Below are 55,196 nucleotides of genomic sequence, written 5' to 3' on the forward strand. Positions count from 1 at the left end.
CGAAATGGCTGTGCGCGCGATCGTTTTCTCTGCCGTTGGTACAGCCGGTCAGCGCTGCACCACGTTGCGTCGTTTGATCGTTCACAAATCGATCAAAGACGAATTGGTCGCAAAAATTAAGTCTGCCTACGAGAACTTGCCTGTTGGTGACCCTCGCGTTGAGGGCACTCTGATTGGCCCACTTGTCGATCAAGCCGCGCAAGATGCAATGGCCGCAGCTCTGAAATCTGCAGAGTCAGAAGGGGGCAAAGTCTTTGGTGGTCAAGCTTCTAAGGACGGTGTTGAGGGCGGTGTCTATGTGAAGCCAGCTCTGGTTCAAATGCCGGGGCAAACCAAAACGGTCGAAACCGAAACCTTCGTTCCGATCCTCTATGTGATGGATTACGATACCCTGGAAGAAGCGATTGAGATGCAGAACGCAGTTCCGCAGGGGCTGTCTTCTTGTATCTTTACACTGAACGTCCGTGAAGCGGAGACTTTCCTGTCCACAGCCGGTTCTGACTGTGGCATCGCCAATGTAAACATCGGACCATCCGGTGCTGAAATTGGTGGAGCATTTGGTGGTGAAAAGGAAACCGGCGGGGGGCGTGAAAGCGGTTCAGATGCCTGGAAAGGTTATATGCGTCGCCAGACTTCCACGGTGAATTACTCTTCGGAACTGCCACTGGCACAGGGCGTAAAGTTCGATATCTAAGCCCTTAGGTCCGCCGTAATGGCGGACCATCCCAACGCTGGCTTCGTACGCCGTCACAAGTGGTTTTGCAGAGCCAGAATTGAAACACGTGGGGCGTTACACTCAGGGTCAGAGCTTTTGCCAATCGGACATTCAGGGCAGGACTACTAAAGGGGGTCTTATGACAGACCCGACAGGTTCTTCAAAATCCCAAGCACATCCGTCACACCTTCACCAGTCTTCAGATTTGTAAACACAAAGGGACGGGATCCCCGCGCTGTATTGGCGTCCGCTTGCATCACCTCCAATGAAGCGCCGACATGTGGTGCCAAATCAATCTTATTGATGACTAAGATGTCCGAGCGTGTCAGGGCCGGGCCACCTTTGCGCGGTATTTCTTCGCCGGCAGCGACATCGATCACATAGACCGTCAAATCCGCCAATTCCGGGCTGAAGGTCGCAGACAGATTGTCGCCTCCGCTTTCTATCAAAACAATCTCCAGATCCGCGTGTCGTTCCTGCATTTCAGCCACTGCTGCCAGGTTGATAGAGGCATCTTCACGAATGGCCGTATGCGGGCAACCGCCTGTTTCAACACCAATAATCCGGTCTTGGGGCAGGATTTGCATGCGCATCAGGGCTTCGGCGTCTTCCTGAGTGTAAATGTCGTTGGTGATCACTCCGATCGAAAATTGATCTTTTAGGGCCTCCGAAAGGCGCGCTGTCAAAGTCGTTTTTCCTGCCCCAACGGGTCCACCAATCCCCACGCGCAGGGGCCCGTTCATTTTGGTCATGATTGAAAGATCCTTGGTTGAAGCGTTTCGTGACGCATTGCGGCAATGTCAGAGAGAAATGCACTTGAGGATATGTCTTCAAGGCTCTTGTCTGCAGCCGCGGCAGCGATTTCTAAGCAAGATTGGTTGAGACGCGCCACAATGGTTTGCGCATCAGTTTGACCGAGCGGCATCAACCGCTGTGCCGCAGCCACCAGATTTGCAAGAAAGGCCTGCAGGTAGAGCGCAGTGACAGCATCGATCGGTAGTTTCGCCAGTTTGGCTGCTCGTCCAAGTGCAATTGGGAGCTGCAAAGACGGCAAACGCATTTGCCAGACTTCAGATGTCACACGCGCAAAGGCCTGTCCCTGACGTTCCCCTTCGCGCAGTCGTTCTAATGAAGGCGCATAAGCGCGGCATTGCATGTTCAGCGCCTCAATCTCGGTATCGATTTCAGTCTCGTAGGCCAACCTGATCCAAATCGCGTCAGCAAGTCCGCTGCCGTGGTGCGCGATGTCGAAAAGCCATTCTTGCAGATCTTCAGGGCTGTCCACCCAGCCGCTTCTCACGGCTTGTTCCAATCCATGTGAATAGGCAAACGAGCCTAGTGGGAAAGCAGGAGACAGCCACTGCGTCAGGGTGAGAAGCTTGGCGTCAATGGGCATGGGAATGATCGTGCGCACTGTGGCCATGTTCATGGGAATGGGTACGCCCATGCCCATAGGCCCCACCTTCAGGCGTGAAAGGTTCTGTTGCCTCAATGATCTCTGCATCCAGGTGTTCAAGCATATGTTTGATCACTGGATCGTTTTGAATGACCAGTCGATCCGCTTCGATCTGACAGGGGGTGTGCCGGTTCCCGATATGCCAGGCTAATCGCTGCAAATTTGCTCCTGTGACAATCAGAACCTCTTCTGCCGCGGCCCGCACCTTGATCAGACGCCCATCCGAAAGCTCTAGCGCATCACCTTGATCCAATGACTCGGTTTTTTCGAGATCAATCACAAAGGGAACGCCGCCGTCGGTTTCCAAACGCTTTCGCCGAAGGAAGCGCGCATCATAGGAGAGGGTGACTGTGTCCGCATGATCTGCATGGGAATGACGATGGAGGGTTTGGGCCAATGGCAGCATGGTGGTCGCCTTAATAAAGGAAGTAACGCTGCGCCATGGGCAGCTCGGTAGCGGGTTGGCACGTCAGCAATTCTCCGTCCGCGCGAACCTCATAGGTTTCTGGGTTCACTTCAACTTCGGGAGTGGCGTTGTTGAGCTTCAAATCGGACTTTCCGATATTGCGGGTGTTTTCAACTGCAAGCGTTGATTTCGCCAGACCGAGCTGATCTCCAATTCCTTCCGCCTGCGCGGCCGCAGATACAAAGGTCACTGCTGAGTTCTCTACAGACCGCCCGTAGGCGCCAAACATTGGACGCGAATAAACTGGTTGCGGCGTCGGGATGGAGGCATTCGGATCGCCCATCTGTGCCATGGCAATAGTGCCACCCAACAATACCATTTCTGGCTTCACGCCAAAGAACGCTGGGTTCCATAAGACGAGGTCTGCACGCTTGCCTTCTTCGATGGACCCAATCTCATGGCTGATCCCATGCGCGATGGCAGGGTTGATGGTGTATTTCGCCACATAGCGGCGCACACGGAAGTTATCGTTGTCACCAGTTTCTTCCGCCAGACGGCCGCGCTGTTTCTTCATTTTATCAGCGGTTTGCCATGTACGGATCAGCACTTCGCCAACGCGCCCCATTGCTTGAGAGTCCGACGCGATGATCGAAAATGCACCCATGTCGTGGAGGATGTCCTCGGCGGCAATCGTCTCGCGACGGATGCGGCTCTCGGCAAAGGCCACGTCTTCTGGGATCGACTTATCGAGGTGGTGACAGACCATCAGCATGTCGAGATGCTCTTCGATGGTATTTACCGTGAAAGGGCGTGTCGGGTTGGTGGACGACGGCAGAACATGCTCTTCGCCACAGATTTTGATGATGTCCGGCGCGTGGCCTCCACCGGCGCCTTCGGTGTGGAAGGCATGGATGGTGCGGCCTTTCATGGCTGCAACTGTGTTTTCCACAAAGCCTGACTCATTCAGCGTATCGGTGTGGATCATGACCTGCACGTCCATCGCATCCGCAACCGACAGGCAGCAGTCAATGGCTGCTGGCGTCGTTCCCCAGTCCTCATGCAGCTTCATCGCACAGGCACCGGCTTTGACCTGTTCTTCCAAAGCCGCTGGCAATGACGCGTTGCCTTTACCCGCGAATGCGAGGTTCATCGGGAAAGCATCTGCCGCCTGCATCATGCGGCCAATGTGCCAGGCACCGGGTGTGCAGGTGGTGGCCAATGTCCCATGGGCAGGCCCGGTGCCTCCGCCAAGCATGGTGGTCAGGCCCGAGTGCAAGGCGTCTTCGATCTGTTGCGGGCAGATGAAATGGATATGGCTGTCAAAGCCGCCTGCGGTCAGAATGCGACCTTCGCCTGCAATTGCTTCGGTGCCCGGACCGACGATGATATTCACGCCCGGCTGTGTGTCTGGATTGCCCGCCTTACCGATCTTGTGAATGCGCCCATCTTTCAGACCAACATCGGCTTTATAAACGCCAGTATGATCGACGATCAGCGCATTGGTGATCACGGTATCAACCGCCCCTTCGGCGCGGGTGGTCTGGGCTTGCCCCATACCGTCACGGATGACCTTACCGCCGCCAAATTTGACTTCTTCGCCATAAGGTCCAGTCAGGTCTTTTTCGACCTCGATAATGAGATCGGTGTCGGCCAGACGGACTTTATCGCCCACGGTTGGGCCAAACATCGCGGCATAGTCGGATCGTTTGATGGTTGCTGGCATCAGAGAGCCCCCATGACTTTTTGATTGAACCCATAGACCTTGCGCGCGCCCGAAATTGGGATCAGTTGCACTTCACGGCGCTGACCGGGTTCGAACCGCACCGCGGTGCCCGCAGCGATATCCAAACGCAGTCCATAGGCTGCGTCCCGTTCAAACTCCAAACCGGGATTGGTTTCGGCAAAGTGATAATGACTGCCAACCTGCACGGGGCGGTCACCAGTATTGGCGACCATCAAAGTGATCGCCTCAGCGCCTTCGTTTAAAACCAACTCCCCCGGAGCGGCAAAGACTTCACCGGGGATCATGCGCGTTGCTCCGCGCGTTTGCTGATCAGGTGTTTTGCAGCAGCAACAATCAGGCATGTCCCAATGAGAAGAACACCAGCGATCCAGTTTTCAGACCCATGCGGGTGCATATGGATCCCCTCATGCGCCAAGGCCGGAGTTGCAGTCAGTGCGAGTGGCAATACGAATTTCATGAGATATCTCCTTAGCGAATTGGGTTGTGTACGGTGACAAGCTTGGTGCCATCAGGAAAAGTGGCTTCCACCTGCACCTCGTGGATCATTTCAGCGACGCCCGTCATGCATTGGTCGCGGCTCACAACTTCGGCTCCAGCTTCCATCATGTCGGCAACAGACCGACCATCCCGCGCGCCTTCGACAACGGCGTCGGTGATCAGAGCAATGGCCTCAGGGTGATTGAGCTTCACGCCGCGGGCCAGTCTTTTACGGGCCACTTCGGCAGCCATGGCCACCAGCAGCTTGTCTTTTTCCCTCGGGGTCAGGTTCATGCTTCAAAGTCTCCAAGAGGTTGGGAGCTGGTCCTTGGTCAACCGCTCCAGAATAGGGATCAGTGCGCGCCGCAGCTCAAAACTGTCGGCAGCTACAAATCGAAGTGTCAGAAGGTCCTGCGCCAAGAGGCTTGCTCCGCCTGTTTCGGGCAACATGATGCGCACAGCATCCAAATGAGCTTCTGCATCAGGCGCAACATAGACAAGGCTCGCCATGGCACGGGCTCCGCCAGCAATGGCCCGGCGCGAAAGATGCCGCATTGTGTGCCCAGATAGGTCCAGGCCATCCCAATACAGCGCTTCGCCGTCACGATTAATACGAATGTGATCTTTGAAGGAGACATCCGTCAATGTCTCACCCATTGCCGCGCGTCCGAATATAATGGGTTCGACCATCAAAAGCCGCGCATCCTGCGCAAGCTCGACAGTAAGCCTCCGATCAAGCGCAGAGCCTTCAAAGAGGATCATCTCTTGTGGAAGCCAATTGATCTGAGCGTCGGCTTCAACACTCAGGTCAGTTGTCATCCGCGCTCGTCCCTCTTGCGCGCGATAAGCACGCTCAGCCGCCTGCGTCGTCAAAGTTAGTGAACTACCCGCGCCAGCGCAGGCTGTAACGTCGATCTGATCACCGCCTGTTAGCCCGCCAGACGTATTAATAAGGATCGCCTGCACATCTTCCGCCCGTGGGAAGAGCGCTTTCATCGCCCCGGAAGTACGAAAGCGGTCGATACCACTCCTGCCTTCCACCGCTTTAGAAGAGAGTGTTAGCGCACCCTTTGTGCGTGGCACCGGCCCGATAGCGGATTGGGTCTGATATGTGGCAGCAGTGATTATGGTATGATTCCCGCGTTGGTTTTGCTGCATCCTTGGTCAAATGCGTCAGGAAGTGACCAGTTAGCGGCAGAATTCGGCACTGCAGCATAGGAGTATGCTTAATAATTAAACTGTCACGTGTAATATTGATTAAAAATTAATCATCGCCCCTAAAAGGAACAACGTTTCCTTTTGAAAAGTTGATCCTGGTCCAACCAGCAACCTTCATAAGGCCACCTGATCGCGGGCTTTAGGCTCGTTTGGGGATACCGGGTGTGTGACGGCCAATCGATTGGACCTCGGAAAGACCGCCACACGAATTGCAACAAACGTTGCGGAGTCCTTGCTACTTGTTTGTGCCCTTTGGCGCAACGATGCGAGCGCTCCGCGAGGAGCTAAAATGATCAAATTCGCAAAGACTCTTACCAGTGCCGCTGCTTTGACCGTCGCTGCCTCTGCTGCCATGGCCGCAGATTGCACCGTAAAAGTGGGCGTTCTGCACTCGCTGTCTGGTACTATGGCGATTTCCGAAACCACACTGAAAGACACCATGCTGATGCTGGTTGACCAGCAAAATGCAAAGGGTGGTGTTCTGGGTTGTGACCTGGAGCCTGTGGTTGTTGACCCTGCGTCTGACTGGCCGCTGTTTGCTGAAAAGGCACGTGAGCTGCTGACTACACATGAAGTTGACGTAATCTTCGGCAACTGGACTTCTGTTTCCCGTAAGTCTGTTCTGCCAGTCATCGAAGAACTGAACGGGCTGCTGTTCTACCCAGTTCAGTATGAAGGCGAAGAATCTTCCAAGAACGTTTTCTACACAGGTGCGGCACCGAACCAACAGGCGATCCCTGCGGTGGACTACTTCCTGGAAGAACTGGGCGTGGAGAAATTCGCTCTGTTGGGCACTGACTACGTATACCCACGGACCACCAACAACATCCTTGAGCAGTACCTGCAAGACAACGGTATCGCGAAAGACGATATCTTCGTGAACTACACACCATTCGGTCACTCTGACTGGGCCACGATCGTTGCGGACGTTGTGGCGCTGGGTGAAGACGGTAAATCCGTTGGCGTGATCTCCACCATCAACGGTGACGCGAATATCGGCTTCTACAAAGAACTGGCTGCGGCAGGTATCTCTGCTGACGATATTCCTGTGGTTGCCTTCTCTGTTGGTGAAGAAGAACTGTCCGGTCTGGACACAGCGAACCTTGAAGGTCACCTGGCGGCTTGGAACTACTTCCAGTCTGCAGAAACAGACGCAAACGCTGAATTCATCGACGCATGGAAAGCCTTCGCAGGTGAAGAGCGTGTGACAAACGACCCAATGGAAGCACACTACATTGGCTTCAACATGTGGGTGAACGCGGTTGAAGCGGCGGGCACTACCGACGTCGACGCGGTTCGCACAGCGATGTACGGCCAAGAGTTCCCGAACCTGACAGGCGGTACAGCGGTTATGCTGCCAAACCACCACCTGGCGAAGCCAGTTCTGATTGGTGAAATCCAGGCCGACGGTCAGTTCGACATCATCTCTAAGACAACAGAAGTTCCAGGCGATGCATGGACAGACTTCCTGCCAGCATCTGCAGTTCTGAAGTCCGACTGGAAAGAGCTGGGTTGCGGTATGTACAACACCGAAACCAAATCCTGCGTGCAGATCAAATCCAACTACTGATCTGATCACATAACGATCGGCCAAGGCGGCATTTCGCCTTGGCCTCACCTTAGACGGCGACCTTCTCCCATGATCCGCATTTTCACTATGGTTCTGGCATTGCTATGCCTGCCACTGAGCGCGCATGCGCAAGAGCTGCAAAGCCTGCTGCAAGAGCATCAGAAAACCATCGCAAAACCTTCGCGAAAAACTGTCGGCCCTGTGCTCGAAGCGCTCGTGGCTTCTGGCCTGCCAACGGTGCCTCAGTTTTTGGAAAGCTGGCAGGGCAAAGAGGTCTATAGCCGCAAAGAGGACGGCCTGTTTTTCTACACCAAGAAGACGAGCGATGGCCTTGCGTTGATCGATGTGGACACAGGTGCGACCGTTACGACGGTTGATACTAAGGCCGCGAAACAGATCAAACCCAACGGCGGTGTGCGCAAAGAAATCGCCTCTGCCCTGGTGCAATTCCAACTTAGCGATCCCGATCTTACGCGCCGGACTGATGCGGTCACGGCTATCGCGCGAAATATGTCGGGATCAATGCTGGCGCCGTTGCTGGGGTCAATTGAGGGCGAGCCTGATACAGAGCTGAAAGCGCGCAAAGAGCAGCTTGCAAACTATCTAAGTGCACGGTTTTCAGAAGATGCGGATCAGCGCATCGCGGCCATCCAAAACATTTCATCTGTTCTGAGCGTCGAGGGCCGCGCTGTTCTGGCGCAGATACTCGAAACTGAGCTTGAGGTCACCGAGGGCGCGACAGAGCGCAATCTGGATGCGGCGTTGGTGATTGGCGAAGATCTGACACGCTCTGAAGCTTATGCATTACTTGTCGAGCAAAAGGGGCTGCCGGAATTGGTCAGCGAAAACGACCTGCGTCTTGCTTTGGAAGCTAATGTCGATGGTGGCAAAGTGGGTGGTATTCCGGTTGCACAGCTTGATGATCTTAACAAACGCGCAGAGGCCTATGATACATTGGCGGAAAGCGGCGCAGTTCCTGCGCGCGTGACCGCGGCCATGATCGATGAGGCACTGGCGAAATATCAATTCAATCGCGTTTTCGTTGAAGCTGACAGGGTAGTCACCGCAGCGGCCTCCAAAGCGCAATCCTCCGTTCAAACCCGCGTTGGTGTGAACCAGTTTTTCGACCTCAGCCTCGATGCAATTTCACTGGCTTCGATCTACTTTCTTGCTGCCGTCGGACTTGCGATTACCTTCGGCGTGATGGGTGTCATCAACATGGCCCACGGTGAATTCATCATGATGGGCGCATACACGGGGTATGTTGTGCAGCAATTTGTGCCGAATTACACGGCCTCTCTGATTGTCGCTCTACCGTTGGCCTTCATCGTCACCTTCGCTGCGGGTGTGGCCATGGAGCGCCTCGTCATCCGCTGGCTTTACAACCGCCCGCTGGAAACGTTGCTGGCGACATTCGGTATTTCCATCGCTTTACAACAGCTCGCAAAGAACATCTTCGGCACACAGGCGCGCCCTCTGACCTCTCCGGGCTGGCTGGATGGCGCATGGATCATCAATGACGTTGTGCAGATCAGCTATATCCGTATTGCGATCTTTGTGCTGGCGCTGCTATTCCTCGCACTGCTGCTCTTCATCCTGAAGAAGACCCGTCTGGGTCTGGAAGTGCGCGCTGTGACGCAGAACCCACGCATGGCGGCTTCGATGGGGATCAACCCCGACAAGATCAAAATGATGACTTTTGGTCTCGGCTCCGGCATTGCGGGGATTGCCGGTGTTGCGATTGGCCTCTTTGCAAAAGTGACATCCGAAATGGGCTCTGACTACATCGTCCAGTCCTTCATGACGGTGGTTGTCGGAGGCGTGGGCAACGTCTGGGGTACGCTTGCGGGTGCTGCCATGATCGGCACCTTCCAGAAGGGTGTGGAATGGCTCAACCCATCTAACACCTTGGCGGCGCAAACCTATCTGATCCTCTTCATCATCCTGTTCATTCAATTCCGGCCAAAGGGTATCATCGCCCTCAAAGGCCGCGCGGCGGGAGATTGATCCGATGCGTAAGAGCTTTTTCGCTGAAAACCCATCTGTTCTCTGGTTCCTCGCCTGCCTTGGTCTCTTCACCCTCGGAGTGACCGTCCTGGCCGAAGCCACAGGCGCCGGCGTGATCTCAACCTCTTTCGTGAAGACATTGGGTAAGGTGTTGTGCTTGTGCCTTGTGGCCATCGCCATGGATGTGGTCTGGGGTTACTGCGGTATCCTCTCGCTCGGCCATTTCGCCTTCTTCGGCATTGGCGGCTATGCGGTTGGCATGTGGCTGATGTATGCGCGGACCGAAACCATCGTGACGCAGAATTTGGCGGAACGGACCATTCCCGCAACGCCAACAGAGATCAATGACGCCATTGCGACGCAAATCTTCGGCGTGGTTGGCTCTGCAGAGTTCCCACTTATCTGGGCTTACTCCCACAGCTTGATCCTGCAACTGCTGTTGGTGGTGTTAGTTCCCGGCATATTGGCGCTGATCTTCGGCTGGCTCGCCTTTCGCTCTCGCGTGACCGGCGTTTATCTCTCGATCTTGACCCAAGCGATGACCCTCGCACTGGCGCTGTATCTGTTCCAAAACGACAGTGGTCTGCGGGGTAACAATGGTTTGTCTGGCCTACAGAATATCCCGGGCTTTGAGGCTGTGCCACAATCCGTGATCTCCATGGCTTTCTTCTGGGCATCAGCAATTGCGCTGGGCTTAGGTTACGTTCTATTTGCACGCGTGCTCAGCGGCAAAATGGGCAGCGTCATCCGAGCTATCCGCGACGACGAAGCGCGCGTGCGTTTCCTAGGTTATCATGTGGAAAGCTATAAGCTCTTCATCTTCACACTCACCGCTGTGGTGGCTGGTATCGCAGGGGCGCTCTATTACCCGCAAGCCGGTATCATTAATCCTGCAGAGATTGCACCCATCGCGTCGATTTACCTCGCGGTCTGGGTTGCGATCGGCGGACGTGGACGCCTCTATGGTGCCGTCATTGGCACGGCCTTTGTTTCACTGCTCTCAAGCTGGTTCACAGGCGGTAGCGCGCCAAACATCAACCTTGGCTTCTACACCATTCAATGGACCGAATGGTGGTTGGTGCTGCTTGGCTTCTCATTTGTCGCTGTGACGCTCTTCTTCCCAGGTGGCATCGGCATGATTTTTGACAAACTGAAAAGGGACGCGTCATGAGCACTCTTCTTGAACTCTCAGGCGTCTCGGTTTCCTTTGACGGCTTTAAAGCGATCAACAATCTGGCTTTTCAGATTGGCGAGCCAGAGATGCGCGCCATCATCGGCCCCAACGGCGCAGGCAAAACCACTTTCATGGATATTATCACCGGCAAGACGAAACCTGATGAGGGCTACGTTCTTTGGGGTGAAAAGAACGTTAATCTCATTGGCAAATCCGAAAGCATGATTGCGCGAGAAGGCATTGGGCGGAAATTCCAAAAACCGACTGTGTTTGAAGATCAAACCGTGCGCGAGAACCTTGCAATGGCGTTGAAAAACCCTCGCGGTCCATTCGAAGTGCTGTTCTACCGCAAATCCGCAGAAGGTGCTGCGCGCATTGAAAATTTGGCAGAGCAAATAAACCTGACCGATCAGCTTCCACGCAAAGCAGGCGAGCTCAGCCACGGGCAAAAGCAATGGCTCGAGATTGGGATGCTCTTGGCGCAAGATCCTCGCTTGCTTCTGGTGGATGAACCCGCTGCAGGCATGACACCTGCGGAACGCGAGAAAACCACTGAAATTCTTGTCGAAGCCGCCAAGACGCGTGCTGTGGTTGTTGTTGAGCATGACATGGAGTTTGTGCGTCGTCTGAATTGCAAGGTGACCGTGCTGCACGAGGGGTCAGTTTTGGCTGAAGGGTCGATCGATCACGTCACCCAAGACCCTGAAGTTATTGATGTTTATCTGGGGCGTTAAGAGATGTTGGACGTTAATAATCTGACCTTGCACTATGGTCACTCGCAAATTCTGTATGATGTCTCAATGTCTGCGGAAGTTGGCAAAGTAACCTGCCTGATGGGATCAAACGGCGTGGGGAAAACCAGCTTGCTGAAGGCGATTTCTGGAACGCATGCCCGATCTGGTGGCGATGTGACATTGGATGGAGGGGCGATCCCTCGAGGTGCGAAAGCGCATGCTTTGGCCAAAGCTGGCGTGGGATATGTCCCGCAGGGTCGCGATGTGTTTCCACTGATGACAGTGCGAGAAAACCTGGAAACGGGCTATGCCTGTCTGGATCGATCTGAGCGTTCGGTGCCGGATGAAATCTTTGAATTGTTCCCCGTCTTACAAGACATGCGTAACCGCAGGGGAGGGGACTTGTCAGGTGGTCAACAACAACAGCTCGCGATCGCCCGCGCATTGGTTACCAAGCCAAAGCTGCTGCTTCTGGATGAGCCAACCGAGGGTATTCAGCCAAACATCATCAAGCAAATTGGCGACGTCATTCGTTATCTGCGAGATCAAGGCGAAATGGCCATAGTGCTGGTGGAGCAATTCTTTGATTTTGCTTATGATTTAGGTGACAACTTTGTCGTTCTGAAACGCGGTGAAGTGACGCTAAATTGCGACAAGCAAGGGTTGGAGCGGGCAACACTTTTGGAAAGTGTCTCGCTATAGTAATGCCTTAAAAAAGGGTTCCCCTGTTAATGTTGATGCGTCGAAAGTCTGCTACGCAAAAAAGTGCTGGGTGTTTCAAACGCGAGAGATCATTCGGTAGGTCAAGTGTTTAGCATTGGTCCATGAGCCAGTTCCGAACCAGGTTAGTCAGCGCCTTTTGCCGAGGCGTGCGTGGTGTCACGACGAAATACCCATTCTGGGTGGGTAAACTCAGAGCGATGGCTTGTTGAAGCCGGTATTGGGCCAGTTCTGATGCTACCAAAGCGCGGCTGATTAGGGCGATGCCCTGTCCGGCCAATGCGGCATCGATGGCCAATGAGGTTTGGCTGAAACGCATCATGCGCGCGGAACTCTCAGATTGGTGATCCAGAAACGTATCAAGAAAAAGTGGCCATTGACCATGGGCGTCTTCAAGCAAGGTGTGTTTCAAAAGGTCTTTTGGCTCTTCTATCGGCTCGCCACTTCCGATGAGATCCGGATGGCAAACCGGAATGAGTTCATTTGCAAACAGGCGTTCGGTTTGAAGGCCGTGGCCAAAAGGTGGCCATCCTTGCCGAATGGCGATGTCCACGCCATCAGATTGAAAATTGGCCAAATGGTTGGATGCATCAAGCCGTAAGCGTATCTCAGGATGGTCTTCCGCAAATTGACCAAGTCTCGGAACCAGCCATCGAGCCGCAAATGACGGTGTGGCACTGATGGTAATAACTTTTTCCTTTGGCGCTAGATTTTCTGTCGCCTCATTTATCAAATCAAAGGCACGACGAATTGTCGGTAAGTAGCTGCGGCCTTCATCTGTCAGGGCCAGGCCACGGGGCTGGCGGTTAAATAACTTAACACCCAATAGGTCTTCTAAGCCTCTGACCTGTTGAGCCACAGCACCCTGCGTTACGCCAAGTTCATCTGCCGCTAGACGAAAGTTTAGATGGCGGCCTGAGGCCTCAAAGCTTTTCAAGGCGTTGAGAGGGGGAAGGCTGCGCATGGCGAGGTCCTGAATGTAGATATTCTACATTCTTATGGAAGAATTACTGATTAGTCAAAATGCTTGAAGATACGCAGAATGAGTTTGGTTTGAAGATATCGAAGGATATGTAAATTGGCGGATCAAAAAGTAGCAATCATCATGGGCGGTGGAAGCGGCATGGGCGCAGATAGTGCGCGTCGCTTGGCGGAAAATGGATTTCACGTCGCGATTTTATCCTCTTCTGGCAAAGGGGAGGCTCTTGCAAAGGGGCTTGGAGGGATCGGGATGACAGGCACAAATCGGTCTAGCGAAGATATGCAAAAGCTTGTCGACATGGCGATGGACAAATGGGGTCGCATCGACGTGCTCGTAAATTCAGCCGGTCATGGCCCTCGCGCTGCTGTACTAGAGATCAGCGATGCCTACTGGCATGAAGGTATGGAGGTTTATTTCCTCAATGCCGTGCGTGCAGCGCGTATCGTGGCGCCGATCATGCTCAAACAGAAATATGGATCGATCATCAATATCTCGACCTTTGCAGCATTCGAGCCGGATCCGGTTTTTCCAACCTCAGGAGTAATGCGAGCAGGGCTTGCGGCCTATACCAAGCTGTTTGCGGATAAATATGCCGCCGAGAATGTGCGGATGAATAACGTCTTGCCGGGCTTCATAGACAGCCTACCTGAAAACCCCGATTGGAAAGCGCGTATTCCGATGGACCGCTATGGCAAATCCTATGAAGAAATTGCGTCGACAGTCGCATTTTTAGCCTCTGATGGTGCAGGATATATCACAGGTCAAAACATTCGGGTTGATGGTGGTATCACTCGTTCTGTTTGATCCGAAAGAACATCCCAGAGTACCCTGTTTGGCGATGCGCATAGGCACTTTTAGCTGCGCCTGTGCAATCGATCATATTTCATGGCAATGGCTGCTCAGGCCAAACAGGGCTCAATTCTACTCCAGTTGTGAGAACTGAGTGGCAAAACTCTTCGTGATGGAATGCAAACCGCACGACTAACCGAGGTTAAATCTAACCTAGGCGCTTAAAGTCTGTCTAAGGTATTGAGAACTAATGGAGGCGAGTACCGGAATCGAACCGGTGTACACGGATTTGCAATTATTTAGACAATAATAAAAACAGTTAATTACACTTTAGTGTGTAACAAAGTGTGTAAGTTTTTGTGTCGCGTAAACGAATATTTTGTCATATTTATTTCGATCCACAACATAGCTCGGGCCAAGGAAACTTGAATGAAGTTTGAGCGGAATGCCAATATTCGCTGGGTCCCACACCAATGTCGAAAATGCGGACAAAGTAGATTTTGTCTTTTGCAAATTGAACTTCTGCATTGAAGTGATCGCAGCCATATCGGCAACCGGATGACAAGCATTGGCTGCGCAAATCTCATTTATCTGACTTGCGAATTGAGTTGCTGTTCGGCGCTCCCATTTAGATGTTTGAAGGTGGGCCCAAAACATGGAAAGCGAGCTAAGGGATCTCGCACTCGAGTGCCCAAACATATTGTTCAATTTTTCGCCTTGCTGCAAAGTATACCGTTCGGTATATTCCACCAAAACCAAGTGAGGCAAAATGCGTGCACCCAAACGTGAACATTTGTTAAATACAGCGGAGACCCTTTTTGCCAAAGAAGGGTTCAAAGGCGTATCGGTCAGCCAACTCCTTGATGAAGCGGGTGTCGCTAAGATGACGCTCTACAAGGGGTTTGAGAGTAAAGAGGAACTCATTCGAGAAACCCTACGGCGGCGCGCATCGCGATTGCACTCGCTTTTGGCGGAATTCACCGAAAAAGAAGGCCTTAATCCTCAGGAACGCCTCCTTGCGTGCTTCGATGGCGCTAAAAGTATTGCCTCCCGACAAGATTTCAACGGTTGTTACTTCATAAATGCTCTTGCTGAGTTTGGTAATGAAGACGGGGCTGAAGCCGAGATTGCGCGCCATCATAAGGAGAATATCATAAAGTTGCTGCGTGACCTCTGTGAAGAGTGTGACGTGCCGGATGCTTTGGAACTGGCGAAAACCATGCATTTGCTGATCGAGGGCGCTACGACAGCGCATATGGCCCTAAATGATTTGGGAAACTTTGATCGTGCGAAACACATAGCGCAAGCTTTGCTCGCAGACGCGATGCGCAAGAACTGAAGAACGCGGCAACGCGAGCCCAAACTGCATTTGCGATCAAGGATCAATGCAAATCACCACAATTCACGGTGATGAAACACGGTTTATATCAGAAAAATGAGGATATCATGATTTCGGAGTCTCAGCTTCATCCAGACCTTAGTGATACCTTTCGGTTCTTGCCGGTGCTGCCATATTATCATCGCTCTATGATCCCGTTCGGTCGTACAATTTACAATGCTAGCTCGGGTACAAAAGTGGAATTTGGTGTTTCTGTTAAGGAATACTCAGTAGAGCACCTTTGTTTGCGTGTGTTTGAACCACTTACCGGCAGTAATGGTGCAGCTGTGCTTTGGATTCACGGTGGCGGCTTTGTCGCTGGCACGACCCAACAAGTGAACGACGTTGCATCGCGTTTCGCTAGGTGGCTGAGCGCAAGCATTGTGACGGTGGAGTACAGGTGGGCGCCTCGTGACCCATTCCCCGCTGCACTGGACGATGTTTTCCATGCTTGGCAGTGGATACTGGAGCAAGAAGTGTATGACAATGACCGGATTGCAATTCTAGGCCAAAGCGCTGGCGGAGGGCTGGCTGCTTCGCTGGTTCAACGAATTCACGATGAGGGTGGTCCTCAACCCGTCGCTCAGGTTCTTCATTATCCGATGCTTGATGATCGAACAGCTGCCAATCGTCAACTCGATAAAAACAAGTATAAGCTTTGGACAAATCACGTGAACCGAGTGGCTTGGAATGCCTATCTGGGAGGGCATGAAGCTGGAGCCACATCCTTACCGCAATACGCCTCGGCAGCGCGTCGTAAAGATTTGTCAGATTTGCCGCCAACATGGCTTGGCGTGGGCACTTTCGACCTATTTTACAAAGAGTCTAAGTCCTATGCGGAAAGGCTGGAGACCGCGGGTGTCGAAGTTGAAACCCACTATGTGCCAGGCGCACCGCATGTATTTGAGGTCATGGCATCGGATTGGAAAGGGTCCACAGGATTCTTGGAGGCAACGCGCCGTTTTCTCAAGCGTCACCTTCGGCCAGCTAAATCATAAAAATGAGAAGTGATCATCACTGGAATGTGGGCCCAACACAGCATTCCGGTGATGATATGAAGATGACTGCAAGGAGCAGTTTGCAGCTATTCCTTTTGAACAGGCTGCAACTTTGGACCATTTATCCACGATCCAATGCCAGACGTGCAAAACAAACCTCTTTAATATTGCAACGATATTGATCTTAGCTCTGAGTGAACCTTCGAGTACAAATTTCAGGCCCACTATTGTTGAGTTGCATTGCTGGAAACTCGCTAACGATTCGCTAAAATGGACGTTGGGCTCCGTAGAAGGCCTACATTTTCATCCTCATTTACCCTGACTTATCCCTTTGATCATCGGGGCCACGGTACGCTTGTTAAAGCATTTCAATCTCAAATTTGGATTTGCACCAGCTATCAAAGTCGCGGCACCAAACTCATCGCAGGAATGAGTGCGTAATCCGTTAGGGACGGCAAAATTCCATCTGTTTTCAAGGTGAAAACACTTTTCTAGTCAGGCGTGAAGCGATGAGGTGATCTCTTTTCACTCGAACCCTTGCAACATCGAACTGACTTTCATCATGGCAAACGAAGAATTCCGTTGGGTACAGCCTTATATTTATGACTTGCCAAAGGGAGACCGTTTGGTCTACCTAATGTGAGAATATACCAATCGGTCTACTCATTGCGCGAACAACGTGATCTCAAGTCGCTGATCAATTGAGACGATGTTTTCGTGATAGGCCAAGCCCAAAACGGGGCATCTGAACAAGAAGACTCGGTGGAGGTCAAGAATGAACGAGGAAACTGGAAATGACACCAACCGAGCCGAAGCAACCGTTTCTGCCAATCTTGATATCCATCTTGAAAGGTGGGCGTCGAGAGACGACGAAGCTTCGCTTACAGCACAATGACGGTTGAGTAGGTCCTGTTTGCTCAGTCGTTGCAGCATACAGCTAGTTTTCCGCCATCTCAAACACCCTGATCCCTAAGACAGAAGTCACCTCAATGCTTTCTAAACTCGTCAAACTCGTCCTCGCCATGGTAGTGCTCACGGTTATCTTCTTAGCCTCCAAAACGGCCTTTGCCGTGATTATGGCCCTGATCTTGTCGCTTGTGGCGCTCGCGCTTTGGGTCAAAGGTGGAGCGCAGTCCGCTGCAAGTTCGATTCCGACAAAGTTTGATGACACGCCCTTTCGCACGTACGAAGCTGTTGTGCCGGGCAGCCCGCTAAAGCTGCTACATTTCATTTCGGAGGCCAACGAGATCAACGTTTCCAGTTCGCTGGTTATGGGTGATCACGAACTCATTTGCTTTACAGCGCAGCCGACTAAGTATTCAGCAGAACGCCTTGCGGATGTGATCGAAGAAACCGGTCGCAAGTTAACCTATATCTATCTTGATCACGCCCATCTGGACCACTCTCAAGGAGCCACCGAGCTGCTTAAACGGTTCCCGGATGCCAAATGTGTTGCTGCCCCCCGCGTGGCACAACTGCAGCAACTCCGTATCGAAGCCGATGACAATATGGCACGCAAGCGTTACGGCGATAACGCTGCGGTGCCTTCGGTTAAGTTTGAGGCATGGGACACCGACAAGATCATGCTGGAAGGCCGTGAAATCCACCTTTGGCATGACCAATACGGCGACGTCGGCGTAGGCCATGAGGACGAACCGCACACAGTGGCCTATATCCCTGACCTCAAGGCATTGTTGCCAACCGACATATGCTATTTTGGCGGTCACGTTATGATGGGTGGCAGCACGCCAACCAGCCGCGCCAAAGTCAAAGAGCAGCTGCGCGAGTGGATGAAAATGGACCTAGAAGTCGTCATCCCCGGGCATATCCTGCGCAGCTGGAGTGCAGACCTGACACCTCAGGCAACCATGGAATACAGCCTTAAGTACATCGAGGACTATGAAGCCGCGCTGGAAACCTGCAAAACTGCTGACGAGGTCATCGCTAAGATGTTGGCCATCTACCCGAAGCAGGAACACGTTTCAGCTCTGTATCTGGGCACATATGTCCACTTCGAAGAGATGCACCGTCTTCTGTTCAATCCGCGCATCGAAAAGATCTTTGCGCTGATGCCCAAAGGGCTCTCCAAGTGGATCAACAAATCTATGTTCGCGGCTCGCGTGAAGGCCGCCAACCCCTAGCATTCGGCCCCCGTATCATCTTGGCACTTTCCCATTCTGTTGCGGTGAAACGGGACGAAATATTGCTGAACAGCGACAAGCGATCAAACTCAAACACCGCCGATGTATATCGAAAAACTAAGCATAAGACGGAGGAAAACATGCTTTTCAAAATGCTCAAAACAGGCGCTGCTCTCGCAGTGCTAGCAAGCGCCCCAGCATTCGCAGTTGCAGAGACTGCAGCGGGCAATGACGCCAATGACAAAACCAATATGGGTGCACTAGGCATCTCAAGCGATCTTCAGAGTGTAATTGCGAAATTTGCCACCGCACAAAAGGCGGAATTTGACCGCGAAACCACAGAAGCAGAGATTTCGAGCTGGTTTTTCGACGTTTACATTCCGACTTGGGTAGCCGTCGGTAATGGTGAGCTTGATCGTGGTCCGGAATTCGTTCTGGATTTTTGGAGCACGCCAATGTTCGTCACCGGCGACGAGCCTTATATGGCGCTTTGGCTGACCGAAGATAGCCATGTCGTCGAATTCCTTGCGATGCAGCACCGGTTCCTAAAAGCCAAGGGTTTCACACATACGCACGTCCCTGACAGCAAGGTTCGCGCGTACAATGGTTTGGGCGGCGCTGTTGAGGTGATCTGGTCACGTCGCGCAGCCGACAACAGCGAGATCCAGCGCTATGTCGTCCACTTCGAGGTCGCCAAAATGAATGGCACCTGGAAGATCATAGGCGGCCACACCCGCACCACCGACGCTGAAAAAGACGGCGATACAATCGACGGTGCTTGGGCACTGTAAAAGCTGTGAACGTAGCGCAGGTTCCCGATTTGATGGGTCGATTTCTGGAGGAGAAATCATGAGTTTTGAAGAAGTAATGATCCCCGCTGAGGGCGGGGTGGAACTTCACGCCTGGGTCTTTCGTCCAGAGGGTTTCGAAGGGCCACGTCCCGCCATCACAATGGCACATGGTTTTGGCGGTATAAAATATGTTGGCCTCAAAGCTTACGCGGAGTTGTTTGCGGAGCACGGTTATGTTGTCGTAGTACATGACCACCGCGGGTTCGGTTTTAGCGGCGGTGACATCCGCGGTGATATCGACCCTTGGCAACAGATCGCGGACTGGCGTCGTGTGATTTCTTATACAGAAGCGCTCGAAGAGGTTGACCCGACTCGGATAGGGCTCTGGGGATCAAGCTACGCTGGCGGGCACGCCTTTGTTCTTGGTGCAACCGACAGACGGTTGAAGGCGATCGTATCGCAGATCCCGACTATTAGTGGATATGAGCAGGGGTTGCGGCGCATTCCTGAAGAATTCCGGGCGATGGTCGAGGCGAAGTTCGATGCAGATGAACGCGCACAGCTAAATGGTGAGCCGCCGGCGATGCAATTGATGCTGAGTGCTGACCCTAACGTACCTGCGGTATATCACTCTCAGGATGCGATTGATTTGATTGGTCAGTTTGAATACCCGGAAGGGATTTCGACGGACGAATTTGTGACCGTCCGCTCTAGCCGCCGCGCGATGATGTATGAGCCAGGTGCTTGGGTTCCGAGGGTCTCTCCGACGCCAGTACTAATGGTGGTTGCATCTCAGGACACTGTAACTCCAACAGAAATGCAGCTCGAGGCTTATGAAAAGTTGCACGAGCCGAAGCGGTTGGAACTGTATGAAGGCGGGCATTTCGATGCCTACGTCAATCAGTTTGAAAAGACCAGTGGGGCTGCGTTGAAGTGGTTCCTTGAGCACTTAGCGCCATAACTTAGGTAACACACAAAATTGATGCCTTTTAGGCATTGCAACCGCAACCACCGTATCACCGGAGGTTGCGGACTGGAGGAGATTTGGCCCCACTTCACTCGGCTGAATGGTGCCCAACGGTCATAGAATGCCGGACGCACACTTGGCACGGAATGGTGCTTAAGGTGAACTCGATGAAGGTCGTTCTCGGTTCATCTTTTGAGGGGGCAACTGTTTTGGTGCGCCGTACGGCACGCCAATAGAGGTCTGCCTATCCGACTAGTTTCTTCTCCAAAATCAAACCTTCTAAATAAAGGGACAACTGAAGATGAAAAAAACGATTATGGCAGCTACGGCACTGACGTTTGTCGCTGGATCATCCATTGCAGGCGGCATTGACCGCTCTGGACAGGGTATCAATCTGTTGTTTGAAGAGGGCACAGTTGCACAGACCAGCTTCGCTCGCGTCGATCCAAACATGACTGGTACATTTGGGGGGACCGAATCCGGTGATATGGCACGCGCATATAATTCGCCCGGTCTTGGTTTCAAAATGGATCTCAACGATTCCGTTGGTGTTGCGCTGCTCTATGAACAGCCTTTCGGCGCCGATGTTCTATATGCACCTGACTATGCATTGAGTGACCCAAGCAACGCGGATCAGGCCGGCGGACAGGCAGATTTGCACTCATTAACGGCACTGCTGCGCTACAAAATGCAAAACGGATTTAGCGTCTACGGTGGCCTTCGTGCCCAGAGTTTGAATGTAGATATTGCCCTGCCTGCTGTGCCCTACAGTGTTGAATCAAACACCCAAACTGATCTCGGGTACGTTGTGGGTGCGGCATGGGAGAAACCCGAAATCGCGGCTCGTGTTGCGTTAACCTACAATTCCAAAATCAAGCATGATTTGACCGTGATTGACGTGGTGGGGGGAGTAACACAACCGCCGTCTGCAGCATCTGTTGAAACACCGCAATCGGTGAACCTAGACTTTCAAACAGGGGTCGCACCCAACACCTTGGTCTTTGGCACAATTCGTTGGGCGGAATGGTCGAAGTTTTCTTATGCTCCGCCAAATTACCCACGCGGAACACTTCTCCAATTCAAAAACAACTCGACTACCTATTCTTTAGGCGTCGGCCGACGCTTCTCTGAAGCGTTTTCCGGTGCAATTACTGTTGGTTATGAAAAAGCCAATGGTGACACTGTTTCCGATTTGGGGCCGGCGGATGGCGCCAAGAGTATAGGTTTGGCTGGAACTTATACCCGAGGAAACACTAAATTCTCTGCGGGTGTCCGCTACGTGAAACTTGGCGACGCTACCACTAACGCTGGTGCAAGATTTACCGACAACGATGGTTGGGTGGTTGGTTTTCAAGTCACCCACAAGTTCAACTAAACCAAGCTTAGACAAGTTGTCTCACGTCAGCGCCAATGGGACAGTTTAAGTTGATTTGATAAGAGCGGGTTTCTGGCACATCGTAACCATCTAGAAGTTGAGATGAGTCAGAAACCCGGAACCCGCCAGAGGCTGAGCCTCCCCATCAGAACTTCAACCTGCCGTAACTTCGAGACAATCTCCTCGGGCTTCGGTCGCTTGTTTGTCATTCTTGGTCCTCCGTTTCCTAAACATAGCGGTGGACCAGTTCAGATGGGGAGGCTCACTGAAATTCACATAAATTGCACACGGATTTTGTGTACGATTTGTGTACGAATGCAGGATCGCTAGATCTTGTGTGTGGGTTCTTAATTTTTGGGAAATTGCACTATATATTGGAGGCGAGTACCGGAATCGAACCGGTGTACACGGATTTGCAATCCGCTGCGTCACCACTCCGCCAACTCGCCGCCGTCGTGGTAGGGCGGCAATAACTGATCTATTCTGCGCCTGCAAGAGCCAACCTTGTCATTTCCACGTCTGCGCCGTTGCTGTCTTGAAAATATTGTGGCAAGACGGATTTAGCGAAATCTGAACGAATGAGTTTAGTTATGTCCGACTACGCCTCACGCCGCACCGCCATGGTGGATACACAAGTCCGTCCTTCTGATGTGACCAAATTCCCAATCATCGAAGCGATGCTGACTGTCCCCCGTGAAAACTTTGTTCCACCTCATTTGCGTGAAGCGGCCTATTTGGGGAACAATCTGGAGCTCGAAGATGGCCGAGTTGTTTTGGAGCCAAGAACCTTGGCGAAGATGCTTGATGCGCTCGCAATCCAAAACACAGAGATGGTTTTGGATATTGGCTGTTTGCATGGCTACTCCTCTGCAGTGATAGCAAGGATGGCAGAGGCCGTTGTAGCGGTTGAAGACGACACGCATCGCGCGCAGGAAGCGCAGTCTGCGTTGACAGAACTGCACTATGATAATGTCGTTGTTCAGGAAGGTGAGCTGGCTGAAGGTGCCGCCGAACATGGCCCCTACGATGTGATTATATTGCAGGGTGGGGTTGAAAAACTGCCCGAAGTCTTGATCGACCAGTTGAAAATCGGCGGGCGGATCGCATGTTTGTTCATGGATGGAAATCTGGGTGATGTGCGGCTGGGTCAGAAGTCTGAAGCCGGAGTAACCTGGCGATCAATTTTTAATGCTGGCGCGCCGGTCTTGCCCGGATTTGAACGCGAAAGAGCATTTCAACTATAAATATAGGCGGCTCGGAGGGTCGCCGTGTTGCCTGAGGGATGTGCAATATGGGTATCAAGAGCGTTTTTCTTTCTGCAGCAATGGCGGTTTCGGTCCTTGGGGTCACAACTCAGGCATCGCTTGCAGAAACTTTGGCGGATGCCATGGCGGGGGCCTACACACACAGCGGTTTGCTAGAGCAGAACCGGGCCCTGCTGCGTGTGGCTGATGAAAATGTAGCGCAGGCGACAGCGTCTTTACGCCCGATCCTGAGCTGGTCTTCAGAACTACGTAGAACCTTTTCAGACCCGTCTTCTGCCGTAAATGGCACGTCAGCAAACCTTGGTTTGAACCTGTCTTGGACATTGGTTGACAATGGCTCAAAGAAGCTTGCACGCGAGCGTTTGAAGCAGACAGTGTTGGCAACACGTGAATCTCTGGTGGCTGTAGAACAAAACGTTCTTCTCGCCGCTGTCAGGGCATTTATGGATGTGCGACGCGACAGCGAGATCGTGGCGCTGCGTCAGAACAACCTGCGTGTTATTACGCGTGAGCTGCGTGCTGCTGAAGATCGTTTTGATGTTGGTGAGGTCACTCGGACGGATGTGGCCCTCGCGCAGGCACGTTTGGCTGGCGCGCGCGCAGAACTTGCGGTCGCGCAAGGCAATCTCATGGCTTCAAATGCAGCTTATGCTGCAGCAGTTGGCCGCAAACCGAGTCAGCTGACGCCCCCAAGCCGTTTGCCAAGCGTTGCAAAAACTGTTGCCGCCGCAGAAGCAGTGGCTGTTCGCAGTCACCCGGATATGAAAGCGGCACAGTTTCAGGTGGCTGCTGCGGACATTGGAATCAAAGAAGCGGATGTCTCTGTCATTCCATCTGTTGATCTGAGCGCAGGTGTCTCACGTCAGAACTTTCTAAGCGGTGGTACAGGCGACAGATCGTCGGGCAGCGTCAGCATTATTGCGGGTGGGCCGATTTATAGCGGTGGTGCGATTGCATCTGCATCTCGCCAAGCCATTGCAAACCGGGATGCCGCACGTGGTGGCCTGCACGCAACACGCCACACGATTCGCCAGAGTGTTGGATTTGCATGGGCGCAACTCCTGGCTGCGCGAGCACAACGGGTGGCAAGTGGCCAGCAGATCAAAGCGTCTCAGGTTGCCTTTGAAGGTGTGCGTGAGGAAGCGAAGCTCGGTTCTCGGACGACTCTGGACGTGCTGAACGCCGAGCAGGAGTTGCTGGATGCGCGCGCAAATCAGATCACCGCGCAAAGTGCAGAATTCACCGCAGCCTATTCTTTGTTGGCTTCTATGGGTCTTTTGACTGTTGATCACCTAAATCTGGCAGTCGAAAAATATGATCCCGAAGCCTACTACAATCAGGTGCAGTCTGCCCCCGCAGCGCTCAGTAAACGCGGTCAGCAGCTCGACAAAGTTCTGCGACGTATCGGAAAAGAATAACATTTTTTTCTATCTGTTGTCTGCCACGACCTTCGCCGCTAAACTTAGCGGCGAGGTAGAGTGGTGACTAAAATGTCTGATCCAGTAAAAAATGCAGAGATCGAGGATGTGCTTTCTTCGATCCGTCGTTTGGTTTCCGAAAATCACGTTGATGCCTCGCGCAATGTGGCCAAGCCGGAGCCGAAGGTAGAAGAGGCCACTGAGGAGGCTTCGGCGCAACCAGCTGCATCTGACCGGCTTGTTCTGTCACCTTCGCTGCGCGTAGAAGAAAAACGCGAAGAGCTGCGCCAAGAAATGACCTCGCCGGTGGAGAACACACCCTTCGCCAACAGCCTCAAGGAAGACATTCTTCCGCTACGTGAGACCCTGCCGAGCTTTTTACAACAGCGTCTTGATCCACTTGAGGAGCCTGAAGACACCGTCGAAGACATAACATCAGCTGTTCAGGACGTAGAGACGGATGACAAACCGCTGAGCTTTGTGCATGAAGGTCAAGAGATCGAAGAGGTTAATGCCGAGGAAGAGCAAGGCAACACTCTGCAGTTTCCAGCACCTGAAGAGCTTACCTTTGAATCTGCGCGCGAATCCGATCCTACCGCTGAGGCTGTGCCAGAACCGCTTGAAAAAGTGGCTGAGGACACGCGACCTTGGGAGATCGAAGGCGAACGGCTGGCAGAGTGGCATAGTGTGCGTGCAGAGACTTCCGACCATTTCGAGCCTGATGGCCCCGAAGACGGTGACAATGCTGGCACGCCGGTAGCGACGCTGAACTGGGAAGACCACGACATCGAAGATGCAGAGGTCGAAGAGGTCATTCCAGTAAAACCGACTTCAGAAACGATTGATCCCGTAGCAGAGCAGATCGCCGAAGCTGTTGTCGAGGACATCGCGCCCAGTGAAGACACCATTGACGCCCAGCAGTATGACGCCGTGCTCGATGAAGAAATGTTGCGCGAGCTGGTTGGCGAGATTGTACGCCAGGAGCTGCAAGGCCCCCTTGGGGAGCGTATTACGCGCAACGTGCGCAAACTTGTTCGTCGCGAAATCAACCGCGCCCTGACTGCGCGGAATTTCAACGACGGCTAAGTTGAGCGCAGGATGAACACGCCCGCACACCTTTTGATCGGCTGGGCGGCCTTTGGGCGCAAACATCCAGAGAGACTTGCATTTGCAGCGCTGATTGGTGCCTTACTGCCAGACCTGTCTCTATATGTTTTAGCTGGGACGTCGCTTTTTCTGCTTGATATCTCGCCTTCGATTGTGTTTGGGGAACTCTATTTCTCGGACCTTTGGCAAACGATCTTTGCCATCGACAATTCCTTTATCGTCTGGGGCGTTTTGCTCGCGCTCGCCATTGCCTTCAAAAGAGACTGGGGCATTGCGCTTTGCGGCGCAGCGCTTTTGCACCTGGCGTTGGATCTGCCGCTGCATCACGATGATGGTAGGGCGCATTTCTGGCCGGTTTCGAATTGGATATTTGAAAGCCCAGTAAGTTACTGGGATCACCGACATCATGCTGCGATAGTGGGGCCGTTGGAGCTCGCGCTGGCCGGTGGCTGCTGCATTGCCATTGTTGGTAAGCAAATTTGGCGTAAGGCATCCATACCTGTCGCATTGCTTCTTGCAATGGAAGCGGCCGTCGTCATTCCAGGATACTTCTGGAGTTTTGAATAAAAAAACGCGCGCCGCAGATGGCACGCGTTTTTTGCTTAATGGCAGCAGTATAGGCTTACGCCGCTTCGCTCTCCTGAGCAGCATTGCGACGTTCGCTTTCTTCACGAGAAAGCGCGACAGAGGTGCGAACACCTTTGCCAACGAAGTCCATCAGACCAGATACAACCCGTTCGTTCGGGTCGATACCCGCGCAAGACAGCACTTCGCGCCCATCGCGAGAGCGTGCCCAGCGAGCAATCTGTTCAGGGCCATTGCCGTACTTCTTGTCGTCAGCAATCGCATCGTCCAACGCGGCCAAGACGACCGCTGCAAAAAGTTTGCGAGCGCGGTTGCCCTGTTCGTTATTAAAAGCCGTGCCATCAACGAAATCTCTCATCTCGTCGTCCTTGTATTATTGGTCTTGTGTTTCTGGCGTGAGGGGGCTTATGACCTATTTTTATTGATTCGGGTACCCTGTTTTTGCATAGCTTTTATGCAAATGGTGCATGTCTCCGAACGACATAGGCCGTCTTGTCACCTGTCAACATGCGAGATATAGGTCTGAACAATCTCCGATCAACCTCTACGTCATGGTTTTGTCACAATGCCTAAAATCAACGGTAACGAAATTCGCCCCGGCAACGTGCTGGAACACAACGATGGTCTCTGGGCCGCAGTCAAGGTCGACCACGTAAAGCCCGGTAAAGGCGGCGCTTTTGCTCAGGTTGAACTAAAAAACCTGCGCAATGGGTCCAAACTCAATGAACGTTTCCGCAGCGCCGACAAAGTTGAGCGTGTGCGTTTGGAACAAAAAGACATGCAGTTCCTCTATGAAGACGACGGCATGCTGATCTTCATGGATACAGAGACCTACGATCAGGTTCAGGTCGCATCCGATCTGTTGGGCGACCGTCGTCCGTTCTTGCAGGATGGCATGACCATTGTTGTGGAATTCTACGAAGCAGAAGCATTGAACGCGACTGTGCCCCAGAAAGTAACCTGCAAGATTGTAGAGACCGAGCCTGTTGTGAAAGGCCAGACGGCAGCAAACTCGTTCAAACCAGCGATTCTGGATAATGGCGTGAAAGTCATGGTGCCGCCATTTGTTGGTCAGGACGAGATGATCATCGTCGATACCATTGCGATGGAATATTCTGAGCGCGCCTAATTACGTCGCTCTCTACTAAAAAATGAATAGACCGCTCGGTGCTCCGGGCGGTTTTCTTTTTGCCTGAACAAAACTTTACAGGAAGCTATGTCATCTGCAGACTGATGCCGTAGGAAGCGAGGAGGGGACCCATGTTTCGCTTAATGGCTTTGACTGTTTCGCATGTCGCAGCATTGGTAATTGGCTTTGGCCTAGGGATCTATTTTCTGCCTATTTTGACGGCCCCGGACAGTCCAGACTCTGCTGCCCTTGAAGAACAGGCCCAAGGGGCAATGTTTACCGGCGAATTCACAAGAGACTTGAAAGGTAGCGATTTTCTGCACTGGGGAGAGGGCACCATTAGCCTGACGCCCAATATGATTATCCATGAAGGGGCTTTGGCGCCGGGGCCGGACTATAAGCTCTACCTGACAGATGGCTTCGTGGAAAATGAAGAGGAATTCAACGCTCTCAAAGCCAATGCGGCCTTGGTCGGAGATGTGAAAACCTTTGGCGGCCTATTGCTTGATATCCCAGATGGGATCGACATTCACGCCTATGATACCGTCGTTATTTGGTGTGAGAGCTTTGGAGAATTCATCACCGCTGCGAAATACCAATAACGAATTAGTTGGTTGGAGACTGCAGTATAACCTTTGCGTCACCGGCCATCATATCGTCCTTTGCGCGGTCAAACCGCAGATAGGCCAACGCTGTGTTTCCTGATCGGCTGTGCAGGGTTCCCACAGGCTTACCATCACTTGTGATCGCTGTTCCCGGTTCTGCGTCGCCTTCGATAGTGACCGCGGCCAAGCCCTTACGAAGCTCAGTCTTGTGTTTCATTCGAGCGGTGACCTCCTGGCCCACATAGCAGCCTTTTCGGAAATCGACGCCGTTTATGCGTTCAAAACCCATCTCAAGAATATAGCTGTCTGGCCCCAATTCGGCTCCGGTCTGTGGGATTTTAGCCGCCACTTGAACCGCGACCCAATCGATGTTTTCGTCGGTTTGTGGGACTTCGCGATAGGCGCGCCAACCCAGTTGATCAGAGCGAGGGTCAGCAAAGCCATCTTCCGGCACCTCTCCAAGCCCGCGATGAACGTTCAGCTCGATTTCCTCTATCGCTACATCAGCCCGCAGCTTGTACATCGTCAGACGCATCTTCAGCATATCTGTCAGGGACGCATCCACATCCAGAAGGATGCCGCTTTCGTGCCGTGAAAGGAAAAAATCGGCCAAGTACTTGCCTTGAGGCGTCAGCAGCGCAGCATAAACCAAACCTTCGTCGATCTTATCAACGTCATTCGTCACCAGCCCCTGCAAGAAGTGGTGCGCGTCGTTGCCGGTTATCTTCAAAAGGCCGCGGGGCTCTGTCATAGCATAATCCTGTATTTCGCCTGTAACTTAATATAGACAGCGTTAAGCGGTGCAACAGGGGGAAGGAATGCGCGCGCCAATTTCTGTCGTGATACCGACGCTGAATGCCGAGGACAACTTGCCTGCAACTTTGCTCGCTTTGATGGAGGGCCTGTCGACTGGCGTGATCCGGGAAGTGGTCATCAGCGATGGCGGTAGTACAGACGCAACCCAGAAAATCGCAGAAGATGCCGGAGCTGTATTTGTCTCAGGCCCTGCTTCTCGCGGCGGTCAGCTGCGTCGAGGTGCAGAGGCGGCTGAAGGGAAATGGTACCTGTTTCTTCACGCGGATACGATATTGTCTCCAGGTTGGTCCAAAGCGGCTGAACAGCACCTAGAGACAGGGCAGGCTGGATACGGGCGGCTTCGCTTCGCTGCTGGGGGGCTTGCGGGAGATCTGGTTTCCCGATGGGCCAACTTAAGATCAAGTCTGTTGGGCTTGCCGTATGGAGATCAGAGCCTGCTGATCCCTGCATCTCTTTATGATCAGGTCGGTGGGTTTCAGGACATTCCGTTGATGGAAGATGTCGCGATGGCGCGCGCATTGCGCGGCCGTTTGCGCCTACTTGATTATACTGCATTGACCTCGGCAGAGCGCTACCAGCGTGATGGCTGGTTGAAGCGCGGGCGGCGCAACCTATGGCTTTTGATGCGCTATCTGAACGGCGCTCAACCAGAAAAATTGGCCGCTGAATATCGCAGGCAATAACCCTGGACTCGAGGAAGGCGTCCTAGCATCTTTGCCCAGAAGCCCTTTTTGGCTTTGGGTTGAGCGACCGCTGGCAGAGCTGTGTTCTTTGCAGCTTCTTCAGCCGAAGGTCCTTCAGAAGAGAACTGCAGGTTGTAGAGATCAGCGTAAGGTCCATTCAGTGCAAGAAGCTCTGTATGGGTGCCTTGCTCCACGACGCGGCCTTTGTCCATCACCACAATCTTATCCGCGTCACGTACAGTTGAGAGGCGGTGGGCGATGACAAGCGTTGTGTGGTTCTTAGAGAGCTTCTCGAGCGCCTCCTGCACAAGGACCTCAGACTGTGCATCCAACGCAGAAGTTGCCTCGTCTAACAGCAGGATTGGCGTATTGCGCAGCAATGCGCGGGCGATGACAACGCGCTGACGTTGACCGCCAGAAAGACCACTGCCGCGCGGGCCAACGCGCGTGTCCAAGCCTTCTGGCATCTTTTTCACAAAGTCGCTGACATGCGCCGCATCCAACGCTGCCATCAGCTGTTTCTCGGTGACCTGATCGCGACCCAAAAGCACATTTTCGCGCAGTGTTTCATCAAACAGCATTGCGTCCTGCGAAACCACCGAGAAGAGATCTCTTAGATCTTCAAGCGCGAGATCTTTCGTTGAGACATCCCCTACGCTGACTTTGCCACTTTGAGGGTCAACAAGGCGCGTCAAGACATTGAAAATAGTGGATTTACCTGCGCCAGATGCACCCACAATTGCGGTGGTCTGGCCCGCCTTAGCGATAAAACTTGTTCCGTTTAGAACCTTGGTATCGCCATAAGATAGGTGCACATCCTTCAAAACGACATCGCCGATAATCTTAGGCAAAGCCTTCGGGTTTTGAGGAGACTTCAAGGTCGGCTCGATTTCCAGAAGTTCTTTCAATCGTTCAATGCTCGCTGCAGCAACCTGCCATTGGCCACTTACAGCCCCCAGTCGACGAAGCGGTTCGAAGGCAAACCCCAAAGCTGTAAAGAAGGTCATGAATTCACCGACGGTCTTTTGTCCGTCAATGATTTCACGTCCGCCAAAGACCAGAACACCGATGAACCCAAAGCCAGCCATGATATCAACAAGTCCGGGAACTGCTGAGGCACCAGCCGCTGAGCGAACCTCAGTCTTCACGAGATCTTCGGTCAAAGCGCCGTATTGGCGAGATTGATAGTCTTCGAGGCGATTGAGTTTGATAGCTACAATCCCGTGGAAAATCTCATCCAATCGCGTTGCCAGCCGCGCGCCCAAATCGCGGGCCTCACGTGCTCGACGGCGCACAAAGCGCTGAACCACCAGCGAAGGCAAAACCAGAACCGGGGTGCCAATACAAGCAATCAGGGTCCATCGCCAATCCACGCTGATGGCAACGCCCATCAAGACGACCAATGAAATCAAATCTCTTCCGGCACCTGTAATGATGATCCGCCAAACACTGTTGATGGTCAGAACATCAGCCTGCAAGCGTTGAATGAGATAGCCGGGTGGGTGTTCCTGATGGAAGGCATTATCAAGCCGCATCAGGCGCTTCAGCAAGCTCGTGCGCAAATCAGCGGCAGTTTTCTGAGAGATATGCGTCATAAGAACTTGCTGGCCGACGGACGAAAACGCGCGCGTGGCAAAGATCACCAAAACCAATCCGCCGACCAGCCAAAGCGCACCGGAATCACCTTCGACGAAAATGCCATCAAACATTGGCTGCATCATCCAGCTGAGGGCTCCCAACATGGAGCCTTCAATACTCATCAACACAACCGCAGCGACGAGAAACCAGACGTATTTGTATAGGAAGTTTTTCCAGAGCCAGGCGATCAGCTGGCGGCTGTTCACAGTTTCCTGTTGTTCAGCAGAGGACGCGGCTTTTGACACAGCGGGATGTCATCCTTTTATGGTGCCCCAAGGGCGCATAGGACAGTTTATGCTCTGCCGAGCGCAACATCAAATGCGAACTGCTTATGGGAAGGAGGCCCGCTAAGACGCGGGCGCTCTTGATTTAAGCGATTTCTGCGACGCGGTCCAAGGCAGCTTTGAGTTTCGCCTCTTCTTCTTCGCGTGCTGCCAGGTTGGCTTTGGCTTCGGTCACCACGTCTTCGGGGGCGGAGGCTACGAATTTCGGGTTGTTCAGGCGGCCACGCAGGCCTCCGAGTTCTTTAGCCAGCTTGCCAAGGTTCTTTTCAAGGCGCGCTTTTTCTGCGGCCACATCGATGACGCCAGCCAATGGCAAACCAAACGTAGCGCCATCCACAGCCACGGTTGCGCAGCCTTTCGGGAATTCGTCGACTTTCTCAAGGCTTTCCAGACGCGCCAGTTTGAAAATCAAAGCTTGGTTCGCGGTGAAGGCCGCATCATTCACGTCAGTGATTTGCGTTGCCACCATTTGGATTTTCGCACCCGCTGGCACGTTCATCTGCGCACGGGTCGACCGGACTGCTTCGATGGTCTGAATCACCCAGTTCATCTCGCGGTCAGCATCGGCATTGACCAGTTCTTTGCCGTAGGTCGGCCAGTCTTCGTGCACCAACATGCCGTCGCGCTTGGCGGTCTGGCCCCAAAGCTCTTCGGTGATGAATGGCATGATTGGGTGTAACAGGATCATGCATTGATCCAGCACCCAGCCCATGGTCGCACGGGTTTCGGCTTTGATGGCTTCATCTTCGCTGGACAGCAGCGGTTTCGCAAATTCGACGTACCAGTCGCAGACCTTGCCCCAGACAAAGGCGTAAAGCGCATTGGCAGCATCGTTGAAGCGGAAGCTTTCCAGCGCCGCATCCACGGATTCGCGGGTTTGTGCGACTTCGCCGATGATCCATTGGTTCACGGTTGCGGTCGCGTTTGGCACCTCGCGAGATGGCGCGCCACCTGCGTAGACTTCGTTCATCTCGGCAAAGCGCACGGCGTTCCAGATTTTGGTGCCGAAGTTGCGGTAGCCTTCGATGCGTTTCATGTCGAGTTTCAACACGCCGCCCAAAGCCGCCATGGCGGCTGAGCTGAAGCGCAGGGCGTCGGCACCGTATTCGTCGATAATGTCCAGCGGGTCCATGACGTTGCCGGTGGATTTCGACATCTTCTTGCCTTTAGCATCGCGCACAAGGCCGTGCAGATAGACGGTGTCAAACGGGATCTGATCCACGACCGCCAGCTGCATCATCATCATGCGGGCCACCCAGAAGAAGAGGATGTCCTGACCGGTGATCAGCGTGGAAGTCGGGAAATACTTCTGCATTTCCGGCGTGTCTTCGGGCCAGCCAAGAGTACCGATTGGCCAGAGGCCGGAGGAGAACCACGTGTCGAGGACGTCTGGGTCGCGGGTTAGCGGTCCATCTTTTGGTTCGCTTGCTCCTACGGCAACGAATTTAGCGTAAGGATCATCGGAAGCACTACCTCCTGAATCTCTGAACGCTTGCGAAGCTAGTACATATGCTTCCTGCCATGTTGCGGCGCAGAACTTTCCACCGTCGGCGTCAAACCAAACCGGAATCTGGTGTCCCCACCACAGTTGACGAGAGATACACCATGGCTCGATGTTTTCGAGCCAGTGATAGTAGGTCTTCTCGCCGCTTTCCGGCAGAATTTTCACATCACCATTGCGCACGGCATCCAGTGCCGGGCCAACGATCTTATCGGTTTCTACGAACCACTGGTCCGTCAGCATTGGCTCGATGACCACTTTGGAGCGGTCGCCAAATGGCTGCATGATTGGTTTGTTTTCGACGAGCGCGATCTCGGATTCAATGCCCACGCGTTCTTCGACTTCCAGAGCTTCAAACTCTGGATTCGGGATCATCACCGCAAGGCCCTCAGATGTGATCTGCTCAACCACAACCTTACGCGCTTCAAAACGATCAAGGCCACGGATGTCATCTGGCACGAGGTTGATGGCATCGACTTCGTTCTCAGTGAACTCGGCACCCTTGGCATGCGCCTGCGCTTTGCCTGCTTCCTCCGCATAAGGCGCGCCATCGGCACGCATCGCGCCTTTGGTGTCCATCAGGCGGTACATCGGGATGCCGCCACGCTTTGCGACTTGATAGTCGTTAAAGTCGTGCGCGCCGGTGATTTTCACGGCACCAGAGCCGAAGTCCTTATCAGGATATTCATCGGTGATGATCGGGATCAGGCGGCGGTGCTCTTTTGGGCCTACCGGGATTTCACAGAGCTTGCCAACGATCGGCGCGTAACGCTCATCAGACGGGTGCACCGCAACCGCACCGTCACCTAGCATGGTTTCCGGGCGGGTGGTGGCGATAGAGATGTAGTCGCGTTCCTCTTCAAGGATCACGTTCCCATCTTCGTCTTTCTCGATGTAGGTATAGGTCACACCATCCGCGAGCGGGTATTTGAAGTGCCACATGTGGCCGGGGGTTTCGATGTTCTCGACTTCGAGGTCAGAGATCGCGGTTTCAAAATGCGGGTCCCAGTTCACGAGGCGCTTGCCGCGATAGATGAGGCCCTTGTTGTACATCTCAACAAAGACCTTGATGACGGCGTCGTGGAAATTGCCGCCAGCTTCGTCCTCAGGTGCGCCCGGCGCGCCAGACATTGTGAATGCCGTGCGGGAGAAATCAGCAGACGCACCGAGGCGGCGCAGCTGATTGATAATGGTTCCGCCAGACTGGCCTTTCCATTCCCAAACCTTTTCTAGGAAGGCTTCGCGGCCAAGTTCGGCGCGGGATGGCTGTTGGTTTTTGGCCAACTCACGCTCCACGACCATCTGCGTTGCAATACCCGCGTGGTCGGTGCCTGGTTGCCATAGGGTATCAAACCCCTGCATCCGCTTCCAGCGCATCAGGATGTCCTGCAGCGTGTTGTTAAACGCGTGACCGATATGTAGAACGCCAGTGACATTTGGCGGCGGGATCATGATGCAATAGGTGGAAGCCTCGGGCTTTGCGTTGGCCCCAGCTTTGAAACAGCCAGCCTTTTCCCAGGCGTCAAAGAGGCGGCTTTCGGCCTCGGCTGCGTTGAATGTCTTTTCCATCGCCATCTGCGTCATCCTGCGTGCGGTCAAATCGAGTTCCAGCGAGGTTTAGCGAATGGGGGCAGGGAGGGAAAGGTGATGTTTGCCTATTCTGGCAAGGAAGTAAGGGATTTTCGGCTGGAAATCTCTCAGCCCGCCTCACGTGCCGTTCCGTCGCGGCGAGCGGCGCGATCTTTGTGGTATAGTTGCTTCGTACGCGCGCCTTTTTGGAGATTACCTGATGCCACGGCTTATCCGGCAATACATCACCCACGTTTGCGTAGGCTTTGTTCTTTCTGCGGTCTTTGTCAGTCTGCTCATTTGGCTCGATGTGGCCGGGCTGGGGGGATTGATCCTCGGCAGTGCCGAAGGCTGGATCGCTGTCCTCATGCTCTGGATCTTCAACGGGATTGTGTTCGCGGGGGTTCAATTCAGCATTCGTATCATGATGCTTGCTGACAAAGACAAGCCCTCAGGCGGTAAGCGCCAGGGCGTGATGCATTCTGAGGCCTCGCCAGTCCGAGTTCGCTAAATTACCGGGACAAGTGGAACTCCGCACGACGTGAGAAAAATCAGAGAGCCAAGCGCTAGAAGAATTCGTTTCACGAGAAATCCTAAAGTTATCTGTCTTCAACAGACTATCAGCGTGCTGGTAATGCAATGGAAAAGTGGCGGGCCCGCAGACGCGACCGTGGGGTTATCTCATTCCCGAGGACCTGTATTTACAGGTGGGCGCCAGGTAAGTGGACCAGGATCCAAACAGAGCCAGCTCCCTCGGAATTGCTTAAGGCCACCGGAATGCAACCGTATCACGAGAAGGGCAGAACCCGCCAAGCCCCTAATTAGGCGCGCAGCGGGTCCGGTGCAAGAGCGCAGCGTGCTCTCTAATGGGTTTGAGGCGTTGGCGTGCCCCCTGATAGATACGCTTTGAGGCTGCTTTCAAAGTAAAGTTCCCAGCCGCGGGTGCAGACATCCAAACATTCAAGGCCCTCGTTAAGACCTTCATGTATCAGGGAAATATCTGATCCGCTGTCAGTTGGTATGATCTCCCAAAGCAACCTTGTGCCTCGCCACTCTGTTGTATCTGGCACGTCTTCAATGATCATATGCGCATCAGTACAGCGCCAAACCATTTGGTTTTCACGGCAGGCCTCTTCGAATTCATACGTGACATGACTGTTGTTGAAGCGAATGGTGAACCCGTTGTTTTGCAACTGAACACGATCGCTCCACCACAGGTGCATTTCACTGAGGATGGCGTGTTTTGCGGCTGCGACCGTGGCCGGGGTCGAAATGGTTGCCGCATAATCCTGAGGCGCTGAGGTCTCGTAGAGCGTGCTGAGAAAGCCATGCCAACCTTTATCCAACGCCAAGATCAGATCAAAACCTTCTTGGGTTTGAGGCAGTCCTGAATGGCGCAGCGTGAGAGATGTGCCCTTATGGGTTTCCACAAGATGCCATTCAACGCGAGACATTTGGCCGGCGGCGGGCCCAACTGTAAAATCCCAAGCCATGAAATCCGTTGGGGCCATCTCAAGAACTCTCCCCCAGCACAGCACCTCTCCGCTGTCACGTTCCGCTAACTTGAAGTCTTCCCCTTCGACCAAGTCTTGGTCAGGCGTGTTGAACCATTGAGCGATGAGATCTGCTTTTGTCAGGAAGTTCCAGACATGGGTTTTTGGAGCCGCAAGATGGATGGTCTTTTCAATATTAACTTCAGTCATCGGTTTGGTCCTTGTTTTGAGGATCAGAAGATTCGACAGCGGCCTTCAAGGCATCCAAACGTTCGGTCCAGAAGGATTCGAAGTAGCTTAACCAATCAAAGGCGGGTCGGATTGCGGTTGGATTGAGTTGGTTGACGCGCTCGCGCCCCTTGGCGGTCACCTTGATCAGCTGACCTTCTTCGAGAATTGTTAGGTGCTTCTTTACAGCGCCGCGGGTCATGTCGAATTGCTCAGCCACCTGAGCAATCGTAAGGTCATCGCTTGCGAGCAATTTCAGAATATCCCTCCGGGTTGGGTCGGCAAGAGCGCGGAAAGTGGGTTGCAGTTCAAAGCTCATATTTAGACACCTCATCGTAATACCATTTGGTGTTATTTAAATGATACCAATCGGTATCACGTCAAGAGTGAAATTCTGACTTGCGTTTTGTTCATGAAATGTTCACCATGCTCAGCATGGATCAAGAACTGCAGCCTGGACAGCTATTGGCGCGTGGTGTCTCTCGGCATTTACGGAGTCATGGCTTTGTTTCTGTTGAAGAATTTGTGCCAGAACGCGGTAAGCGTGTGGACGTGATGGCGCTGGGCCCTAAGGGTGAGCTCTGGGTAATTGAGTGCAAATCCAGCCGCGCGGATTTTCAGTCTGACCACAAGTGGGAAGGCTATTTAGAGTGGTGCGATCGGTACTTTTGGGCCGTTGATACGGAATTTCCAACGGATTTATTGCCTGATGAAACAGGGCTGATCATCGCTGATTCATACGATGCTGAGATCATTCGTATGGGGCCAGAAGATAAACTGGCCGCAGCACGCCGAAAGAAGATTATCCAGAAGTTTGCGATGGATGCGGCGCGGAGGTTGCATCGCTTTCGCGATCCGAAAATGTCAGCCCTGCCAGATGAAGTGCAGGGCGAGGCTTAATTACTTGGACATAATCCGCGCGGTGGCTGCAGCTGCGCGAATTTCTTCGGCGATCTCTTCAGCTTCTTCTGGTGCAAAATCCATCGGAATTTCCAAATCACCGGCTTCAATGAAAATGCGCACAAATCCCTTGTCGGTTGGGCCGATCTGAAGATTGGCTTCGATATCGCGTTCAGTGTTGATGCCCATTTTCTCTCTCCTTGCGTGAAATGGGCGTAGCGGTATATGCTTGTTTTGGCAAGATATACGTCCGCTTGGTGGCACCTTCGTAAAATGGAAAATTTCGCGATTTAGGTGCTTGCAATTGCCGAACCGGAACTGTAAATCGCGCTGCAGTGCCGCCTTAGCTCAGTTGGTTAGAGCGCCTGATTGTGGATCAGGAGGTCCCCCGTTCGAGCCGGGGAGGTGGTACCACCCTCACTTTTCGAATGCTTTTGAAGACCGCGTCGTTGCGCAGCATGCCCTTATTTAGCATACCGCTACTAACGCAGGTAGTGAGGGCCATCGTCATGTCAGAATTTGTCATTCCATCCATCAATGTTCCAAGCATTCCAGTGGCGTCAGGCGGTTCGTTCCCGGTGCGTCGCGTTTACTGTGTTGGTCAGAATTATGCGGATCACGCCATTGAAATGGGGGGTGACCCGAACAAACAACCGCCATTCTTTTTTCAAAAGAACGCGGACAGCCTGAACGCATCGGGTGAATTTCCCTACCCAAGCAAGTCTGAAGATGTGCATTACGAGGCGGAGCTTTTAGTTGCGCTGAAGTCCGGTGGCAAAGATATCGCGGTAAACGATGCGTTGAAGCACGTTTGGGGCTATGCGCCAGCGTTAGATATGACCCGCAGAGACTTGCAGGCATCAGCAAAAGCAGGTGGTCGCCCCTGGGAAATCGCGAAAGCCTTTGACCAAGCTGTTCCGGTTGGTGAGCTGCAACCCGTTGAAAATGTTGGGCATCCTTCCAACGGTGCGATCAGACTACTGCAAAATGGTGTGCTGCGTCAGGATGGCGATCTTTCACAGATGATCTGGAAAGTCTCCGAAATGATCTCTTACCTGTCTGAGTACTTCGAGCTCTGCGCAGGCGACGTGATTTTGTCAGGGACGCCAGCAGGTGTTGGGCCGGTTGCTGTCGGCGACAGGCTTCAGGTCGAAATCAAAGGCTTTGAACCGCTTGTTGTGGACGTAACTTAGTTCATACTGCGCGGCGTTAGTCGATCTGAATGGTCTGCTTCATCTGACCGGTAAGCGCATCAAAAATCAAAATCGTATTTTCTGCCGTCACCACTGCATACCAGCCATCGCCTTTCGTGAAGGCCCTGGCTTCAGCACCATCTGGCAGGGTGATGCTTTCTGGCATCTCTGGCCCGTTACCATAGAAACGGGTGACAAGCAGACCAACGACCACTACAAGCCCGCCAATCATCACCACTGTCAGCACCGTGATCAGCTGGCGCAGAAATCGCAGATTGGCCGGAAGTTCCGGTTCAGAAGTGTCTTGCTCAGGAGTGTTTGGCATGGCCATGACCCGTGTAACGTTTCAGATTGCGGAGAACCCGCCTGCGCGCCTTGATAAGGCACTGGCGCGGGATGTGCCAGAAGAAGCCGCGCTATCTCGGACGCGGCTGGCGAAACTTCTGGAAGGGGGGCACGTGACCTTGGATGGGACCGTGGTGACCGACCCAAAGTCAAAAGCTGCCGCTGAAGGAGTTGAGGTGTCGATTGACGTCCCCGTGGCAGATGAAAGTCACATTGGACCGGAAGACATTCCTTTGGATGTGGTTTTTGAAGATGATGATCTAATCGTGGTCAATAAACCTGCCGGAATGGTTGTGCATCCTGCTCCGGGGACGCCAAGCGGAACTCTGGTGAATGCGTTGTTGCATCACTGCGGTGACACCCTTTCTGGGGTAGGGGGATCAAAGCGCCCGGGTATTGTGCACCGGATCGACAAAGAAACCTCGGGATTACTTGTTGTCGCCAAAAGCGATCGCGCGCACCATGGACTGGCTGCGCAATTCGAAAAGCACACGGTAGAGCGCTACTGTAATGCCGTTGTCTATGGGGTTCCTGATGCCAACGACCCGCGTTTGCGCGGCGTAAAGGGCGTAAATTTTGAATCCAGCAATATCATGAAGATCACAACACATTTGGCGCGCCACAAGACCGATCGCCAGCGGCAAGCGGTTCTTTTTGAAGGTGGACGCCATGCGGTGACCCGTGCGCGTATTGTGGAACGCTATGGTGATCCTGAGGTGGCTTCGCTGGTGGAATGTTGGCTTGAAACCGGCCGGACACACCAGATCCGGGTGCATTTGACCCATGCCGGACACAGTTTGATTGGCGATCCGACTTATGGTGGGCGTCGTAAACTTTCGGAAAAAGCGCTGTCGATTGCTGGGATCAACGCGGCACAGAAGTTTTCGCGTCAGGCGCTGCACGCAGCCGTTCTTGGGTTTGATCACCCGGTCAGCGGCAAAAACATGCGGTTTGAGGCGGAGATTCCGGCTGATATGCAGTCTTTGATCAACGATCTGCGACAGCCAAAACGCTAAAATGGCAGTAGGATGACCCTCTGACTGTGAATTTACGCGTAAGCACTATGCATATTTGCATGGTTATTCCGCTTTCCGTGCATTCCTGAATATGTCACATTCTGCACAAGCCAGTGAGCACACAGCCACGTGACTGGAATGTCACCGCGCCAAGGTTCACGATAAATCAAGAAATTTGGTCTAACCCGCTTGAAAGCCCGTTAGCGCCAACCTATCTGGATGTTAAGCCTTTAAACATTCCTCTTTTTGAGGGCAAGAAAGGGACAGGACATGGGAAACTACGCGAATTTGCCGGCACCGACGCCGGAAGGCGGTTTGAACCGCTATATGCAAGAAATCAGAAAATTCCCTCTGCTTGAGCCAGAGGAAGAATACATGCTGGCCAAAGCCTGGGTCGAAAAAGAAGACACAGCTGCGGCGCATAAGATGGTGACATCTCACCTGCGTTTGGCGGCAAAAATTGCCATGGGTTACCGTGGTTACGGCCTGCCACAGGCAGAAGTGATTTCAGAAGCAAACGTGGGCCTGATGCAGGCTGTGAAACGCTTTGATCCTGAAAAGGGCTTCCGTCTGGCGACCTATGCGATGTGGTGGATCCGTGCATCTATTCAGGAATATGTGCTGCGCAGCTGGTCCATGGTGAAACTGGGCACAACCTCTGCTCAGAAGAAGCTTTTCTTTAACCTGCGCAAAGCGAAAGCCCGCATTGGTGCGCTGGAAGAAGGCGACATGCACCCTGATAACGTTGCGAAAATTGCGCATGATCTTGGTGTGACCGAAGATGAAGTGATCAGCATGAACCGCCGTTTGTCCGGTGGCGATGCGTCATTGAATGCGCAGGTTGGCTCTGATGGTGAAGGCACCATGCAGTGGCAGGACTGGCTGGAAGATGAAGATGCCGATCAGGCCGCTGACTATGAAGCGAAGGACGAGCTGGAAGCCCGTCGTGAGCTGCTCGCAGAAGCCATGGATGTGCTGAACGATCGCGAAAAGGACATTCTGGTTCAGCGTCGCCTGCAGGATACTGCGGTGACTTTGGAAGAACTGTCCGGTCAATACGACGTCAGCCGTGAGCGCATTCGTCAGATCGAAGTGCGCGCCTTTGAAAAGCTACAAATGCGCATGCGCACTCTGGCTGGAGAAAAAGGGATGTTGGCCAAAGCCTAACCCAAGATAGCGGCTGACTTCCACGAACACCTCCTATATTTAGGAGGTGTTTTTTTTGGTTTAGAATTTTGAAAAAAGTCCTATTTCACCTACCGCCTAATCAAAGTGATAGGCTAATCAAGCGCCCGTTTTACCAACAGCTGCGAGAAGAACTCGAAGCCAATGGGTGCTGGGTAGAGATCGTTGCCCGCGCGTCAAATTTGCGCGTGATCGAGCTGGAAGATGATGCTTTTCATTTCGTGCACAGAGGATCGGTAAGGAAAGCGAATGTCTTGAACACGGGCGCTGCGTATTTCAATCGTTTTTGGTATGCTGATCCGAGAGGGGTTTGGAGTGAAAGCTCTGTCCGCAATGAAACATTCGTTGCTGATGAAGTCCCCACCAAATGGGCATCTGGTTTTGCCCGCCGTATGCGCAAATGGTATGTGCAACCACGACAATCTCGACACGCTCAGCCAAAGTCAAAGCAAAGCTTCTCTGAAGGGCATGTTGCTGTATTTCTTCAGGGGCGCGCAACTTCGCTGCGATGGTCTCGCTATGTTGAAGAATTGGATATGGTGCGCGCCTTGCAGGATGTCGTTGGTGATCGTGAGATTCTAATCAAGGAGCATCCCAAACGGACCGATGAAGACACTCTGCGCGCGATGAAATTTCTCGCACGTAAGGATCATCGAATAAAATTCGTGGACGCAAATGTGCATGACTTGTTGAAGTCTTCAGCGGTCTGTTGTTCGACGAGCTCGGGGGTGTCTATGGAAGCTATTTTGCATAAGTGCCCAGTGATGTTATTTGGCAAGGCTGATTTCCACCACGTAGCGGCGACTGTGCAGAACTCTGATGAAACCGAAGAAGCATTTAGACATGCTCTGCAGAATGAATGGGCCTTCGATCAGTACCTTTATTGGTTTTTCCGAATGCAGATGGTCGATTCTGAGGTGCGGCCAGTATTGCCTCAAGTGATTGAAAAATCGGTTTTTTTATCTGATATGGTTGTTCTCTAGCAGAGTGTCGATTTGGGTTTGAAAAACTTCCTTGCAAGCTCGGCCCAACCTCTCGATGATAGCGCAAACATTTTTGATGGGAGGAGCCAGAGATGACACCAGTTCGTTGGGGTGTTCTGGGAGCGTCAAAGTTCGCGCGCCAGTTCATGGGGCCTGCCATCCACGCAGCAGATGGGGCAGAGCTTGTAGCTCTGGCGACGTCTTCGGCTGAGAAGGCGCAGCCGTTTCAGGCATTTTGCCCAGGGGTGGAGGTCTTTACAGACTACGATGCTTTGCTTGCGGATCAGTCCATTGAGGCGGTTTACATTCCTCTGCCAAATCATCTGCACGTGGAGTGGACTATAAAAGCGCTGGAGGCTGGAAAACACGTCCTGTGTGAGAAACCGATTGCTCTTGAGGCAAGCGCGTATGATCGCTTGATTTCCGCACGCGATAAGTCGGGAAAACTGGCAGCCGAAGCCTTCATGATCGTGCATCACCCTCAGTGGCAGCATGTGCGTGATCTGGTGCAAAAGGGCGAGATCGGCAAGCTTGTGCATATCAGCGGGCGGTTCTCTTTCGACAACCGGACAGACACCGATAATATTCGTAACAAGCCTGAAACCGGTGGTGGGGCGCTGCGAGATATTGGCGTCTATGTAATTGGTTCTGCTCGATTTGTGACCGGTGAAGATCCTCAAATAACTTCATCGAACATTCGCTGGGAAAACGGCGTGGATGTGTTCACACAGATTGGTGCCAAGTTTGGCGAAGCGACGTATTCGGCCTATGTGAGCACGCGTATGCACCCAGCTCAGGAGATGGTGTTCCACGGCGAAGCAGGGCTCATCCGCGTGACGGTGCCGTTTAATGCGCGGGTCTTTGGCGAACCTGTGGTTGAGATTCACAAAACAGGTCATGTCGGTGGTGGAACCGTATTGGCTCAACGGTTCCCTTCAGATGATCACTATAAGCTTCAGGTCGAAGCCTTTGGTCGCTCTGTGAGAGAAGATGTGGACTATTTGTGTCCACTGGAGTTTTCGCGTGGAACGCAGGTTGCCATGGATCAAGTATTCGATATGGCGACAAGCCTATAGCCTGTTTGTCGCGGCGCATATCCATACGTGATGCGCCGCCCTTATACTTCTTTTTACAAAAATACCTTGGGGTCCGGGGCAAAGCCCCCGGCGTTGTCAGCTTACGCTTCCATTGCTTCCAGCTCGTCAATCATTTCAGAGATCATAGACAGGCCTTTGTCCCAGAATTTCGGATCAGACGCATCCAGACCAAATGGGGCGAGCAGCTCTTTGTGATGCTTGGAGCCACCGGCTTTGAGCATGTCAAAGTACTTCTCTTGGAAGTCTTCGCCGCCCTCTGCGTAGACCGCATAAAGCGCGTTCACGAGACCGTCGCCAAACGCATAAGCGTAGACATAAAACGGGCTGTGCACGAAGTGCGGGATATAGGCCCAGAAAGTTTCATAGCCTTCCATAAACTCAAATGCCGGCCCAAGGCTCTCGGCCTGAACAGACATCCAGAGGGCGTTGATATCTTCTGGCGTCAGCTCGCTTTCACGACGTGCCGCGTGCAGTTTGCATTCAAAATCGTAAAACGCGATCTGGCGAACCACCGTATTGATCATGTCTTCGACTTTGCCTGCCAGCAGCACCTTGCGTTGCTCCTGAGTTTCTGCAGCATCGAGCATTTTGCGGAAGGTCAGCATTTCACCAAAGACAGATGCGGTTTCTGCCAATGTGAGCGGCGTGGAAGACAACATCTCGCCCTGTTCGGCAGCCAGAACCTGATGCACGCCGTGACCCAACTCATGCGCCAGGGTCATGACGTCACGTGGTTTGCCCAGATAGTTCAGCATCACGTAGGGGTGGACGTTGGTCACGGTCGGGTGCGCGAAGGCGCCCGGGGCTTTGCCGGGCTTCACTTCAGCGTCAATCCAGCCGTCAGTGAAGAAAGGTTTGGCGATCTCTGCCATACGTGGATCAAAGGCCGCGTAAGCGTCCATCACGGTTTTTTCAGCTTCATCCCAGTGCACGGTACGCGTGTCTTCCATCGGAAGCGGCGCGTTGCGGTCCCAGACTTGCATGACGTCCAGACCCAGCCATTTGCGTTTAAGCTCGTAATAGCGATGGCTTAGCTTTGGATAAGCTTCAACAACGGCATTGCGCAGGGCTTCAACCACCTCAGGTTCAACGTGGTTGGACAGGTGTCGACCATGCTGGGCGGACGGCATTTTGCGCCAGCGATCCAGCACTTCTTTTTCTTTCGCCTGCGTGTTGTGAACGCGTGCGAAGGTCTTGATGTTGGCACCAAGAACACGGGCAATCTCGCGAGAAGCCGCCTCGCGTTTGCTGCGATCCTGTTCGGTAAGGAAGTTCAGAGTCGCTTCGATATTGAGCTTTTCGCCCTCCATCTCGAACTCAAGGCCGGCGATGGTTTCATCAAACAAGCGCTCCCAAGCGTCGCCAACAACACCCAGATCGTGCAGGAATTTCTCAAGCTCGTCAGAGAGTTGGTGCGGCTTCATCGCTCGGATCCGATCAAAGACGGGCTTATAGCGTGCGAGGTCTGCGTTTTCTGCAAACATGGCCTCAAGCTTGTCGTCATCGAGGCGATTGAGTTCCAGCGTGAAGAAAACCAATGGGGTTGAGAAGTCGGTCAGCGCTTCTTGCATGTTGGACATGAATTGCGCGCGTTCTGCGTCTACCGTCAGCTGGTAATAACGCAGGCCTGCATACGACATGATGCGGCCAGAGGTCTGGCTGATTTTCTCATTGCGCAAAACGCAGGTCAGCAGGTCGGCCGCAGAAAGGTCCGCCAGCTTGCCTTCGTAATCTGCCGCGAAGGCCGCGCATTCTTTTTCCAGCCAGGCAAGGTCGGCCTCAAGTTCAGGCGCATCAGGGCTGGAATACAGATCGCTGAGATCCCATTCGGGCAGGTTCCCCAGACCTTCGCTGCCAGAACTGGCGTTTGCGTCACGGACGGGGAAGGGCAGGTTCAGCATAAGGGCCTCTTGGTTTGTAAATATCTATTTGCACTGAGATAGGCAGAGCTCAGGGCAGGGTGCAAGGGGGCACGCGAGGATTTGAAGAAGCAGACTAGAGCTGGGCGTCAAATAGCGCTGTGATTTTGTCCATGATGGCTGCGCGTGTTTGCGCGTCTTCCATCAGGACTTCGTGCTCACCGGCGTCGATCATTTCCAATGTAGCGTTCGACCAACCCTCAATGCGCGTTTTAATGGCCTCAGGATCTACGATGCTCTCGTCGGTTCCAAGGAATGTCACACATGGAGTGCTTGGAGCCGGTTTGGTGGCCATGTCAGAACACTCGCGCAGGGCTTCATTGACCCAACGTATGGACGGCCCGCCGATGCAAAGCTGAATATTGGCGCGCGCCTGCGCTTGAAGACGCGCATACATGCTGCGGTCTTTGGTCAGCGCGTTCTCCTCAAAGGCAACATCCAGAACATAGGTTTCGTTTTTTGTACCGGGAGCCAGCCAATTGCCCATCCCAATGCAGCGCAGGATCACGCTGAGAAGATAGGCAAGTGGTCTGAGCTTCCCTAAACCAATGTGCCACATTGGGCCGGTGAACGCCGCAGCGTTGACAGGCAGGTTGTTATAAAGCGCGCGCAGGCCGATGGCGCCGCCCATGGAATGGCCAAGTAGAAAATAAGGCTTTGGAAGATCAAGCTCCTCTGCGGCTTCCAAAAGCGCCTGGACATCTCGTTGATAGTCGGCGAACTCTGCCACATGGCCCGCATTTTTGTTGTCTTGCAGGCGATCAGCCAGACCTTGGCCGCGCCAGTCGATGGCAATCGTTGCATAGCCGCGATCTGCAAATTCACCTGCGGCGATAGCATACTTCTCGACATATTCGGTACGCCCGGGGAACAGCAGAACTGTTCCCTTGGCATTGTCCCGTTTCCATGCAGCTACCCGCAGGCGCACACCATCATCTGCTGTGATCCAATAGGCCGCAGCAATGGCTTCACCTTCGGGGACTGCAAAATACGGGGCGTCTTCCATCAGGACAGGATGGAGCCCAGTTTCATGGCCATACCCATGTCGCCGTCCACTTTAAGCTTGCCGCTCATGAATGCAGAGGTCGGGTTCACATCACCAGAGAGAATGTCCTGGAATAGGTCTGCGTCAGCCGTCAGGGTCACATCTGCATCATCGTCTGAGGCACGGACGCCATTCGCGTCAATGATCAGCGCGCCTTCGCCTTCAATTTCGAACTTCACAGAGCCGTCCAAGACGCCATCGCCCAGTTTTTCGCTCAGAGCTTTCACAGCTGCTGCCACAATATCGCTCATCTCATCAATATCCTTTGATTTGCGCCTCGCTGGACTAGTAAATCGTGAGACGCAGGTTACATTCAAGAGTGTTATGAGTGTCTTCCCAAATATTCTCAAACCTGCCGTGGCGGCAGCGGGGATCGTCCTGGCAAGCGTCACTGGCGCATTTGCCGACAGTGAACGCCTTGAAGGTCTCATGGGAAATCTTCGCAATTCAACGCCTGAGAACGCCAATCTGATCTCAAAAGAAATTCAGCTGGAGTGGGAAAAGTCCGGGTCTGCAACGGCAGATCTGCTTTTGTCGCGTGGACGTAAGTCTATGGAGGCAGGGCAAATTCAATCGGCAATCGAACACTTTACCGCGTTGACAGACCATGCGCCGCACTTCGCTGAAGGCTGGGTCAGCCGGGCGAGCGCCTTTGCTCATGCTGAGATGTTTGGACCGGCGATTGCTGATCTTGAAACAGCCCTGCGGCTGAACCCGGAGCATTATGAAGCGATCATCGGACTAGGAGCCATACTCGAAGTGATTGATCGGCCTGACGACGCCTATGAAGCCTATCAATTGGTGCGGCCTATACATCCGCACCATCCCGCCGTAACAGAGGCGTTGGAGCGACTCGAACCGGTTGTTAAAGGCCGGAACCTATAAGTCAGAGGCGGGGATATGGCCGTGCAAGGTCGAATTACGGCGGTCTTGGGACCAACCAATACGGGTAAAACGCATCTCGCAATTGAGCGCATGTTGGCGCATCGCACTGGTGTGATCGGCCTGCCTCTGCGCCTCTTGGCGCGTGAGGTCTATGATAAGATCGTTGCCATTCGCGGGCCACGTGTTGTGGCTTTGGTGACCGGCGAAGAACGTATCGTTCCCCCGAAAGCGCAGTATTGGGTCTGCACGGTTGAATCGATGCCAGAAGGCATGGGCTGTGACTTCCTCGCAATCGATGAAATTCAGCTATGCGCAGATCCGGAACGTGGGCATGTGTTTACTGACCGATTGCTGCGGTCGCGTGGATTGCATGAGACCATGTTCCTAGGCTCAGACACGATGCGTGGCCCGATTGCGGCGCTTGTGCCGGGTGTGGAATTCATGCGGCGAGAACGGATGAGCACGCTTAGCTATGCTGGCAGCCGTAAGATCAGCCGGATGCAGCCGCGATCTGCCATCGTCGGGTTTTCGGTTGATAACGTCTATGCAATTGCCGAACTGATCCGACGCCAAAAGGGTGGGGCCGCGGTGGTCATGGGCGCACTTAGCCCCAGGACGCGTAATGCGCAGGTCGAACTCTATCAGAATGGCGATGTGGATTACTTGGTAGCAACCGATGCCATCGGGATGGGGTTGAACCTCGATATCGACCACGTGGCTTTTAGTTCGACCACCAAATTTGACGGTCAACGCATGCGAGAATTGATGCCCAACGAATTGGCCCAAATCGCGGGTCGCGCTGGGCGGGGTATGAGCCACGGAACCTTTGGAGTGACGGGAGAGGCGCGACCGCTGAACGATGAGGTCGCAGAAGCCATCATGAACCATCGGTTCACGCCGATCAAAAAGCTGAATTGGCGCAACGCTTCACTGCGATTTGGGACGCTTGATGCCCTAATCGCATCGCTTGAAGAAACGCCTTCAGATCAGCTTTTGATGAAGGCGCGAGAAGCGGATGATCTGGGGGTCTTAAAGACGCTGGAAAGGGACGCCGAAATCCGGGCGCGCGCATCTGATACGCAGTCGGTTCGCCTGCTTTGGGACGTCTGCCGCATTCCTGATTTTCGGGGCATCAGCCACAATGAACACGCGAGTCTCTTGCAGGGAATCTATGGTTATCTGCATGAAAAGGGCCGGATTCCACGCGATTGGTTCGCCCGCCAAGTCTCAAGAATCGATAAAACAGACGGAAATATCGATACTTTATCCAAAAGATTGGCATTTATCCGCACATGGACCTATGTCGCACAGCGAAATGGTTGGATTGATGAGGAAAACCATTGGCGAGACGAGACTCGCGGGGTAGAAGATCGGCTGTCAGATGCGCTGCATGCAAGATTGACAGAAAAATTTGTGGATCGCCGGACATCAGTCTTGTTGCGGCGGCTCAAACAGAAGGAGGCCCTTTTGGCCGAAGTGAATGACAAGGGTGAAGTGACCATCGAAGGGGAGTTCGTTGGTCGTCTAGAGGGGTTCCGTTTCCAAGCTGACAAAAGCGCTGAAGGGGCAGAGGCAAAAACTCTGCGTCAGGCCAGCTTGGCAGCACTTGCACCGCAGTTCCATCTGCGGGCGGATCGCTTCTACAATGCCCCCGATACTGAAATTGATTTTACCGAACAAGGCGGCCTGATGTGGGGCGAACATGCTGTTGGCAAATTGGTGGCCGGCAGTGACCCATTGAAACCGTCGATCAGCGTTTTTGTGGATGACGAAGCTGGCCCGGATGTGGCTCAGAAAGTCGAACGTCGTCTACAGCATTTCATTGATCGCAAAGTTGCTGCGCTCTTTGAACCGCTCTTGAATCTGTCTCGTGACGAAGAGCTGACCGGCCTGGCCCGCGGCTTTGCCTTCCGCATGGTTGAAGCGCTGGGCGTTCTGCCGCGCGGTGAAGTAGCGCAGGAAGTGAAAGATCTGGACCAGGACGCGCGCGGCGCGCTGCGCAAGCATGGCATCCGCTTTGGCCAGTTCACCATCTTTATGCCACTCTTGCTGAAGCCAGCGCCAACACGCCTGCGGTTGGTTCTGTGGTCGCTGTCCAAAGGTCTGGACATCTTCCCTGAATCTCCACCTCCGGGTCTGGTTACAGTTCCAGCGGGTGAGGGCACACCAGAGGGTTACCACGCGATGGCGGGTTACCGCGCCGCTGGTGAGCGCGCGATCCGGATCGATATGCTGGAGCGTCTGGCCGACATGCTGCGCACAGAAGACAGCCGTGGTGGTTTCGAAGCCAACCCGGATATGCTGTCGATTACCGGCATGACGCTCGAACAATTCGCGGCTTTGATGCAGGGTCTGGGCTACAACGCAGAACGTAGTGAGCGCACCAAGGTCAAGGCGGCTGTCGAGGCGCCTGACGAAGCAAAATCAGAAGAAACAGAGGCTGAAGCACCTGCAGAGCCAACCGCTGAAGCAGAGACACCTGCTGAGCCAGAAGTGGAAGTCTTCTTCACCTTTACTTGGGGCGGCGGACGTCGTCAGAACAGCAACCGCCGCCAGCAAGGCGGTCGCCGTGAGGGTCAGGGCAAACCAGGTGGCAAGCCACGGGGTAAGCCCAAGGGCAAAGGCAAACCACGGAACGAAGGCGCAAAGCAATTCAGCGCGCGTCCTCCGAAGAAGGAAAAAGCCATCGACCCAGATAACCCATTTGCAGCTGCATTGATGGGTCTAAAAACCGAATGATCCAGCGCTTTGGGCGTTTGGACATGAAAGGCGCGCCAGATTGGTGCGCCTTTTGCCTGTCTGGAGAGATGTGATGAGCGAAGGCCATAGCAAGCTACGCATCGACAAATGGCTCTGGTATGCGCGCTTTTTTAAGACACGATCTTTGGCCGCGAAGGTGGTCTCTGGCGGCCATGTCCGTGTGAACGGTCAGAAGATTGCCAAATCCAGCCATTCGATAAGTCCAGGGGATGTTCTAACCTTCCCTCAGGCCAAGGAAATCCGCGTTGTGCGGATCGAAGCGCTCGGCGAGCGGCGCGGGCCTGCACCCGAAGCACAAACCCTGTACTTCGATATGACCGAACGGAAAGAAAAAGTTCCGGCTTCTCCTCGATTTGAAGGAAAAGGGCGTCCCTCTAAAAGGGATCGCCGCAATCTCGACCTTATGAAAAACACGCGGCTTGAAGATTAGAGCCACGTGATTTAGCTAGACGGTCAAATATCTAGGAAATCGAAGTACCCATGACCTACGTCGTCACAGAAAACTGCATCGCCTGCAAATACACCGACTGCGTCGAAGTCTGCCCAGTGGATTGTTTCTACGAAGGTGAGAACACTCTGGTTATCCACCCGGATGAGTGCATCGACTGCGGTGTTTGCGAACCAGAATGCCCAGCGGATGCAATCCGCCCGGACACAGAGCCGGATATGGAGAAATGGGTCGAGTTCAATCGCAAATACGCGGAAATCTGGCCTGTCATTATCTCCAAGAAAGACCCTATGCCGGGCTACGAAGAGAAAGACGGCGAAGAAGGCAAAATGGAGAAATACTTCTCTGAAGCGCCTGGCGAGGGTGGCTAAACCTCTCGAATATCGAGAAAAACCGAGCGATTCGCATGCGCAGCAATGAATTCTGCTGCGCAGAATCGGCCCAAGCCTCTGAAATTAATGAAGAAACACCCCGTTTCCGGTGGTTGTGCTTCTATAAGGGGCAATTTTGTGATATATTTCTGTAACAAAGATATATGACCAACCGATGCCATCCCGCCGGCTGCCGCCACGGATGGTTTTTTGCGCCAGAGTTCATCGACACGGCGGAACATGTTTTCCGCTCAGTGGCTTTTTGCTTTGACGCGCTCTGTTAGGAAGGACTGCATGAGCAAAGCGAAGAAGAACGAATTCCGCCCGAACGATTACGTTGTTTACCCTGCGCATGGCGTAGGACAGATCGTATCCATCGAAGAGCAGGAAATCGCCGGCATTGAGCTGGAACTGTTTGTTATCTCTTTTGAAAAAGACAAGATGACCCTGCGGGTGCCAACCCACAAAGCAACCGAAATCGGTATGCGAGGTCTGAGTTCTCCTGATGTGATCAGCCAAGCAATGAAAACGCTGAAGGGCAAAGCCAAAGTGAAGCGTGCCATGTGGTCTCGTCGTGCGCAGGAATACGAACAAAAGATTAACTCTGGTGATCTGATCGCCATTGCTGAAGTTGTACGTGATCTGCACCGCACTGATGATCAGCGTGAGCAAAGCTACTCTGAGCGTCAGCTCTATGAAGCGGCCTTGGAGCGTCTGACTCGCGAAGTGGCTGCTGTTGCGGGTGGCGATGAAGTGGCTGCTGCGAAGCAAGTGGACGAAGTGCTGACCGCGCGCGCGGCTTAAGCATCAATCAATCACATGAATTGAGAAACGCGGTCTGTTGGGCCGCGTTTTTTTGTCTTACGAACATTGTGCGGCCCTGCACAGAATGCGCGGATTTCTGAAGAATTGTGTGGGAGGGCCGCTGGGCTATATGCTCTTCATGGACAGGAGATAGCCATGAATGTTGCTAGGAAGCTTGAAAACCTCAAATCGCGATTGAATCGATCCGAGCGAATGCCCGCCGTTTTTTTGGGGCATGGGAACCCGATGTATGCTTTGGGAAACAATGAATATTCAGACAGTTGGACTGCCCTAGGTAGGGCGTTGCCACGCCCGCAAGCCATTCTATTGATATCTGCCCATTGGATGACGCGCGGTACAACTCTGGTGGATGTTTCGGCGATGCCGCCCACCATTCATGACTTTCACGGGTTTCCTCAGGAGCTCTATGACCAATCCTATCCTGCGCCGGGACATCCTGAATTGGCACGAGAAGTTGTTTCTATGCTCGCCAGTCACAACGCTGCTGAAGATGATACTTGGGGGCTGGATCATGGCTCTTGGGCGGTGCTGAAATGGCTCTACCCAGAGGCTGACTTACCTGTGTTTCAGCTTTCAATCGACATGACGCGCCCATTAGACTGGCATCTGGAAACGGGTGCGATCCTTTCAGATCTGCGGGATCGCGGTGTCTTGATCTTGGGCAGCGGCAATATTGTGCATAACCTTAAAACCATTGCGCCGGGTGCCGATGCGTTTGACTGGGCGCAGGAGTTTGATGCCAATTTTGCCGAGCATTTGGCGGATGGGAACGTTGAAGCTCTCGCCGATCGCGCAGTAATGGGGGGGCTATTTGATCAAGCTCATCCGTCATTTGATCACTATGTACCGAGCCTTGTGATCGCGGGAGCTGCGCACAAATCCGATACACTTTCTTTCATGAATGAGAGTATCGATGCCGGCAGTATCGCGATGCGGAGCTTTATTTATAGCTAGGCGGGGCTTTCCATGATCACGACCAATAGGGCGGTCTCAGTCAGGGCTTCATAAAAATGAGGAACATCTCCTGGGAAGCGGTAATAATCGCCTCGTACAAGATCCTCAGAAGCCTCTTCCGGTCCGATGCGAACTTGGCCTGATATCACGAACACATGCTCAACGGTTCCCGCCGGATGCGCCTCAGCGTGGCGCACATCACCTTGCGTGACTGTTGCGCGATAGAGGTCACGACAGCGGTTCGGTGGACATTTGTCGAGTACGATCGTCTGAAAGTCTGCTGCCTCCGATGCGACTTCTTCCCCGTCGCTTGCGCGCACAAGTTTTACTTCGTTCACGGGCAACTCGAACAGATGGCTGAATGGAACACCTAGCACTTCCGCAATGGCCCAAAGAGTTTCGATACTGGGATTGCCTTGACCCGATTCCAACTGTGAAAGTGTTGATTTCGCGAGCCCAGCTTGCTGGGCCAGTGCCGAGAGGCTGATCCCCCGCTTGGCACGTTCCCTTTGAATAGCGCGAGCAATCAGAGTGGATGGGGTCACGATAATTTCCTGCCTGTGTTCGGTGAAAAGAACATAGTTCGGTTTGACAAACGCAGCAATGCCGTTCATGTTGCCGAACATTGTTCGATTTAATGTTTGGAGTGAACATGGCCGAGGTTCGCGATGCTTTGAAAGACGTATTGCCTGTGGTTGGCGCAATGGCACCCTATTCGGCTGTTTTTGGTGCTTTGGCGATTGATCAGGGACTGACTCTAACCGAGCTTCTGGTTACGTCCGGGAGTATTTTTGCCGTGGCCAGCCAATACGTTATGGTCGATCTGATGCTGCAGGGGCTTCCGATCTGGTCGATCCTACTCGCCGTGTTGGCAGTGAACTTCCGCCATGTGCTTTATTCAGCTGCCTCCGTGCGCTGGTTGGGCGGCTTTAGCCGCAAGCAAAAAGCCTTGGCGTTTTTCTTGCTGTGCGATCCGCAGTACGCCACATGCGAAGCACGGCATGTCAGCAAACCGATAACGCCGATCTACTATTTCACCTATGCGGCCTGTGTTTATGGGGGGTGGATGATTTCTAATCTACTGGGCGCTGTATTTGGGAAGCTACTCGGAGATATTAATCGATTTGGATTAGACCTGATCCTGCCAATGTTTTTTGCTGTCTTGGTATTCGGTTTCCGGAAAAAACCTCGTTTTGCCATTGTGTTGATCGTGAGCGTTTCGATCTCTGTGCTGACTTTCTTCACAATCGGAAGTCCCTGGCACATCACTCTTGGCGGGCTGAGCGGCATTTTGGTTGCCGCTGTTCTAAGTAAGCCATCATCAGAGTTGGAGATTCAGCATGCCTGATACCTACGTACTGATTTTTCTCTGCGCGCTCATCACTTACGGAGTGCGAAGCGGTGGCCACATCTTGATGGCCTATTTTGGAGCAGTGAATCATAGGATCGAAGCGGGGTTGAATGCCGTTCCGATTGCTGTGCTTTCAGCACTTGTTGCTCCAACGATCGTCGCAGGACACTGGTCCGATGCAGTCGCAATCATAGTGGTATGCCTGCTGTCCCTGCGCATTTCGATCCTTCCAGCAATTGCGATAGGGGTGCTGTTGCTTGCCATCTTGCGTCACATGTTTGTCTGATGATCTTCAGGCGATTGTGATCAGCCCGAGTACCAGAAGCATCTGCTGCGTTGCGCCCAAGACATCTCCGGTCTGCCCACCGATTTTGCGCTGGGCCAAAATTCCAAGCGCAAGTGTTGTAAGGCCCATCAGGACGGTGAGTTTAAGCACCACCCAACCTAAAAGTATCAAACCAATAGCAAGCGCCAGACCGATGGCAAGGCAAGCTGTCTTCATTGGTGGGCGCCCCTGTGAGTGACTAAGCCCATGATCGCGGGCATGCGGTAGGCTGTGCATGATCGCTGGCATTGCCGCGCGTGAGAGGGTCTCCACAGCGATCAAAGACCAGAACCAACCGTCAGTTTGAAGCAAAGCTGCAATCGCCACCCAACGCAGAGCAACGGATATGATCAAAGCCAAAACGCCATAGCTTCCGATTTGGCTATCTTTCATGATTTCGAGGCGTCGCACCTTTTCATAACCACCCCAGAAGCCATCTGCACAATCAGCCAGCCCATCTTCATGCATCGCCCCGGTAAGAACCACAGTGGTTGCAATCCAAAAGCCAGCTGCAATTGTTGGGGCAAAGCCCAGCCAAAGCAAGAAACCCACAAACAGAGCTGATAGAACGCCCACCACGAGCCCAGCCAATGGATAGGCCCAGGCTGATTCTGCTGAGCGTTCAAACTCCGCTTTGACGGGAATTCGGGTGAGCAACGCAACGCTTGTGCGAATATCTCCCAACGTCAGAAGCGACATGTCGTCCTTTTGCATTTGGATGTCCCTTACTGACTTGTTCCAAGCGTTGCATCAGGTAAACAGCTTGCCAGCGCTGAGACAAGCCCAGCTCTTCAGCCAAGACAACAGGAGCCTGCCATGACTGCCGCATTTGCCACGCTTAACGAATTCAAAGAGCTGCTTTTGGCCGCGCCGGATGCAGATGCAAAAGCACTGGGGGAAGCGGAAGAACGCAATGGTCAGCTTACAAAACCTCCGGGTGCGCTTGGGCGTCTTGAAGATCTGGCTATTTGGTATGCGAGCTGGCGTGGTAACCCTCGTCCTGAAATTGCCAATCCGCAGGTGATTGTCTTTGCCGGGAACCACGGGGTGACAGCGCAGGGCGTGTCTGCCTTCCCGGCTGAAGTGACAGAACAGATGGTTCTGAACTTCCAGCACGGCGGGGCTGCGATCAACCAACTCTCGCGTGCGGCTGGCGCAAAACTCTCTGTGCATGCGATTGATCTTGATAAGCCAACCGCAGATTTCACCAAAGGCCCCGCGATGAGCGAAGAGGACATGGTGATGGCCTTGTTGACGGGTTGGCATGCGGTAGATGACAACACGGACCTTCTGGTGGTCGGAGAAATGGGGATCGGCAACACCACATCTGGCGCAGCTATCCTGGCCGCGATCTACGGCGGTGAGGCCTCCGAGTGGGTGGGGCGTGGAACCGGGGTTGATGACGCTGGCCTTGCTAATAAAGCACGTGTGGTTACCGAAGGGTTGGCTGCTAATCCCGATCGATCAGGTCTAGAAATCCTTCGGTGTTTGGGAGGCCGGGAACTGGCGGCCATGGCGGGTGCTATTGCACGTGCGCGTGTGGATCGAATTCCAGTAATTCTCGATGGCTTCATCTGTACATCAGCCGCCGCTGCATTGGGGCAGGTATTTGAGAGCGCGCTAGATCACTG

The 55,196-nt window shown here is 53.3% G+C and carries 59 protein-coding genes and 2 tRNA genes (2 of these 61 running past the window's edge); 37 read left to right on the forward strand and 24 right to left on the reverse strand.

Features of this window, described 5'->3' with window-relative positions; translation table 11 throughout:
* On the forward strand, positions 1–694 hold the 3' portion of the coding sequence (locus M0D42_RS02215; RefSeq protein ID WP_265019984.1) for an aldehyde dehydrogenase family protein. Its footprint begins 806 nt before the window's first position; only the last 694 of its 1,500 coding nucleotides appear in the window; its start codon lies off the left edge, out of view; the stop codon is at positions 692–694.
* 158 nt (positions 695–852) lie between these two features.
* On the opposite strand, the gene ureG is transcribed toward M0D42_RS02215, so the two are convergent.
* From ureG to M0D42_RS02255, 8 genes are read right to left on the reverse strand one after another with little or no spacing between them, the layout of a single operon-like run.
* A complete protein-coding gene (ureG, locus tag M0D42_RS02220) occupies positions 853–1,467 on the reverse strand; it encodes an urease accessory protein UreG (RefSeq protein ID WP_265019985.1) in 615 nt (204 codons plus the stop codon).
* Positions 1,464–2,162 carry an urease accessory protein UreF gene (locus tag M0D42_RS02225; protein WP_265019986.1) on the reverse strand — a complete coding sequence of 233 codons (699 nt, stop codon included), beginning with the start codon at positions 2,160–2,162 and terminating at the stop codon, positions 1,464–1,466. Before M0D42_RS02225 ends, ureG begins: the two co-directional genes overlap by 4 nt.
* Complete coding sequence (locus tag M0D42_RS02230; protein ID WP_265019987.1) at positions 2,101–2,577, reverse strand: urease accessory protein UreE; 477 nt, start codon at positions 2,575–2,577, stop codon at positions 2,101–2,103. The genes M0D42_RS02225 and M0D42_RS02230 overlap by 62 nt, the downstream gene beginning before the upstream one ends.
* Positions 2,578–2,587: 10 nt before the next feature.
* Positions 2,588–4,300, reverse strand: coding sequence for an urease subunit alpha (gene ureC / locus M0D42_RS02235; protein WP_265019988.1), 1,713 nt, complete (start codon positions 4,298–4,300; stop codon positions 2,588–2,590).
* Complete coding sequence (locus M0D42_RS02240; protein WP_265019989.1) at positions 4,300–4,605, reverse strand: urease subunit beta; 306 nt, start codon at positions 4,603–4,605, stop codon at positions 4,300–4,302. Before M0D42_RS02240 ends, ureC begins: the two co-directional genes overlap by 1 nt.
* Complete coding sequence (locus M0D42_RS02245; RefSeq protein ID WP_265019990.1) at positions 4,602–4,778, reverse strand: hypothetical protein; 177 nt, start codon at positions 4,776–4,778, stop codon at positions 4,602–4,604. The genes M0D42_RS02240 and M0D42_RS02245 overlap by 4 nt, the downstream gene beginning before the upstream one ends.
* A gap of 11 nt (positions 4,779–4,789) precedes the next feature.
* Entirely contained in the window at positions 4,790–5,092 is a 303-nt protein-coding gene (locus tag M0D42_RS02250) for an urease subunit gamma (protein ID WP_265019991.1), read from the reverse strand.
* 3 nt (positions 5,093–5,095) lie between these two features.
* Complete coding sequence (locus tag M0D42_RS02255; protein WP_265019992.1) at positions 5,096–5,881, reverse strand: urease accessory protein UreD; 786 nt, start codon at positions 5,879–5,881, stop codon at positions 5,096–5,098.
* Between the two features lie 424 nt (positions 5,882–6,305).
* On the opposite strand from M0D42_RS02255, the gene urtA reads away from it, so the two are divergent.
* The 5 genes from urtA (at position 6,306) to urtE (ending at position 12,203) form a co-directional block, all read left to right on the forward strand.
* Positions 6,306–7,586: an urea ABC transporter substrate-binding protein gene (gene urtA / locus M0D42_RS02260; protein WP_265019993.1), complete on the forward strand. Its 1,281-nt coding sequence runs from the start codon at positions 6,306–6,308 to the stop codon at positions 7,584–7,586.
* A 69-nt stretch (positions 7,587–7,655) separates the two neighbouring features.
* Positions 7,656–9,593: an urea ABC transporter permease subunit UrtB gene (gene urtB / locus M0D42_RS02265; RefSeq protein WP_265019994.1), complete on the forward strand. Its 1,938-nt coding sequence runs from the start codon at positions 7,656–7,658 to the stop codon at positions 9,591–9,593.
* Between the two features lie 4 nt (positions 9,594–9,597).
* Positions 9,598–10,764: an urea ABC transporter permease subunit UrtC gene (gene urtC / locus M0D42_RS02270; protein WP_265019995.1), complete on the forward strand. Its 1,167-nt coding sequence runs from the start codon at positions 9,598–9,600 to the stop codon at positions 10,762–10,764.
* Positions 10,761–11,501 carry an urea ABC transporter ATP-binding protein UrtD gene (gene urtD, locus M0D42_RS02275; protein WP_265019996.1) on the forward strand — a complete coding sequence of 247 codons (741 nt, stop codon included), beginning with the start codon at positions 10,761–10,763 and terminating at the stop codon, positions 11,499–11,501. Before urtC ends, urtD begins: the two co-directional genes overlap by 4 nt.
* Positions 11,502–11,504: 3 nt before the next feature.
* Complete coding sequence (gene urtE, locus M0D42_RS02280; RefSeq protein ID WP_265019997.1) at positions 11,505–12,203, forward strand: urea ABC transporter ATP-binding subunit UrtE; 699 nt, start codon at positions 11,505–11,507, stop codon at positions 12,201–12,203.
* Positions 12,204–12,312: 109 nt separating this feature from the next.
* Here the strand turns inward: urtE and gcvA are convergent, their stop codons facing one another.
* Positions 12,313–13,185 carry a transcriptional regulator GcvA gene (gene gcvA, locus M0D42_RS02285; RefSeq protein WP_265019998.1) on the reverse strand — a complete coding sequence of 291 codons (873 nt, stop codon included), beginning with the start codon at positions 13,183–13,185 and terminating at the stop codon, positions 12,313–12,315.
* A gap of 114 nt (positions 13,186–13,299) precedes the next feature.
* Here gcvA and M0D42_RS02290 point away from each other — a divergent pair, with 114 nt between their 5' ends.
* From M0D42_RS02290 to M0D42_RS02320, 7 genes are all read left to right on the forward strand, one after another.
* Positions 13,300–14,007 (forward strand): SDR family oxidoreductase, encoded by a 708-nt coding sequence (locus tag M0D42_RS02290; protein WP_265019999.1) that lies wholly within the window; start codon positions 13,300–13,302, stop codon positions 14,005–14,007.
* Positions 14,008–14,761: 754 nt separating this feature from the next.
* Positions 14,762–15,331, forward strand: a complete 570-nt coding sequence (locus tag M0D42_RS02295) for a TetR/AcrR family transcriptional regulator (protein WP_265020000.1) — start codon at positions 14,762–14,764, stop codon at positions 15,329–15,331.
* Between the two features lie 107 nt (positions 15,332–15,438).
* Complete coding sequence (locus tag M0D42_RS02300) at positions 15,439–16,368, forward strand: alpha/beta hydrolase (protein WP_265020001.1); 930 nt, start codon at positions 15,439–15,441, stop codon at positions 16,366–16,368.
* Positions 16,369–17,357: 989 nt separating this feature from the next.
* Entirely contained in the window at positions 17,358–18,509 is a 1,152-nt protein-coding gene (locus M0D42_RS02305; RefSeq protein ID WP_265020002.1) for a hypothetical protein, read from the forward strand.
* Between the two features lie 140 nt (positions 18,510–18,649).
* Complete coding sequence (locus M0D42_RS02310; RefSeq protein WP_265020003.1) at positions 18,650–19,300, forward strand: hypothetical protein; 651 nt, start codon at positions 18,650–18,652, stop codon at positions 19,298–19,300.
* Positions 19,301–19,358: 58 nt separating this feature from the next.
* Positions 19,359–20,261 carry an alpha/beta hydrolase gene (locus M0D42_RS02315; RefSeq protein ID WP_265020004.1) on the forward strand — a complete coding sequence of 301 codons (903 nt, stop codon included), beginning with the start codon at positions 19,359–19,361 and terminating at the stop codon, positions 20,259–20,261.
* A 307-nt stretch (positions 20,262–20,568) separates the two neighbouring features.
* A complete protein-coding gene (locus tag M0D42_RS02320) occupies positions 20,569–21,642 on the forward strand; it encodes a transporter (protein ID WP_265020005.1) in 1,074 nt (357 codons plus the stop codon).
* 375 nt (positions 21,643–22,017) lie between these two features.
* On the opposite strand, the gene M0D42_RS02325 is transcribed toward M0D42_RS02320, so the two are convergent.
* A tRNA-Cys gene (locus M0D42_RS02325) sits at positions 22,018–22,091 on the reverse strand.
* A 141-nt stretch (positions 22,092–22,232) separates the two neighbouring features.
* Here M0D42_RS02325 and M0D42_RS02330 point away from each other — a divergent pair.
* The 4 genes from M0D42_RS02330 (at position 22,233) to M0D42_RS02345 (ending at position 25,999) form a co-directional block, all read left to right on the forward strand.
* Positions 22,233–22,886: a protein-L-isoaspartate O-methyltransferase family protein gene (locus tag M0D42_RS02330; RefSeq protein ID WP_265020006.1), complete on the forward strand. Its 654-nt coding sequence runs from the start codon at positions 22,233–22,235 to the stop codon at positions 22,884–22,886.
* A 47-nt stretch (positions 22,887–22,933) separates the two neighbouring features.
* A complete protein-coding gene (locus tag M0D42_RS02335; protein ID WP_265020007.1) occupies positions 22,934–24,325 on the forward strand; it encodes a TolC family outer membrane protein in 1,392 nt (463 codons plus the stop codon).
* Positions 24,326–24,397: 72 nt separating this feature from the next.
* A complete protein-coding gene (locus tag M0D42_RS02340; RefSeq protein ID WP_265020008.1) occupies positions 24,398–25,411 on the forward strand; it encodes a hypothetical protein in 1,014 nt (337 codons plus the stop codon).
* A gap of 12 nt (positions 25,412–25,423) precedes the next feature.
* Complete coding sequence (locus M0D42_RS02345) at positions 25,424–25,999, forward strand: cobalamin biosynthesis protein CobQ (protein WP_265020009.1); 576 nt, start codon at positions 25,424–25,426, stop codon at positions 25,997–25,999.
* 55 nt (positions 26,000–26,054) lie between these two features.
* On the opposite strand, the gene M0D42_RS02350 is transcribed toward M0D42_RS02345, so the two are convergent.
* Positions 26,055–26,375, reverse strand: coding sequence for a DUF6280 family protein (locus tag M0D42_RS02350; protein ID WP_072793866.1), 321 nt, complete (start codon positions 26,373–26,375; stop codon positions 26,055–26,057).
* A gap of 207 nt (positions 26,376–26,582) precedes the next feature.
* Here M0D42_RS02350 and efp point away from each other — a divergent pair, with 207 nt between their 5' ends.
* Together efp and M0D42_RS02360 are read left to right on the forward strand one after the other, a co-directional pair.
* Positions 26,583–27,146 (forward strand): elongation factor P, encoded by a 564-nt coding sequence (efp, locus tag M0D42_RS02355; RefSeq protein WP_265020010.1) that lies wholly within the window; start codon positions 26,583–26,585, stop codon positions 27,144–27,146.
* 131 nt (positions 27,147–27,277) lie between these two features.
* Positions 27,278–27,748, forward strand: coding sequence for a DM13 domain-containing protein (locus M0D42_RS02360; protein ID WP_265020011.1), 471 nt, complete (start codon positions 27,278–27,280; stop codon positions 27,746–27,748).
* 4 nt (positions 27,749–27,752) lie between these two features.
* Here M0D42_RS02360 and M0D42_RS02365 read toward each other — a convergent pair whose 3' ends face one another.
* Positions 27,753–28,502 (reverse strand): YgfZ/GcvT domain-containing protein, encoded by a 750-nt coding sequence (locus M0D42_RS02365; RefSeq protein ID WP_265020012.1) that lies wholly within the window; start codon positions 28,500–28,502, stop codon positions 27,753–27,755.
* Positions 28,503–28,569: 67 nt separating this feature from the next.
* On the opposite strand from M0D42_RS02365, the gene M0D42_RS02370 reads away from it, so the two are divergent.
* A complete protein-coding gene (locus tag M0D42_RS02370; RefSeq protein ID WP_265020013.1) occupies positions 28,570–29,250 on the forward strand; it encodes a TIGR04283 family arsenosugar biosynthesis glycosyltransferase in 681 nt (226 codons plus the stop codon).
* Here M0D42_RS02370 and M0D42_RS02375 read toward each other — a convergent pair.
* Together M0D42_RS02375 and M0D42_RS02380 are read right to left on the reverse strand one after the other, a co-directional pair.
* Positions 29,211–31,133: an ABC transporter ATP-binding protein gene (locus M0D42_RS02375; RefSeq protein ID WP_265020014.1), complete on the reverse strand. Its 1,923-nt coding sequence runs from the start codon at positions 31,131–31,133 to the stop codon at positions 29,211–29,213. The two genes, M0D42_RS02370 and M0D42_RS02375, sit on opposite strands and share 40 nt — an antisense overlap.
* Before the next feature lie 124 nt (positions 31,134–31,257).
* Complete coding sequence (locus M0D42_RS02380) at positions 31,258–34,248, reverse strand: valine--tRNA ligase (protein WP_265020015.1); 2,991 nt, start codon at positions 34,246–34,248, stop codon at positions 31,258–31,260.
* Positions 34,249–34,462: 214 nt separating this feature from the next.
* Here M0D42_RS02380 and M0D42_RS02385 point away from each other — a divergent pair, with 214 nt between their 5' ends.
* Positions 34,463–34,753 (forward strand): hypothetical protein, encoded by a 291-nt coding sequence (locus tag M0D42_RS02385; protein WP_265020016.1) that lies wholly within the window; start codon positions 34,463–34,465, stop codon positions 34,751–34,753.
* Positions 34,754–35,105: 352 nt separating this feature from the next.
* On the opposite strand, the gene M0D42_RS02390 is transcribed toward M0D42_RS02385, so the two are convergent.
* A complete protein-coding gene (locus M0D42_RS02390) occupies positions 35,106–35,945 on the reverse strand; it encodes an SRPBCC family protein (RefSeq protein ID WP_265020017.1) in 840 nt (279 codons plus the stop codon).
* Entirely contained in the window at positions 35,938–36,282 is a 345-nt protein-coding gene (locus tag M0D42_RS02395; RefSeq protein ID WP_265020018.1) for an ArsR/SmtB family transcription factor, read from the reverse strand. Before M0D42_RS02395 ends, M0D42_RS02390 begins: the two co-directional genes overlap by 8 nt.
* A 116-nt stretch (positions 36,283–36,398) precedes the next feature.
* Here M0D42_RS02395 and M0D42_RS02400 point away from each other — a divergent pair, with 116 nt between their 5' ends.
* Positions 36,399–36,863, forward strand: coding sequence for an MmcB family DNA repair protein (locus M0D42_RS02400; RefSeq protein ID WP_265021081.1), 465 nt, complete (start codon positions 36,399–36,401; stop codon positions 36,861–36,863).
* Here the strand turns inward: M0D42_RS02400 and M0D42_RS02405 are convergent, their stop codons facing one another.
* Positions 36,864–37,052 carry a DUF6324 family protein gene (locus tag M0D42_RS02405; protein WP_265020019.1) on the reverse strand — a complete coding sequence of 63 codons (189 nt, stop codon included), beginning with the start codon at positions 37,050–37,052 and terminating at the stop codon, positions 36,864–36,866.
* Positions 37,053–37,200: 148 nt separating this feature from the next.
* On the opposite strand from M0D42_RS02405, the gene M0D42_RS02410 reads away from it, so the two are divergent.
* Positions 37,201–37,277, forward strand: a tRNA-His gene (locus M0D42_RS02410).
* Positions 37,278–37,372: 95 nt separating this feature from the next.
* A complete protein-coding gene (locus M0D42_RS02415) occupies positions 37,373–38,056 on the forward strand; it encodes a fumarylacetoacetate hydrolase family protein (protein WP_265020020.1) in 684 nt (227 codons plus the stop codon).
* 16 nt (positions 38,057–38,072) lie between these two features.
* On the opposite strand, the gene M0D42_RS02420 is transcribed toward M0D42_RS02415, so the two are convergent.
* Complete coding sequence (locus M0D42_RS02420; RefSeq protein ID WP_419195956.1) at positions 38,073–38,387, reverse strand: DUF6476 family protein; 315 nt, start codon at positions 38,385–38,387, stop codon at positions 38,073–38,075.
* Here M0D42_RS02420 and M0D42_RS02425 point away from each other — a divergent pair.
* The 4 genes from M0D42_RS02425 (at position 38,380) to M0D42_RS02440 (ending at position 42,661) form a co-directional block, all read left to right on the forward strand.
* A complete protein-coding gene (locus tag M0D42_RS02425) occupies positions 38,380–39,417 on the forward strand; it encodes an RluA family pseudouridine synthase (RefSeq protein WP_265020022.1) in 1,038 nt (345 codons plus the stop codon). The two genes, M0D42_RS02420 and M0D42_RS02425, sit on opposite strands and share 8 nt — an antisense overlap.
* A 270-nt stretch (positions 39,418–39,687) precedes the next feature.
* On the forward strand, positions 39,688–40,584 hold the full coding sequence (gene rpoH, locus M0D42_RS02430) for an RNA polymerase sigma factor RpoH (protein WP_265020023.1): 897 nt from the start codon (positions 39,688–39,690) through the stop codon (positions 40,582–40,584).
* Between the two features lie 206 nt (positions 40,585–40,790).
* Entirely contained in the window at positions 40,791–41,585 is a 795-nt protein-coding gene (locus tag M0D42_RS02435; protein ID WP_265020024.1) for a hypothetical protein, read from the forward strand.
* 92 nt (positions 41,586–41,677) lie between these two features.
* A complete protein-coding gene (locus M0D42_RS02440) occupies positions 41,678–42,661 on the forward strand; it encodes a Gfo/Idh/MocA family protein (protein WP_265020025.1) in 984 nt (327 codons plus the stop codon).
* 101 nt (positions 42,662–42,762) lie between these two features.
* Here the strand turns inward: M0D42_RS02440 and M0D42_RS02445 are convergent, their stop codons facing one another.
* The 3 genes from M0D42_RS02445 to M0D42_RS02455 all read right to left on the reverse strand — a co-directional run bounded on the left by M0D42_RS02445 (position 42,763) and on the right by M0D42_RS02455 (position 45,897).
* Positions 42,763–44,583 (reverse strand): M3 family oligoendopeptidase, encoded by a 1,821-nt coding sequence (locus tag M0D42_RS02445; RefSeq protein ID WP_265020026.1) that lies wholly within the window; start codon positions 44,581–44,583, stop codon positions 42,763–42,765.
* A gap of 94 nt (positions 44,584–44,677) precedes the next feature.
* Positions 44,678–45,607, reverse strand: a complete 930-nt coding sequence (locus M0D42_RS02450; RefSeq protein WP_265020027.1) for an alpha/beta fold hydrolase — start codon at positions 45,605–45,607, stop codon at positions 44,678–44,680.
* Complete coding sequence (locus M0D42_RS02455) at positions 45,607–45,897, reverse strand: SCP2 sterol-binding domain-containing protein (protein WP_265020028.1); 291 nt, start codon at positions 45,895–45,897, stop codon at positions 45,607–45,609. The genes M0D42_RS02450 and M0D42_RS02455 overlap by 1 nt, the downstream gene beginning before the upstream one ends.
* Before the next feature lie 73 nt (positions 45,898–45,970).
* Here M0D42_RS02455 and M0D42_RS02460 point away from each other — a divergent pair, with 73 nt between their 5' ends.
* The 4 genes from M0D42_RS02460 (at position 45,971) to fdxA (ending at position 50,110) form a co-directional block, all read left to right on the forward strand.
* Positions 45,971–46,531 (forward strand): tetratricopeptide repeat protein, encoded by a 561-nt coding sequence (locus M0D42_RS02460; protein ID WP_265020029.1) that lies wholly within the window; start codon positions 45,971–45,973, stop codon positions 46,529–46,531.
* A gap of 15 nt (positions 46,532–46,546) precedes the next feature.
* Entirely contained in the window at positions 46,547–49,270 is a 2,724-nt protein-coding gene (locus M0D42_RS02465; protein WP_265020030.1) for a helicase-related protein, read from the forward strand.
* A 73-nt stretch (positions 49,271–49,343) separates the two neighbouring features.
* Positions 49,344–49,721 carry an RNA-binding S4 domain-containing protein gene (locus M0D42_RS02470; RefSeq protein ID WP_265020031.1) on the forward strand — a complete coding sequence of 126 codons (378 nt, stop codon included), beginning with the start codon at positions 49,344–49,346 and terminating at the stop codon, positions 49,719–49,721.
* Between the two features lie 50 nt (positions 49,722–49,771).
* Positions 49,772–50,110 carry a ferredoxin FdxA gene (gene fdxA / locus M0D42_RS02475; RefSeq protein ID WP_265020032.1) on the forward strand — a complete coding sequence of 113 codons (339 nt, stop codon included), beginning with the start codon at positions 49,772–49,774 and terminating at the stop codon, positions 50,108–50,110.
* On the opposite strand, the gene M0D42_RS02480 is transcribed toward fdxA, so the two are convergent.
* Entirely contained in the window at positions 50,107–50,352 is a 246-nt protein-coding gene (locus M0D42_RS02480; protein WP_265020033.1) for a hypothetical protein, read from the reverse strand. The two genes, fdxA and M0D42_RS02480, sit on opposite strands and share 4 nt — an antisense overlap.
* Positions 50,353–50,404: 52 nt before the next feature.
* Here M0D42_RS02480 and M0D42_RS02485 point away from each other — a divergent pair, with 52 nt between their 5' ends.
* Both M0D42_RS02485 and ygiD read left to right on the forward strand, forming a co-directional pair.
* The gene (locus tag M0D42_RS02485) at positions 50,405–50,914 is read left to right on the forward strand and encodes a CarD family transcriptional regulator (protein WP_265020034.1); all 510 of its coding nucleotides are present in this window, start codon (positions 50,405–50,407) and stop codon (positions 50,912–50,914) included.
* A gap of 156 nt (positions 50,915–51,070) precedes the next feature.
* Positions 51,071–51,889, forward strand: a complete 819-nt coding sequence (ygiD, locus tag M0D42_RS02490; protein WP_265020035.1) for a 4,5-DOPA dioxygenase extradiol — start codon at positions 51,071–51,073, stop codon at positions 51,887–51,889.
* Here the strand turns inward: ygiD and M0D42_RS02495 are convergent.
* Positions 51,886–52,434, reverse strand: coding sequence for a helix-turn-helix domain-containing protein (locus tag M0D42_RS02495; protein WP_265020036.1), 549 nt, complete (start codon positions 52,432–52,434; stop codon positions 51,886–51,888). The two genes, ygiD and M0D42_RS02495, sit on opposite strands and share 4 nt — an antisense overlap.
* A 107-nt stretch (positions 52,435–52,541) precedes the next feature.
* On the opposite strand from M0D42_RS02495, the gene M0D42_RS02500 reads away from it, so the two are divergent.
* The gene (locus M0D42_RS02500; protein ID WP_265020037.1) at positions 52,542–53,237 is read left to right on the forward strand and encodes an AzlC family ABC transporter permease; all 696 of its coding nucleotides are present in this window, start codon (positions 52,542–52,544) and stop codon (positions 53,235–53,237) included.
* Positions 53,230–53,526 (forward strand): AzlD family protein, encoded by a 297-nt coding sequence (locus tag M0D42_RS02505; protein ID WP_265020038.1) that lies wholly within the window; start codon positions 53,230–53,232, stop codon positions 53,524–53,526. The genes M0D42_RS02500 and M0D42_RS02505 overlap by 8 nt, the downstream gene beginning before the upstream one ends.
* Positions 53,527–53,532: 6 nt before the next feature.
* On the opposite strand, the gene cobS is transcribed toward M0D42_RS02505, so the two are convergent.
* A complete protein-coding gene (gene cobS, locus M0D42_RS02510; RefSeq protein WP_265020039.1) occupies positions 53,533–54,279 on the reverse strand; it encodes an adenosylcobinamide-GDP ribazoletransferase in 747 nt (248 codons plus the stop codon).
* A gap of 102 nt (positions 54,280–54,381) precedes the next feature.
* On the opposite strand from cobS, the gene cobT reads away from it, so the two are divergent.
* Positions 54,382–55,196, forward strand: partial view of a nicotinate-nucleotide--dimethylbenzimidazole phosphoribosyltransferase gene (gene cobT / locus M0D42_RS02515; RefSeq protein ID WP_265020040.1) — the 5' portion only. 196 nt of this gene lie beyond the right edge of the window; only the first 815 of its 1,011 coding nucleotides appear in the window; the start codon lies at positions 54,382–54,384; its stop codon lies beyond the right edge, outside the window.

This window comes from Cognatishimia activa (genome assembly GCF_026016445.1).
Taxonomy (GTDB): domain Bacteria; phylum Pseudomonadota; class Alphaproteobacteria; order Rhodobacterales; family Rhodobacteraceae; genus Cognatishimia; species Cognatishimia activa_B.

Coding starts and splice junctions, on each gene's coding strand:
- ureG (WP_265019985.1), bottom strand. CDS start 1,467: ATGACCAAAATGAACGGGCCCCTGCGCGTGGGGATTGGTGGACCCGTT.
- M0D42_RS02225 (WP_265019986.1), bottom strand. CDS start 2,162: ATGGGCGTACCCATTCCCATGAACATGGCCACAGTGCGCACGATCATT.
- M0D42_RS02230 (WP_265019987.1), bottom strand. CDS start 2,577: ATGCTGCCATTGGCCCAAACCCTCCATCGTCATTCCCATGCAGATCAT.
- ureC (WP_265019988.1), bottom strand. CDS start 4,300: ATGCCAGCAACCATCAAACGATCCGACTATGCCGCGATGTTTGGCCCA.
- M0D42_RS02240 (WP_265019989.1), bottom strand. CDS start 4,605: ATGATCCCCGGTGAAGTCTTTGCCGCTCCGGGGGAGTTGGTTTTAAAC.
- M0D42_RS02245 (WP_265019990.1), bottom strand. CDS start 4,778: ATGAAATTCGTATTGCCACTCGCACTGACTGCAACTCCGGCCTTGGCG.
- M0D42_RS02250 (WP_265019991.1), bottom strand. CDS start 5,092: ATGAACCTGACCCCGAGGGAAAAAGACAAGCTGCTGGTGGCCATGGCT.
- urtA (WP_265019993.1), top strand. CDS start 6,306: ATGATCAAATTCGCAAAGACTCTTACCAGTGCCGCTGCTTTGACCGTC.
- urtB (WP_265019994.1), top strand. CDS start 7,656: ATGATCCGCATTTTCACTATGGTTCTGGCATTGCTATGCCTGCCACTG.
- urtC (WP_265019995.1), top strand. CDS start 9,598: ATGCGTAAGAGCTTTTTCGCTGAAAACCCATCTGTTCTCTGGTTCCTC.
- urtD (WP_265019996.1), top strand. CDS start 10,761: ATGAGCACTCTTCTTGAACTCTCAGGCGTCTCGGTTTCCTTTGACGGC.
- urtE (WP_265019997.1), top strand. CDS start 11,505: ATGTTGGACGTTAATAATCTGACCTTGCACTATGGTCACTCGCAAATT.
- gcvA (WP_265019998.1), bottom strand. CDS start 13,185: ATGCGCAGCCTTCCCCCTCTCAACGCCTTGAAAAGCTTTGAGGCCTCA.
- M0D42_RS02295 (WP_265020000.1), top strand. CDS start 14,762: ATGCGTGCACCCAAACGTGAACATTTGTTAAATACAGCGGAGACCCTT.
- M0D42_RS02300 (WP_265020001.1), top strand. CDS start 15,439: ATGATTTCGGAGTCTCAGCTTCATCCAGACCTTAGTGATACCTTTCGG.
- M0D42_RS02305 (WP_265020002.1), top strand. CDS start 17,358: ATGCTTTCTAAACTCGTCAAACTCGTCCTCGCCATGGTAGTGCTCACG.
- M0D42_RS02310 (WP_265020003.1), top strand. CDS start 18,650: ATGCTTTTCAAAATGCTCAAAACAGGCGCTGCTCTCGCAGTGCTAGCA.
- M0D42_RS02315 (WP_265020004.1), top strand. CDS start 19,359: ATGAGTTTTGAAGAAGTAATGATCCCCGCTGAGGGCGGGGTGGAACTT.
- M0D42_RS02320 (WP_265020005.1), top strand. CDS start 20,569: ATGAAAAAAACGATTATGGCAGCTACGGCACTGACGTTTGTCGCTGGA.
- M0D42_RS02330 (WP_265020006.1), top strand. CDS start 22,233: ATGTCCGACTACGCCTCACGCCGCACCGCCATGGTGGATACACAAGTC.
- M0D42_RS02335 (WP_265020007.1), top strand. CDS start 22,934: ATGGGTATCAAGAGCGTTTTTCTTTCTGCAGCAATGGCGGTTTCGGTC.
- M0D42_RS02340 (WP_265020008.1), top strand. CDS start 24,398: ATGTCTGATCCAGTAAAAAATGCAGAGATCGAGGATGTGCTTTCTTCG.
- M0D42_RS02345 (WP_265020009.1), top strand. CDS start 25,424: ATGAACACGCCCGCACACCTTTTGATCGGCTGGGCGGCCTTTGGGCGC.
- M0D42_RS02350 (WP_072793866.1), bottom strand. CDS start 26,375: ATGAGAGATTTCGTTGATGGCACGGCTTTTAATAACGAACAGGGCAAC.
- efp (WP_265020010.1), top strand. CDS start 26,583: ATGCCTAAAATCAACGGTAACGAAATTCGCCCCGGCAACGTGCTGGAA.
- M0D42_RS02360 (WP_265020011.1), top strand. CDS start 27,278: ATGTTTCGCTTAATGGCTTTGACTGTTTCGCATGTCGCAGCATTGGTA.
- M0D42_RS02365 (WP_265020012.1), bottom strand. CDS start 28,502: ATGACAGAGCCCCGCGGCCTTTTGAAGATAACCGGCAACGACGCGCAC.
- M0D42_RS02370 (WP_265020013.1), top strand. CDS start 28,570: ATGCGCGCGCCAATTTCTGTCGTGATACCGACGCTGAATGCCGAGGAC.
- M0D42_RS02380 (WP_265020015.1), bottom strand. CDS start 34,248: ATGGCGATGGAAAAGACATTCAACGCAGCCGAGGCCGAAAGCCGCCTC.
- M0D42_RS02385 (WP_265020016.1), top strand. CDS start 34,463: ATGCCACGGCTTATCCGGCAATACATCACCCACGTTTGCGTAGGCTTT.
- M0D42_RS02390 (WP_265020017.1), bottom strand. CDS start 35,945: ATGACTGAAGTTAATATTGAAAAGACCATCCATCTTGCGGCTCCAAAA.
- M0D42_RS02395 (WP_265020018.1), bottom strand. CDS start 36,282: ATGAGCTTTGAACTGCAACCCACTTTCCGCGCTCTTGCCGACCCAACC.
- M0D42_RS02400 (WP_265021081.1), top strand. CDS start 36,399: ATGGATCAAGAACTGCAGCCTGGACAGCTATTGGCGCGTGGTGTCTCT.
- M0D42_RS02405 (WP_265020019.1), bottom strand. CDS start 37,052: ATGGGCATCAACACTGAACGCGATATCGAAGCCAATCTTCAGATCGGC.
- M0D42_RS02415 (WP_265020020.1), top strand. CDS start 37,373: ATGTCAGAATTTGTCATTCCATCCATCAATGTTCCAAGCATTCCAGTG.
- M0D42_RS02425 (WP_265020022.1), top strand. CDS start 38,380: ATGGCCATGACCCGTGTAACGTTTCAGATTGCGGAGAACCCGCCTGCG.
- M0D42_RS02420 (WP_419195956.1), bottom strand. CDS start 38,387: ATGGCCATGCCAAACACTCCTGAGCAAGACACTTCTGAACCGGAACTT.
- rpoH (WP_265020023.1), top strand. CDS start 39,688: ATGGGAAACTACGCGAATTTGCCGGCACCGACGCCGGAAGGCGGTTTG.
- M0D42_RS02440 (WP_265020025.1), top strand. CDS start 41,678: ATGACACCAGTTCGTTGGGGTGTTCTGGGAGCGTCAAAGTTCGCGCGC.
- M0D42_RS02445 (WP_265020026.1), bottom strand. CDS start 44,583: ATGCTGAACCTGCCCTTCCCCGTCCGTGACGCAAACGCCAGTTCTGGC.
- M0D42_RS02450 (WP_265020027.1), bottom strand. CDS start 45,607: ATGGAAGACGCCCCGTATTTTGCAGTCCCCGAAGGTGAAGCCATTGCT.
- M0D42_RS02455 (WP_265020028.1), bottom strand. CDS start 45,897: ATGAGCGATATTGTGGCAGCAGCTGTGAAAGCTCTGAGCGAAAAACTG.
- M0D42_RS02460 (WP_265020029.1), top strand. CDS start 45,971: ATGAGTGTCTTCCCAAATATTCTCAAACCTGCCGTGGCGGCAGCGGGG.
- M0D42_RS02465 (WP_265020030.1), top strand. CDS start 46,547: ATGGCCGTGCAAGGTCGAATTACGGCGGTCTTGGGACCAACCAATACG.
- M0D42_RS02470 (WP_265020031.1), top strand. CDS start 49,344: ATGAGCGAAGGCCATAGCAAGCTACGCATCGACAAATGGCTCTGGTAT.
- fdxA (WP_265020032.1), top strand. CDS start 49,772: ATGACCTACGTCGTCACAGAAAACTGCATCGCCTGCAAATACACCGAC.
- M0D42_RS02480 (WP_265020033.1), bottom strand. CDS start 50,352: ATGTTCCGCCGTGTCGATGAACTCTGGCGCAAAAAACCATCCGTGGCG.
- M0D42_RS02485 (WP_265020034.1), top strand. CDS start 50,405: ATGAGCAAAGCGAAGAAGAACGAATTCCGCCCGAACGATTACGTTGTT.
- ygiD (WP_265020035.1), top strand. CDS start 51,071: ATGAATGTTGCTAGGAAGCTTGAAAACCTCAAATCGCGATTGAATCGA.
- M0D42_RS02500 (WP_265020037.1), top strand. CDS start 52,542: ATGGCCGAGGTTCGCGATGCTTTGAAAGACGTATTGCCTGTGGTTGGC.
- M0D42_RS02505 (WP_265020038.1), top strand. CDS start 53,230: ATGCCTGATACCTACGTACTGATTTTTCTCTGCGCGCTCATCACTTAC.
- cobS (WP_265020039.1), bottom strand. CDS start 54,279: ATGCAAAAGGACGACATGTCGCTTCTGACGTTGGGAGATATTCGCACA.